This window comes from Porphyromonas uenonis DSM 23387 = JCM 13868, assembly GCF_000482365.1.
GTDB lineage: Bacteria > Bacteroidota > Bacteroidia > Bacteroidales > Porphyromonadaceae > Porphyromonas > Porphyromonas uenonis.
Genome location: NZ_AXVC01000022.1, coordinates 1 through 57,671 on the forward strand (window position 1 = coordinate 1; position 57,671 = coordinate 57,671).

Below are 57,671 nucleotides of genomic sequence, written 5' to 3' on the forward strand. Positions count from 1 at the left end.
TAGGGGATATCCCTTTCGTCCTCGGTTACTTTTTTCTGGTTTCATTGCTGTTGGGGTTGGCTCTCCCAACTGTGTACTATTTCAGGAGAGGACATTATTGGGCAAATTTCTAGGTAGGAAATGAAACAAGCTCATTTTTGTCATGCGTCAGCCCGTATTTCTCACTTCAGAATGCGATTTGGCGCGTAGCTCGCCCTGCTCCGGACTCCCCCTCCTCTCCTAGGAGGTCAGAAGGGGGAGAGTTGGTGGGGTCAAAATATTGTTGTATCTTTGTCCCACCAAATAGAGACGTGGTCACGACATAGGTGGCTTTTCTAATTGGTGTACTCAGAGTATCGAGTCTTTAGCTCAGCTGGTTTAGAGCATCACCTTGACAGGGTGGGGGTCGGCGGTTCGAATCCGCCAAGACTCACTTAAGTTGTTAATGTTGTACGATTAATGAGTTGTTGTACGATTGTTACATTGTTGGGAGACTGTCGCTGGTAGCGATGGTCTCTTTTTTTATTGCCAGTGGGCAAAGGCGATGTTAATAGGTAGTGAACTTGCGAGCAGAGGCGTGTGCCCTCATAAGAATTCTATATCTTTGCAAAGTAGGGGTGGATGTATCTAATCTGCCTCGTATAGCAAATGTCGAAACACAATAGAGATAGCAAATGCGACGAATAGTACAGATTCTATGCTTGGCGCTGATAGCGCTCTACGGAGCTCAGGCACAGCAGATAGACAAAGTGCGAGGAGCCGTCTACGAGGAGCAGACGGGGACTCCCATACCCGCGGTCGATGTGACTTGGACCGCTGAGGGGCTTACCTCGCAGGTCCGAACAGATGCCTCGGGCGCTTATACCATATCTTATAATGGCACGGGAAGACTCACGGTCATATTCAATAAATCGGGCTACCGTGCTGAGGTGCTCGAGCTGGAGTGGCCTCGTGAGGCTAACCGGCTGGAGCGTGTCTCGCTCACACCGACGCTGACGGCTGCTGACATGGCAGACCTCTCGAAGACGGACTTCGTGATGAGCGATGATGGCGTGACGGCTGGAGATATTTCTCCGCTTCTGACCGCTTCGAGAGATCCCTATACCAATAAGGCGGGTTTCCAGTTTAGCCCGATGCGCTTTAGGGTGCGCGGGTACGATTCATATTACCAGTCTCAGTACCTCAACGGTATGCAGATGAACAATATGAACAATGGCTACTCCTCTTACTCGCTATGGAATGGCCTAAACAATGTGGTTCGTGTGCAAAACAATGAGGACGGTCTGCAGCCAATCGACTACTCTTTCGGTAATATCGGCGGAACGATGAATATCCTGACGCGTGCCTCGGGCTATCGTCCTGGTACGACGCTCACCTTCTCAGGGAGCAACCGCACCTACAACTACCGCACGATGATAACGCACGCCACGGGTGTGATGCCTGAGGGATGGGCGATCACGGCGAGTGCCTCCCGTCGCTGGGGCAATCAGTCTTATGTGCAGGGACAGTTTTACGATGCGTGGGGTTACTTCCTCTCTCTAGAGAAGCAGTTCACCCCGCAGCACGCTTTGGGCTTGGTCGTCCTAGCAGCTCCCACGGAGCGTGGTGTTGCTTCAGGTACGACGCAGGAGGTGTATGACCTGGTCGGATCAAACTTCTTTAACCCGAACGTGGGCTTCCAGGGCGGCAAACTGCGCAATGCACGTGTCCGCTCTAATCATGAGCCGATCATACAGCTGCATCACTACTGGCAGATTAATGAGAAGAACAAACTGACGACGGGTGTAGGCTACCGCTTCGGCTGGAATGCTTACTCAGCTCTTAACTGGGGCAATGGTCCTGACCCACGTCCTGACTACTACCGCAACTTGCCTAGCTACTACGGCTATATGAGCCAGACGCAGGATCCAGATATGGCGGCTTACTACGAGGAGCTTTGGCACTCGGACTGCAACATGCGCTACATTAACTGGGATCGCCTATACAATATTAATAGGAATAACTATCAAGTTCTCTTCGATGAGCAGGGCCGTCAGATCGCTGAGGGTAATCGAAGCATCTACGTCGTGGAGGATAGACGCTCAGACCAGCGTCAGTTTAACTTCGCCACCACTTGGAATGCACTCATCAACAAGCATCTCCGCTTTGACCTAGGAGCTAACTACCGCCTCAACCGCACGGCAAGCTTTAACGTTATCGCCGACCTCCTCGGTGGAGACTACTGGCTAGACATCGACAAGTACTCCGAGCGAGACTTCGCTCAGGATCCATCTAAGTCTCAGGTAGATCTCGATCATCCGAACAGAGTGGTCGGGGTAGGGGACAAGTATGGCCACAACTACCTAGCGCACATACAGGAGGCCGAGCTCTGGGGCAACCTGTGGGGACAGTCTCGTCATGTGGACGGCTACTTAGCTTTTACCGCTGGCTGGACAGGTATGCACCGCGAGGGATTGCAGCGTAGAGGGCTTTTCCCCGATGACTCTTTCGGAGACTCGAAGCATCTAAACTTCCTCAACTATGGTGTCAAGGGAGGTATCACCTACAAGATTACGGGTCGTCACTACCTCGTGGCAAATGCCTCCTGGACGCAGCGTGCGCCTTACTTCGCAGATATCTTCGTGTCGCCTCGTACACGCAATCAGTATGTGACGGATCCGCGTCCTGAGCGTGTCCTTGCAGGTGATGTGAGTTACGTGCTACGTTCGCCTTTTGTCAAGGGGCGTATCACTGGCTTCTACACGCACTTCTACGACAAGACGGACAATATGAGCTTCTATGATGACGGCTACAGAGCTTTCTCTAACTACGTCTTGACAAATATCGAGTCAACGCACATGGGTGTCGAGGCTGGTATGGAGTTCAAGATCACGCCAGCTCTGACTGCCATCGCTGTGGTGAGCTACGGACAGTATCGCTATGCCAACAATCCTGACTACGTCCAGACGGTCGACAATAGTCAGAAGCTCCTAGAGCAGGATCGCGTTTACTGGAAGGGCTTCCACGTGCCAGGTACACCACAGACGGCTGCGAACCTGAGCGTCTCGTATCAGTTCCCCTTCTACATGTGGGCGGGACTTGATCTCAACTACTTCGGACGTAGCTTCATCAGCTTGAACCCGATCCGTCGCACGGACAAGGCTCGTGCTAGTCTTGACTACGACTACGTTCGTCAGGAAGTCTTCCCAGGTGGCTTCACGCTTGATGCCAACGTGGGCTACTCGTGGCGCATCAAGTCGGGCGTCTACCTACGCCTCAACCTCTCGGCCTCTAACCTGCTCAACTCGAAGAACCTCCGTAGCGGTGGTTACGAGCAGCTCCGTGTCCGCTACACCAAGGAAGGCAAGATGATGAGACCTTTCGATAGTCGCTACTTCTATATGTACGGCACGACCTTCTTCTTCAACGCTGCACTACAGTTCTAACCCCCTTAAAACGGATGAATAGTATGACACATATATATAATAGACTCATCGTAGTGGTCGGCATGCTCGCCTTGCTGACGAGCTGTCAGTACAACAAGATTGACCCGCCACAGGAGCGAACGCCACGCCCTCTCTGGGAGCGTACGATGACGATCCAAGAGCTCAAAGCGCTCTACCAGTCGAAGCCCGTACGGGTCGTACCCGATGCGGTGATCGTCGGTCAAGTCATCTCGGACGATAGCGAGGGCAATATCTACAAGTCCATCTATCTACAGGACGAGACGGGCGGTATCGAGTTCAAGGCGGGTCTGGTCAACTCCAACCTCCTCTACAAGCGTGGCTCTAAGATAGCCATCCGCTGTCACGGGCTAACGCTCGGCAAGTATGGCGGAGTCGTCACACTGGGCAAGAGCTCTACGGAACCAAAGTACGAGAATGCTTATCTCCCCGAGCAGATGACGCCTAGCTTGGTGCGCTGTGACAATAGTCGCCAGCCACTCGTCTACCGCACACTCACTATCCCGACGCTTTCTCCTGAGTATACCAATACGCTGATACGTCTTGAGGGTGTACAGTTCGTCGATAGCGAGCTAGGCCAGACTTATGCCGATGCGGACAATAAGACAAGCGTCCCCGCTGTGGAGCGTCAGATCGAAGACCAGCAGGGCAACCGTGTCGTGCTACGCTCGAGTAGCTACGCGCTCTTTGCTGGTAGGCAGATCCCTCAGGGCTCTGGCAATATTACCGCCATCCTCGGTTACTTCAATGGGAAGCCTCAGCTCCTCATTAGCCTAGAGAGTGACATTAACTTCACCAGTCCACGATTTCAAACGACCAAGTAACGGAGGCTCCACGGAGCTTCGCTCAAGAATTTAAGAAACAGAGTTAGATCCAGATATGAAGACACTCAATAAACTTGCGACGAGACGACTACTCCTCGCTATCCTCACCATCGCTCCTCTGCTCGCTGTGACCAGCTGTAAGGATGAGATGGACTATTATGAGAAGCCCTATGTGACGCTCTCACCAAACTTCACCGACAACACGATCCCCTTCAAGCAGGATGGTGGTACGCAGCAGCTAACCATCGAGACCAATAGACGCTTTTCGATCACCTTCGGCGAGGGTGCCGAGTGGGTTTCGGCGACTCCTATGGAGGCGACCGAGGGGACGCACCAGATCACCATCACGACACTCCCTAATAGAGGCGAAGATGCTCGCGAAGCTCAGATGATCATCAAGACCTCTACGACACAGCACGTCTATCTCATCATGCAGCTCGGCAGTACCGGCAAGGGAATCACCTACACCTCGCTCGCTGAGATCGCTAAGCTAGGTGAGGGGCTAGACAGAGATGGCAAGACCATCGACCAAGACCTCTGCATTCGCGCTACGGTCACGACTCATGCCGAGACGAAGCAGTTCCCCTTTGCAGGCTTCCACTACATACAGGACGCTGAGGGCAATGCGCTCGTCCTGACGGTGCCCAAGGGCGAAGACGCCTTGCAGTTTGGCGATGAGGTAACCGCTAAGCTCAAGGGCGCTAAGATCTCTAACTTCAACGGAACCATACAGCTACAGGTCTCACACGCACAGATGTCTATCGTGCCCAACAAGCCGATTGAGCCGATCGAGACAACGCTCGCTGAGATCATCGCTGGCAAGCACCCGAACCAGTATGTCCGTGTCAAGGATGTCCAGTTTGTCAAGCCAGACGTACCTTTCTTTGACCCAGCTAGCACCTACTCCTCAACACGTCATGAAGTCGTTGATAAGAGTGGTAAGAAGACCAATCTAGAGGTGTGGAAGACAGCCACCTTCCGTGATGAGAAGGTACCCTCTGGTAGCGGTAGCATCACGGCTGTTGTGACGGTTAATAAGACCTTCTTCAACCTGCGCCCCACGCTGCGTAGCGACATCAAGCTGGACCAGCCACGCTTCGACGTGGGTGGTGGCAATCAGCCTAATCCGAATCCTGATCCAAACCCGAACCCGAATCCGAATCCTAACCCGCAGGGAAACATCTATGGTGTCGATCTCTCGCAGACGGCTCGTACGATACCCTTTGCAGACGACTTCTCTAAGGGAGGTAAGGATTACGATCCCTTTACGCTACCTGGTTGGCTCAACAAAGCTTTAAAGGGTGGACGTGACTTCCAAAAGAGATCCCATGAAGGTGTGCACTATGCGCAGGCAAGTGCCTTTAAGTCTACTGATTCGGAGAATAAGTGTGTCCTCGTCACGCCACGCCTACAGATGAAGGCCGGCAGTAGCTACACGGTCGACTTGACTTATAGCACTGGCCACACCAATGGTGCTACGCTTACCATCCAGCAGCTAGACAAGGACGGCAAGCTGGTGAAGACACTCGAGGTGATCAATGACCAGAGCAGTCCTAGCGGTTTCGGCAACCAGCACTATAAGAAGAGTTACACGATCACAGGCTCTGCCGATGCTGGCTACATAGCTCTTCTCTACGAGGCTTCGCAGAAGCCTCTTCACACCACCACTTACCAAGTGGAGGCACTCACGGTCAAGTAGCCTTTCCTAGAACTATCTCAACCAAGCGGAGCCTCTGAGCTTAACCTTGAGAGCCAGTCCCCCGAGCGGGTAGGTCTCTCCGAAGGGTAGTCTCAGAGGCTTCGCCTTTTGTTATCCCCTTTACTCCAAAGAGCTATGTCCTCACTCCTATATAAACGCTCATGCCGCCAGATGCTCCTACTCGTAGGCTGGGTGGCACTCCTACTCGTTGGTTGTAAGCCGCAAGGCACGTCACAGCCCGAGCTACCCACAGAGCTAGCCCTCTACGATCGTACAGGCGCCTCCGCGCGGGTCGTTAACCCCGAGCCATTAGACTTCTTCGTCACGGTCGAGGCTCCGACTCGCTGGACACTCACCGCATCGCCCGAGACGTGGCTCTCCGTATCCCCCAGCGAGGGCCATGCGGGCAAGCAGGAGGTCATCGTGTCGATCTCTGCCAATGAGGGGGGAGAGCGCAAAGCTCAGCTGACACTCTCAGCCAATGGCAAAAGCGTCTCCTACGCCATCACCCAGCAACAAGCAGCTGGGCATACGGGTGGCAGTGGCGAGTATGGCAGCGAAACGATCCTGGGCGACGTCTCTCTCCTAGAGGCTCCCAAGCTCTCGGGTCGTAGCTCCGCTTACTATATCACTCATCGAGTAGAGCAGGGACAGCGTGTCAACTTCTCCGTGGAGTACGACGTCGTCTACCACCATCCTATCTGGGTCTGTTATAGTGCCGATGACTACACCTGTCAGCGACACACCGGGCGTAGCGATGACGCTTGGCGCTGGGACCCCTTTGTGCCGAGTCAGTACGAAGTCACGCAGAGCGCTTTCAGAGGGTATGACCGCGGACATATTGTCGCCTCGGCCGATCGTCTTTACTCCAAGGAGGCAAACGAGCAGACCTTTTACTATACCAATATGAGTCCGCAGCGACGCAATCTCAATATAGGTGTGTGGCTACAGCTCGAGCAACTGGTGCAGAAGTGGGCGGGCAATAGTCGTTTGCGTGACAAGCTTTATGTGGTCAAGGGGGGTACCCTCCGAGAGGGCGAGACCCTTGGCGTCACCGTGGGCGGCATCACCGTGCCACGCTACTACTGGATGGCTATCCTGGCGCAGCGGGGCGACCACTATCAGGCGATCGCCTTCTGGGTGGAGCACACCCGTCCAGCTAAGGTCGACCGTCCGCGCACGGTCGCTATCTCTATCGACAAGCTAGAGAAGCGCACCGGCCTAGACTTCTTCTACAACCTCCCCGACAATATCGAGACCCGTGTCGAGGCAGCGCATCCCACGGACGACCTCTCCCTCTGGCCCGGCATCTAAATGCGTAAATCTGTCACGATGCTTTTGTCAAGAGGAGTCTTCTTTCTTTTGGCACGTTATTTGCTTCTGTCTTAATGCGTGCCTCCCGCATGGAGGGGCACGGTAAGTGAGACATTAATATATAACCAAGATAAACTATGACAATCAAACCATTGGCAGACCGCGTGCTGATCAAGCCCGCTACTGCAGAGGAGAAGACACAAGGTGGTATCATCATCCCAGACTCCGCAAAGGAGAAGCCCCTCAAGGGCGAGGTACTCGCTGTGGGCAAGGGTACGAAGGATGAGGAGATGGTCCTTAAGGTCGGGGACAAGGTGCTATACGGCAAGTACGCTGGCACGGAGATAGAGATCGAGGGCGAGAAGCTCATGATCATGAAGCAGAGCGATGTGCTCGCTACGCTCTAGTCCACGCAGTCTTATCCTAATCAAGAATCAAGTAAATAGACAGATACAATTATGGCAAAGGAAATTAAGTTTGACATAGAGGCTCGTGACCTCCTCAAGCGTGGCGTAGACCAGCTATCAGACGCTGTAAAGGTGACACTAGGGCCGAAGGGTCGTAACGTGATCCTCTCTCGTAGCTATGGCGCTCCGCATATTACCAAGGATGGTGTGACGGTCGCTAAGGAGATCGAACTGGAGAACGAGTTTGAGAATATGGGTGCCCAGCTCGTACGTGAGGTGGCTTCCAAGACCAATGAGGATGCTGGTGACGGCACGACTACCGCTACGGTACTAGCTCAGAGCATCATCAATGTAGGTCTGAAGAACATTACCTCTGGCGCTAATCCTATGGAGGTAAAGCGTGGTATCGACAAGGCTGTCAAGGCTGTCGTCGAGAGTATCCGCAAGCAAGCTAAGGAGGTGGGTGATGACCTAGAGCAGATCGCTCATGTGGCTACCATCTCGGCTAATGGCGATGAGGAGATCGGCCAACTGATCGCTCAGGCTATGGAGAAGGTCAAGAAGGAGGGTGTCATCACCGTCGAGGAGGCCAAGGGTATCGATACGACGGTAGACATTGTCGAGGGTATGCAGTTTGACAACGGCTATATCTCTCCCTACTTCGTCACAGATACGGAGAAGATGGAGTGCCGTATGGAGAAGCCTTACATCCTCTTCTACGAGAAGAAGCTCTCTACCATCAAGGACCTTCTACCACTACTAGAGAAGGTGCTCCAGCAGGGTCGCTCTCTGCTGATCATTGCTGAGGATATCGAGAGCGAGGCATTGACCACACTTGTCCTCAACAGACTACGCGCTGGTCTTAAGATCTGTGGTGTCAAGGCTCCAGGCTTCGGCGATCGCCGCAAGGAGATACTACGTGATATGGCTATCCTGACGGGTGGTACTGTCATTAGCGAGGATACAGGTCTGACGCTGGAGAATGCTACAATCGACATGCTCGGTAGCGCTGAGACGGTCACGGTCGTCAAGAACAAGACCACTATCGTCAATGGTGATGGTGACAAGGAGGCTATCGCAGATCGCGCTAACCAGATCCGTCATCAGATCGAGAATACGAAGAGCGACTACGATCGTGAGAAGCTCCAGGAGCGTCTCGCTAAGCTCTCCGGCGGTGTTGCCGTCCTCTACGTAGGTGCTGGCAGCGAGGTCGAGATGAAGGAGAAGAAGGATCGTGTCGAGGATGCGCTTAGCGCTACACGTGCTGCGATCGAAGAGGGTACCGTACCTGGTGGTGGTACCGCTTACATCCGCGCTATCTCTTCTGTTGAGAAGCTCAAGGGCGACACCGACGACGAGCGCACGGGTATCGAGATCGTCAAGCGTGCTATCGAGGAGCCTCTCCGTCAGATCGTAGCTAATGCTGCTAAGGAGGGCGCCGTAGTCGTACAGCGTGTACGTGACGGCAAGGGTGCCTTCGGATACAACGCTCGTACCGACAGCTTTGAGGATCTGATGAAGCACGGTGTCATCGACCCCGCCAAGGTAACGCGTGTGGCTCTGGAGAATGCTGCTTCTATTGCTGGCATGTTCCTCACGACTGAGTGCGTCATCGCCGACATCAAGGAGGACAAACCCGATCCAGCAGCTATGGCAGGTGCCCCTGGCATGGGCGGAATGATGTAATCCCCCGCAAGCCGATTCACTAAGCTCTAGACGCTAAACGCTAGACACTAGACGCTGTGCGCTAGCACTAGTCGTCTAGGAGCAACAAATAAAGAGAAGAGTCCTATGTATCCATGTGATACGTAGGACTCTTCTCTTTTATTGTCTATACCCCGTAAGTCTTACCAGCGTCCCGCCGTCAGGGCTGGATGGTGCCGCGGGGGAGTGTCTCCTGAAGGGCAATCTCCTCTGCCGAGAAGTATTCCTTGTGGTACTTAATCTCAAAGAGGTCACTCGCTGGGCAGTAGAGCGCCTCGACGACATCGTAACGTATCGGCAAGTCGATGCGCATCCGCTGTGCATAGCGCATACCACCGAGCATCATCTGATGTGCTTTCGCCTGGTCGACCGCATCTAGCGGGCTCGTGGCGGTGTACTCCATACGGCTCTTGACCTCGACGATCAGTAGATGCCGACCGTCAGACGCTATGATGTCGATCTCGCAGAGCGGATCCCGCCAGTTGATCTCAAGGAGGCGTATGTGCCGAGAGAGGAGGTAGCGCTGAGCTGCCCTTTCGCCGGCAGCGCCGAGCTCATTAGCGAGAGCCATGAGTAGGGTAGCCTTTGCTACTTATTTGGCTTGCTGGTAGGTGTCTATGTGACGCTCCTTCTTCTCTGGGATGATGTCCGCAATAGGCGTCAGCAAGCCTGTCTCCTCGACATCGCCGAACTCATCGTTGATCGCTGTGCCGAAGATGCGGATCTTCGGTGTGAGCGACATGTAAGCGTTGAAGAGCGGGGGAATGTTGATATTGTGCTTGCGCACCTCCGCCTTGAGCGTGCGGTAGTCGCTCTTGAGGTCGTTCTTGACAAAGAGACGATCTATCTCCGCTGGGTCAATATCCACCTCGACAGGATTCATCGGAAAGACCAGCTGATCCTTGTCACCGAAGTAGATCTCCATAAACTTGAGGATCAGGTTGCGGCAGTACTTATTGTAGGTCTTGTACATGGTCACCTTGCCAAAGAAGTACTTGATCTCAGGATAGATCACCGTCAAGGCGCCCAGCCCGTCCCACAGGTTGTCGAGTGTGTAGATGGAGGACATGAGCCCTGCCCGTGTCGTCTGAAACTCCTGACTCACGAATGAGCGTCCCAGCTCGATCGTGTAGGGGAGGTAGTTGCGTACGAACTCCTCGCTGAAGCTAAACATATGCGACGTCGCTAGAGCGTCCGTCTGCTCCTGATGCCGTAGCACCGACTCACCGAGTATGTATCGATAGCCACCCATGATCTTCTCCAGCTCGGGACTCCAGACGATGAGCTGCACGTATCCATCGTCCATCAGATCATACTTATCCACATCGCACTCAAGACCCGTGCCACCACCGCCAGCACGAAAGCTCTCCTCGCGCAGACGCCCCACCTCACGCATTGTCTGTGGGGCTTGATCAGCTCGGAAGGCGTAGATCTCATTATTACTCTTATTGGTCTTACGGACGAAGAGCTCAGGTGTCAGCTCCTGTCGGATCAATTGCCGATCTATCGGCGCTATGATGGGTTGCTCTGTAGCACTCATTTGGATAGTTGGTCTTTCAGTTGGTATACTTGCTGCCGTATGAGCTCGACCTGCTGAGGTAAGTCGCTAGGCTTCACCCCCTCGAGCGTCTCGTAGGGGATAGGCTCTCCGACCACTACGGTGAAGGAGCTCCCCTGTGCAGCAAACATTTCATGTGGTAGCAATGCCGTGCCAATGTTAAAGCGTATGCCGAGCGCTTTCCTCAGTTGCTCGATACGGTAAAACTTCATCGAGTTGCGCCCATGGAAGAAGAGCGGTACGATGGGACGGCGAAACTGTCTAGCCTGCTTGATAAAGCTTGGTCGCCAGAGCGGGTCCTGTATCTGTCCCTTGATGAGTCGGGAGCAGAGCCCTGCGGGGAAGGTGATCACAGGTAGGTCGCTCTCCAGCGCCTCGTGCATTCTCTGGATAGAGGAGCGCGCCTGAGCGCCGTACTTATTGACTGGTACGAAGATATTGGCGAGAGGCTTCAGGTTGAGCAGGAGATCGTTGACGATGTAGCGAATATCAGAGTGATAGTGACCAGCTATGAGGTGAGTCAGGCAGATCCCGTCCAGCCCCCCCAGCGGGTGATTGCTGATAAAGAGGGCGCGAGGGTCTGCGGGCAGATGCTCCGCCCCGACGAGCGTCAGGTCAATGCGAAACTCCTGGATCAAGGCATCCATAAAGTCAACCCCCTCGAGATGTCCGTAGCGCCGTAGCACATCATTGATCTCACGCTGATGGATCAGACGTGCCACCCCATTGGTCACAAAGGCGGGCAAAGGCTTCTTGCGTCGTCGATTGAGGATAGCGGCTATGTCGACCTGCTGTGGATGAAAGCTCTCTTCAGGCATAGATTGCATAAGATTTGCTGCAAATGTACGACTAATGGCGCACATAACGATTACACCCTCGTTACAACCAGGGCTGAGGCATGATAAAAATGAGCTCGTTTCAATTCCTACCTAGGAATTCCATTCTTCGGGAGGAAGGTGTAATCAGTGAGGTCCCGTAGTCACTCTGCATCGATACTCGAACCGTGTATTCCTATTTATTGTCATGTGCAGCTCCTAGACGGTTGGTTATAATGGGTCAGACCTGTCTAGGTACGGGTACCTTAGAGCTAGGACGAATCGTTTGCGTATCTTTGCAGTGCAACAGATCGATAATAAAATGGATAGATTACGCTGTATGAGATATGTGCTGAGCTGTTTAGCGCTCTCCTTGCTGCTGATATCGTGTGGTAAGGGAGGCTCTGACGAGGGCACTGCGGGGGGCTCAGCGGTGGATAGCACCGCTATGATACGCTATGCCGAGGGATTACAAATCGAGCATGCGGGGGCGGTGACACTGGTCACCATCTCCGACCCAACGCATGACAGTAGCGAGGTGTATCGCTACGCTTTGGTGCCTCGTGAGCAGTCTCAAAAGCTGGCTGCTGAGGTGCCTGAGGGCTACACCATGATAGAGACGCCAGTGCGTCGGGTCATCGTGATGACGACGCTACAGCTCTCTAACTTTATCAAGCTTGATGCAGTGGATCGGATCGTGGGGATGCCCAGTACGCGCTTCCTCTTCAATGAGGAGATGCAGTCACGGCTGGCTTCGGGCGCTGCTAAGCAGATCGGCATCGAGGGCAACTTCGACAGCGAGCTGATCATGGCTCTGCAGCCAGACATTATATTAGTAAGCCCCTTCAAGCGGGGTGGCTACGATGTGATCAAGCAGCTAGACATACCGCTGATTACCTTCCTGGGCTACAAGGAGACTTCCCCGCTGGGGCAGGCTGAGTGGCTTAAGTTTACGGCGCTCCTGCTGGGCATGGAGGAGCGTGCGGATACAATCTTCAGCACGATAGAGCAGCGCTACCACGAGCTCCAAGCTTTGATTACTGATGACTTGCCCCGCCCGAAGGTGCTTAGCGGAGAACTGCACGGTGGCAACTGGTACGTGGTGGGTGGCGCAAGCTACTTGGCTCACCTCTTTGAGGATGCAGGTGCGGACTATTTTATGGCAGACGATAAGGAGTCGGGAGGCTTCTACGTTGACTTTGAGACGGTCTATGCTAAGGCCGCCGATGCGGACTACTGGCGCATTGCGAATAGCTACGATGGCGCCTTCTCCTACGATGTCCTGGGCAAGACGGATGCACGTTACCGAGACTTCAAAGCTTATCGGGATAAGCAGGTACTGTACTGCAATCTGCGGGAGAGGCCTTTCTATGAGCTTTCGCCCGTGGAGCCTGATGTGGTCTTGGCGGACTTGATACACGCCTTTCACCCGCAGCTGCTGCCCGACCATGAGCCGGTCTTTTACTCGATACTAACTCGCTAAGGGAAGCTATGCGACGTCCGATTATAGCCTTTACAGTCATAGCACTCCTCATCGTAGTCTTCTTCGTGCTCAACCTATCGCTGGGGACGATCGCTATCCCTTTTGACCAGGTAGTACGCATACTCTTTGGGGCGGATGCCGGCGGCGATGAGATCTGGCGCAACATCATCTGGAAGAGTCGCTACCCGCAGACCATTACGGCACTAGTAGCGGGTGCGGGACTCTCCATCAGTGGTCTGCAGATGCAAACGGTCTTTCGCAATCCACTGGCGGGTCCTTCGGAGTTAGGTATTAGCTCGGGAGCTAGCCTAGGTGTGGCGACCTTTATCCTCCTCTCGGGGAGCATTAGCCAGCGAGCACTGGTGCGGATGGGCTTCGTGGGGGAGATGGCTGTCTCGGTGGCGGCACTCCTCGGAGCGCTCCTCGTGATGTCGATCATTATGACGATGGCGCAGCGTGTCCGTGGCAATGTGGTGCTACTGATCATGGGTGTGATGATCGGCTACATAGCAAATGCCATCATCGGCGTGCTGAAGTTCTTTAGCAATGATGAGGATGTGCGCAGCTATGTGATCTGGGGCTTGGGCAGCTTTGCCAAGGTGAGTGGCGATCAGGTGACCACCTTTGTCCTGATCATGCTGGTGCTGATACCGCTCTCCTTCCTGCTGATCAAGGTGCTGAACCTGATGCTCCTCGGGGAGAACTACGCCCGCAGCCTCGGACTGAACTACGGACGGGCACGCCACCTAGTGATCTTCTCGGCCTGCCTGCTGACCGCTATCGTGACCGCTTACTGCGGTCCGATCGTCTTCATCGGACTGGCGGTGCCGCATCTCTGTCGCACCATCTTTGCCACCTCCAATCATCTGACACTGATGCCTGCGGTGACGCTCGTTGGGGCGCTCCTGGCGCTCTGCTGTAACTTGATCGCCCGCATGCCAGGCATGGAGGGTGCGCTACCGATCAACTCGGTGACGGCGCTCATCGGTGCTCCGATTGTGATCTGGGTACTATTTGACAAACGACGTAGAGAGCAACTGTAATCGTATGACTAGCCACGCAACGATAGAGCTTTGTGACCTATCGATAGGGTATCACCAGATGAAGCGCACGCGCGTCGTAGCGAGCCAGCTCAACGCTACCATCTGGTCGGGACAGCTCACCTGCCTTATCGGCTCAAATGGGGTGGGCAAGTCGACGCTGCTCAGGACGATCGCAGCCTTTCAGCCGAAGCTCGGCGGGGCGCTCCTGGTCGAGGGTAAGGAGATACAGCAATACAGTGCCAAAGAGCTGGCGCGTCGTATCAGCGTCGTGCTCACGGAGCGACTTATCATGAGCAATACGACTGCCTACGAGATGATCGCCCTGGGGCGTAGTCTCTATACGGGCTTCTGGGGGCAGATGAACGAGAGTAACCGTCAGGCGGTCGACGAGGCGCTGCAGTTGGTCGGCATACAGCCTCTAGCCAAGCGCATGATCGACTCGCTCAGTGATGGCGAGCGCCAGAAGGTGATGATTGCCAAGGCGCTGGCACAGGAGACTCCTATCATATTACTGGACGAGCCGACCGCCTTCCTGGACTTTCCCTCGAAGGTAGAGATGCTTCAGCTCCTTCTTCGCTTGTCTCGTGAGACGCACAAGACGATTTTCCTCTCCACGCACGACCTAGAGCTGGCTCTCCAAATAGCCGATCAGGTGTGGCTCCTCGATGATGACCACAAGCTACACATGGGTCCACCGAGGTCGCTCGCTGGTGACGGGACCTTGCCGAGCTACTTTGCGGCAAAGGGAATAGACTTCGACCCAGATACCTTACACTTCTTCATCCACACCTCAAACGTATGATCCTAATCATCGGCGGAACCACAGAAGGGCGCAAAGCGCTCGAGGTGTGTGAGGAAGCGGGCAAACCCTTTTATTACTCCACACGAGGCGCTTCTCAAGAGCTCACGATGCACCACGGGATCCGTCTGGAGGGCGGAATGAATGGCGAGGAGATGGCGCACTTCTGCACGGAGCAAGCGATAGCCCTCATCGTAGATGCGGCGCACCCCTTCGCAATGGGCGTTCACCAGAGCGTGGCCGACTGTGTATCCCGCCTGCAGCTCCCTGTCATACGGTACGAGCGCACCTTTCCCGCTTTGCCCGCCTCGGTTGTGTCGCTGGACTCCTTTGATGCGGCGCTGGCATATCTTCTCAAGCAGCAACCTCGGCGACTGCTCGCCCTGACGGGCGTCAACTCGATTGAACGACTGAGAGCCTACTGGACCCAGCACGAGACCTATCTGCGGGTGATGCCCATCGCAGAGACCGAGGAGCGACTACGGCAGAGCGACTTCCCGCCAGAGCGGCTGGTTTACTATGACAAGGAGCAGTGTGACCGAGAGCTCTTCACCACGCTACGACCAGACATGATCCTACTCAAGGAGAGTGGCGACACGAGTGGCTTTGCGGCAAAAGTGGAGGAGGCTCTAGCCCTCGGCATCACCGTGCTGGTCATCCGAAGGCCACAGATCCCTTATCCCGCTACCGTCACTGTCGAGGGTCCCGTAGGACTTCGTCGCTCCATCGAGCGGCTGCTGGGGAGCGACTTCTTCCCTCAGCGCATCGGTTTGACGACTGGCACCACCGCCACAGCTGCCGCTACGGCTGCCCTGCTCACACTGCTCAATGAGGAGTCTTACAGCGAGGTGACTGTGACCCTTCCTCAGGGCGAACGGGTCCCCTTTCCGATCCAGCATACGGAGCTCACAGCGCAAGGCGCTCGAGCGGTCGCCATCAAGGATGCGGGCAGTGACCCTGACGTAACGGATGGCGCAGAGATCGTCGCTGACTTGTCGCTCACGCAGGCTCATTGCGGGGTCTCCTTCCTCCAGGGCGAAGGGGTAGGACGAGTTACCCTCCCTGGCATCGGACTAGAGATCGGAGAGCCTGCCGTCAACCCCGTCCCGCGTCAGATGATGCGCCAAGCTCTCGGTGCTTTGGTCGACCTCTCCCAAGTAGGCATTGACCTGACCATCTCCGTTCCTGAGGGACGACGGCTCGCCCACAGCACCTTCAATCCACGGCTCGGCATCCTAGACGGCATCTCTATCCTCGGCACTACAGGCGTCGTGCGTCCCTATTCGAGCGAAGCCTTTGTTGAGTCGATACGTCGTGAGCTGGAGGTGAGCAAGTCGGTCTATGGCAAGCATCTCGTGCTTAACTCTGGCGGACGCAGCGAGCGCTACCTCAAGGGGCGCTTTCCCGACCTTCCCGCCAACGCTTTCGTTCAGTATGGCAACTTCATCGGTGAGACGCTCAGCCTAGCCAACGAACTAGGTTTCCCGCAGATCACCCTCGGCATCATGATCGGCAAGGCGGTCAAGCTGGCGGCTGGCGAACTGGACACACATAGCAAGAAGGTGGTGATGGACAAAGCTTTCATCACCGCCCTCGCCTCTGCCTCTGGAGCGAGCGAAGCGCAGAAGCAACAGATCAGCGAGATGACCCTGGCCCGCGAACTGTGGCAGATATTCCCCGACGGTACGCACCCTCTCTACCAAAGCATCGTCGATCACTGCTATCAGGTCTGCAAACCTCTTGTTCCCTCGGCTCAGCTCGAGGTTCTTCTCATTCCTGACTCACAACTTTAGTCAATCACTTATGTCAACTCTTCCCTCCCTCCTCATCGCTGCGCCCCTCTCTGAGAGTGGCAAAAGCACGCTCACCATGGGCCTCCTCCGTGCTTACACACGTCGCGGTCTAGCCACTCAAGCATTCAAGTGTGGTCCCGACTACGTAGATCCTAAGCTACACAGCGTGGCTACGGGTCGCCCAGCGGTCAATCTGGACCTTTTTATGTACGGTGCCGAGCGTGTGCAGGCGCTCTACGACCATTATAGTCAGGACGCTCAGGCGGTCATCGTGGAGGGCGTGATGGGGCTCTTCGACGGTTACGATCGGGACAAAGGTTCTGCGGCCGACATCGCTCGTCTCCTAGACCTGCCCGTCGTGCTGGTCGTGACCCCGCGCTCGATGGCTTACACGGTGGCTCCGTTGCTCTACGGGTTGCAGCACTTTGACCCCAGGATCCGGATAGCAGGAGTCATCTTTAATAAGGTCTCCTCGGAGCGTCACCTGACCTATCTTACACAAGCTGCCTCCGATGCGGGCGTGCCCGTGCTGGGCTCGCTACCTCGTGTCGACGACATCGCCATCCCCAGTCGTTATCTAGGACTGGACGTTGACGACTTGGCGCAGATAGACCGTTACGCCGATCAGGTGGCCGACCTCTTAGAGCAACATCTAGATATTGACCGCCTCCTAGCCATCTCCTCAGAGCGAAAGGAGCGACCCCACGAAGCTCCCGCTTTGCAAAAGCAAGCTTCGTCAACGCCTCGTCGTATAGCCGTGGCTCGTGACGACGCTTTCAACTTCCTCTATCAGGAGAATGTGCGTCAGCTAGAGCAGTGGGGCGAGGTGACTTACTTCAGTCCGCTCTCCGACAAGGAGCTTCCGCCGAGCGACTTCGTCTATCTCCCTGGCGGTTATCCCGAGCTACATCTGGAGCAGTTGTCCGCCAATAAGTCCATGCTTGACAGCCTCCGCGACTACGTCCGTGGGGGCGGAGCGATGCTTGCCGAGGGCGGGGGTATGCTCCTCCTCTGCGAGGCGATTGTTGACGAGAAGGGAACCAGTTATCCGCTCGTAGGGGCACTACAGCAGACCGCTACGATGCAGCAGCGTGGGCTAGCCCTCGGCTACCGACAGCTCGAGATAGAGGGTGTGGCGGTGCGTGGGCACGAGTTTCACTACTCTCGCATCATAGACCCGCTCCCCACAGTAGCGCAGCAGTACAATGCGTGGGGCGATCCCGTGGCGACCGCGCTATGGCATACGGGGCGTTGCTACGCCACCTATACGCACCTCGCCCTTACCGAGCAGCTCCTGTCACGCCTCCTCTGACCCACAGATATGTGAGCTTAGAGCTTAAAGGCTAGAGACCAGATGGGTCGTTTTTGACGGCACAGCTTTTTTTAGTAGCTTTGTCACATCGCAGTAACGATGGCATAATCTGTGTAGGGTACTTTTGCATTGCGTCTTGGTAGACGCACGAAGGACTCCGCTAGTTGTTGCTGCGGCATCACATATTTCTAGTTAATCTGATACAACTAATTCATGGCAAATAGAACTTATCGTCTACTTTTCACGCTACTAGTAGCCACTTGGAGCTTACTGCTGACAGCTGCTTGCGAGCCGATGGGTAGACAAGGAGAAGCGGAGCATCCTCAGAGCGAGACCAATCAAACTTTCCTCGCCTCACAGCAGGACTACGACCTGCGTGTCGCTGGCACCGCTTGGGAGGCTGGCGACCAGATTGGTATCTATGTACGTCGCACGGCACAGAATACCACTTGGTCGGCTGAGCAACTACAGCATAGCAACCTGCACTACAAGACTATTCGTGGCGGTGGCATTGCGACCTTCGACCCAGCTGATGAGCAGCAGAAGGTGCAGTGGGACTCGTCAATGAAGTATGATATCCTCGCTTACTACCCCTATAATGCTCAGACGCAGGGGGGCAAGATCGCTTACAGCGTTGCTGATCAGGCTACGCTCAAGCCTCTGCTTATCTCGGACAATCTTTCAGCCATTGCTCCCGATGTCGCAAAGGAACTAGTCTTTCGTCAGGCACTCGCCTCGCTTCGCTTTGAGATGCGCAGTGAGGATGGTGGCTCTCTAGAGGGTGTCACGGTGCGCATCGTTGGTATGCCGACGACAGGTACTCTAGATCTCTATAGTCGTCAGTGGCAGGTCAATGCTAGCTCTACGGGCGAGATCTCAGTGCCAGTCTCCGTCTCGGGTGCTACCGCTACGGCTACCGCGCTGATCCTACCTATCGAGACGACCACGAGCGAGATGAAGGTACTCTTCACGCTGCCTAACGGACGTACCTACACCTGGCCACTACGTGAGGGTCAGAGCCTCGTCATGGGACAGCAGCGCACCCACACCATCACGCTCAAGGATACGGGCACGGGCAAGGTCACAGAGGTTGGCCAATACTTCGAGCTACCCGCCAAGAAGAATCTTCCCAATACGCTGGAGGTACAGCACATGCTCCCGAGCAATCCCTCGGCACGCAACTACTTCCTGCTATATAATACGAAGCTACACCTAGCTCACTATGTGGCTTATCCACTGTACAAGGACTTGATAGAGAAAAAGGCTGATCGTACTAATGCTTGGGACTATGATCCGATGATCTCAAGAGTGTATCAACCAAATTTAAAGAGATCTTATGTAGAAGACTTTTCGAAAGGACACCAAATCCCTAGTGGAGATCGTGTATCTTCTCGAGATGACAACGCCAGCACGTTCTACTACTCCAATATGGTCCCTCAAAATCAAAAACACAATGGTGGTATCTGGCAACAGCTAGAGAGCGATGTTCGCAATCTTGCTGGCGGTGTCGACACGCTTTTTGTTGTAACGGGCGTAGGCTTTGACAATACGAACTATCAGTATGCTCATGATAGAGATGGCATGGCTTGTCCCATACCTGACTACTTCTACAAGGTAGTCGTATGGCGTGACAAGCAGCAGCGCTACCACTCCAAGGCGTGGTGCATACCGCACGAGGGCTTCTCAGGAAAACCTAACAACTACAAGACGACGCTCGAAAAGATGGAGGCGAAGACAGGCTTTGACTTCTTCCCTGCGCTCAACGATGTCACCGTGATTGATGAATAATCTGTAGCTCACCTACTACTATGAATAAGTTATTAACGACAATCTCTATACTACTCACGACGCTACTCCTCGCTACCTCTTGTACTAAGGAGCAGTCTCGCTGTAACACTTGTCCCGATGAAGACGGAGCGCAAGCTAAGGACTACATAGTCTTCAAGAGCAACATACGTCTCAGCGACAAGGAGGTGCGCGCCACGGACGAGCGCTTTGACGTGAGCGACCAGATCGGTGTCTATGCGCGCGGAGCTGAGGAGCGCAATAACCTGCACTACCACGCCATCCCTGGGGGGCATATAGCGATCTTTCACCCTACGACGATGTCTGACCGCATCTATCCCAGCACCGTTAGGGAGCTAGACTTCTACGCTTACGCTCCGTACCGCACGGACGTTCAGAAGGGGATCATACATCTGAACTTGATCAAAGAACCGCTCGACCTCCTCTGGGCTCATCACCGTGAGGTGGCTCCTCGTGTGGACAAGAAGGAGTACACGCTCCTCTTCTCGCACGTCCTCTCACGCATCGTCTTCACTCTGCAGGGACTCCCCGCGGGAGTGACACTACAATCGATGCAGCTACAAGGCATGGTCGTCGAGGGCGACTTTGACGTTCTCACGGGCGAGCTACGAGCTCCGTACAGTTCGAAGGAAACGCTCCCGCTCACCGTCGGTACAGATCAGCGCTCAGCCTCCTCGCTCATCCTTCCTAAGGAGATTGTGAATGCACAGCTACAGCTCACGCTCAGCAATGGGCGCACCTACACCAAGGCGATCAATCAGCTAGACATCGTTAGCAACAAGATCTACTATTATAATATCACCCTTGATGAGCAACAGGGAGGTATCTCCATAGACCTAGTCAACGGACAGATCGTGGATTGGGAGGACGATGGCACCGTTTCGAACATCGTTGCCACTCCAACCGAAACGCCCACGCCAGACCCTAAGCCTGCTGGCGAGAATATTTACGGGGTCAATCTCACACAGACGGCTCGCGCACTACCGCTCAATGATGACTTCGCCAAGGGGGGTAAGGACCATGATCCCTTTGCACTCCCTGGCTGGCTCAACAAAGCACTCGTCGGTGCGCGTGACTTTCAGAAGCGCTCTTACAGTGGCGTACACTATGCTCAGGCCAGTGCCTTTAGGTCTACCGATCCAGTAAACAAATGTGTCCTCGTTACGCCACGTCTACAGATGACAGCTGGCTCTAGCTATACGGTTGATCTAACTTACAGCACTGGACATACTAACGGAGCTACCCTCACTGTCCAGCAGCTAGACAAGGATGGCGCACTCGTCAAGACGCTAGAGGTCATCAACGATAGCACTTCCCCGAGTGGCTATGGCAATCAGCACTACAAGAAGAGCTACACTATCGCAGGCTCTGCTGAGGCTGGATACATAGCTATCCTCTATGAGGCTTCGCAGGAGCCTCTGCACACGACGACCTATCAAATTGAGGCTGTCAACGTACACTAATTGATTAAGCTGGTCGCATATAGATTGTAGCGACCTATCGTATATAAAAACAGTAAACATGAAGAAACTACTTGTCGGTGCACTCGCACTACTCGCACTCACTGCCTGTAACAAGGACAACAAAGGTGAGTGCCTACAGCAGGAGGCGATGCAGTTTGGGTCAAACATCCCAGCGCTCAACCTTCGTATGGCTAACAATGCCTTCGAGGCAAACGATGCCATCGGTATCTCTATGACTGGTGACGCTACCGCTACCAATGTAGAGTACAAGACCACGGCAGGAGGCGCTACCGCTACCTTTGCACCTGCCGCTACTGGACTAACCTTTGCCGAGGGGCAGACGGTCAACTTCGTTAGCTACTATCCTTATAGCGCTAACGCCACGACTGATCTAGCTATCGACCTGACCAACGCTCAGACCGATGTCCTCTACTCCAATAACTTGACGGGCATCAAGACCGCTAAGGACGCTACGGGTGCTAACCACGTACTACAGTTTACGCACAAGCTAGCTCTCGTGAGCTTCACCATGGCTGGTCTACCTGCTGGTACGACTATCACCTCAGCTCAGCTAGAGGGCATCGTCACCACCAGCTCGATGAAGATTGCTGACGGTACGCTTACCAACGGCACGGCAACGGCTACGCAAAAGCTCCAGCTCGCTGCTGGCACCTTCGCTCCAACGATCGTCATCCCAGCTACCAATGCTAATGCTAAGCTCGTCATCAAGCTGAGCGATGGCAAGAGCTACAGCTACACCTTCGCTAGCCTCGCTCTCCAGTCTGGCAAGAACCACAAGTTCAACGTCACCCTCGCTTCAAACGCTCTCACAGTAGATCAGATCAATGGTCAGATCTCTGACTGGAACGTAGTAGATGAGGGCAACGTCACCGTGGATCCCGACAACACGGGTGGCGTAACACCTCCTCCTACGCCACAGCCCACTACGGGTGAGCTACTCTTCCCCGGTGCTAACTTCGAGGACTTCGCTGCCTTCAAGGGTACACTAAACAAATATGGTGTAGGCACTTATTGCTCAGAGGCTACAGGTGCAGGTCGCACGGGCAATGCGCTCAAGATCAGTGGCTCAATGGCTAAGAATGGTTACTTCTTCACGGTAGAGAACAAGAGTGGCAAGGAGTTCACAGGCAAGTCCAAGATTACCTTCTACGTCAAGGGTACAGCCACTGGCAAGGGTATCTCTATCAACCTATATCCTGCAGACAAAACGGTGTCAGGACTAACGCAGCAAGGCTACTACGCTTACAACCTGGGCAACATTAACAACGCTGACGTTACCATCCAGGATGCTTCTCACGCAGCTAAGAATCAAAACGACTACGCTGGTAGTGTCAATGCTACCGACTGGGTTAAGGTAACGCTGGACATCAGTGGTAAGGCACTAGCTAAGAGTGGTTACCTCATTGCCTTCAAGGGTGGTGGTAATGGTGTCTATGACCTCCTCATCGATGACATCACGATCGAGTAGTCAGTCATACCAGCGAGCCTCCGTCGCCTAGCGCGAGAGGCAGCCCGCTAACGAATAAACGTAGGGACGTACGGCATTGCGCTGTATGTCCCTACGTTCGTTTTATCCCGTGCGTGGCAACTATCCTATGCCTCCCGACAAAGGACTAAAAGTCCGTTAGACCTCAGTGTCATCTAGGTGAAACTGGAGTTTCATAGGGAGGAAACTAAAGTTTCATACGGGAGAAACTAGAGTTTCATGCGGAAGAAACTAAAGTTTCATCGGTGAGAAACTGCTCGTTTAGCGGGAAATTAACCGTCGTTCAGCGGTTAATTCGTATCTTAGCAACGCAGAGAGGATTATCCTCAGCGCCACTTGTCACGTGACCACCGAGGCGCTATCGCTGATCGGGAGTAGGGGAGTGGTGGTGTCGTTGCTTCCAAGTAATTTACTATCTATGAGTTATCTCAAGTTTGACCGTACAACACTTTCTAACCTAGACCGCTCGCTACAGCTGGAGCATATACGCTCTAACCGTGGGGGCGCCTTCAACTGTACGACCCTCGTGGGGTGCAACACGCGCAAGTATCACGGTCTGCTCGTGGTGCCACTGCCTCACCTGAGCCGTCACAATCATATCCTCCTCTCGTCGCTAGACGCTACGGTGATACAGCATGGGGCGGAGTTTAACCTCGGCGTGCATCTCTACGGTGATGGCACGGTCTATCCCAATGGGCATAAGTACATACGAGAGTACAACATAGACAAGATGCCCCGCACGATATACCGTGTGGGCGGGGTGGTCCTACAGCGGGAGTCGATCTTCTGCCACTACAAGAATCAGGTGATTATCAAGTTTACGCTCCTCGACAGCCACAGCGAGACCACGCTGCGGTTGCGCCCTGTGGTCGCCTTTAGGGATGTGATCCTCCTATCGCATGAAAACGATACGGCCGACACGACCGTCCACCCCGTCGGCACGACGGGCGTGCGCACCTGTCTCTATGAGGGTTACCCCGATCTATATATGCAGGTGGATGCCCCCTCGCATTGGGTCGATGAGGGTTATTGGATTAAGAATCTGCACTATCCTAAGGAGCAGATACGAGGGTACGAAAGCTGCGAAGACCTCTATTCGCCTGGCTACTTCGAGATGGATCTGCGCAATGGTGAGTCGGTCTACTTCACCGCACAGCTAGAGGAGGTGGACGTGACTACGCTGCCAGCGCTCTTTGACTCAGAGGTGGCGCACCGCAAGGCTCGGGTGGATCTGCGGAGCTGTCTGCGCAACGCTTGTAGCCAGTTTTACTACAAGCCAGAATCCAATAGACACTACATCCTAGCGGGCTTCCCCTGGTATGGAGTTCGAGCCAGAGATGAGATGGTCGCTTTGCCTGGTTGCTCGATCTATAGCGATCATCCGGAGCGCTTTCACAATGTGATGAGCACCTTCATACGGAGCAGCATCAACTTCATCCAGCAGATAGCGCTCCCACTAGATATGGAGGGGGTGCGCGACCCCGACGTGGGGCTCTGGGCGATACGTGCTATACAGCTCTTTCTCGCTGAGTATCCAGACGACAGCCACCGCACCTTCTACCTAGACTTCGTGGGGCGCATCATCGACTACTACCTGAGCGACCGCCATCCGATCCTGCGCATCGAGCCTAATGGACTGCTCTATGCCGAGGGGAGCGGCACGCCTCCAGTCACCTGGATGGACTCAACGATAGCGGGGCAAGCGGTCGTACCACGACGGGGCTATCTGGTGGAGGTCAACGGCTTGTGGTACAATGCTCTCTGCTTCTACCGTGAGGCTCGTGGCGTGGGCTTTCCCGAGGAGTTGGCGGGCGTGATCGAGCGCCTAGAACCAGCCTTCGAGCAGACCTTCGTCAATCCCTATGGCTACCTATATGACTACGTGACCAAGGAGGGGTATCGTGAGCGGGCTGTCCGTCCCGATATGCTGATAGCTATCTCGCTACCGTTCTGCCCTCTGAGCCGTGCTAAGCAGCGACAAGTGCTAGGAATCGTGACCTCTGAGCTACTCACGCCAAAGGGTATTCGCTCGCTGAGCCCCCGCAGTGAGGGTTATGTGGAGCAGTGCAGCGGGCTTCAAGAGCAGCGGGAGCATGCTTACTATAATGGCTCCGCTTGGCCGTGGCTACTGGGTGCCTACACGGATGCCTATCTGAAGATCAATGGGCGTAGCGGTGTGACCCACCTGGCGCGCCTGCTCGGGGATATACAGGATGAGCTACAGCATCACGGCATCTCGACACTGAGCGAACTGTACGATGGCAACCCGCCCTACGATAGTCACGGCGGTATCTCCTTTGCGATGAGCTGTGCGGAGGTCTTGCGCGCCTTGGTGACCCTGGAGCGGTACAACAGTGAGGAGACCCCTCTGGCTAACTACCTATACTATACAACCAGCAACGAAGAGCGTCCTACAAGATGAGAGGACCAATAAATACCCTTACCTTTGAAGTGTAACTAAAGCCTACGAAACTATGAGACACCAACTACTATTACTAACCATACTACTTAGTTGCGGGCTGATCGTCTCGGCACAAAATACTTGGGATGGTCTCCTTACGACGGTAGAGCATCCGACAGATCCAGCGCAAGGGCGAGTCCTTGCCATTATGACTAATGATGCGTACATCCCGATACAGATCAAAGATGGTGTCTATGCTTCAGTAACCGACCCTCTACAACTAAGTGGTAAGCCTATCCAGCTAGACAGTATCTACCACTTCGTCTGCAATCGTGAGGGAGATAGCTATAACTACGACTTCGAGCAACTATACAAAGGCGCAAAGTATGTCACGGCTGAGGGTTGGTTCGTAACTGCCCTTATGGGTGAAGACCCCAATACAGGGGTCGTGATACCAGGAATAGAGAGTTTCTTCCTAACTAAAGATAAGGTTCGTATGGATGATGCGTTTACCGAATGGGGAGGTATAGTAATCGCTTTGGGAGGATGGACTCGCAAACATCTTTATGACGTAAATAGAGACTTGACATTCACTACTCCCCCGGACTCTATATATACCATTAGGTTTGTAGAGATAGGCAGGAGCTATATGGCAACACACGTTCTATCTTCAAAGCTGACAAGTATAGACTTGCCTACAGAGAGGAGCCTTGCTCCTATCATTAAGCTTGAAGATGAGAAGCTCTTTATCAAAAGCACTCGCCCCATTTCATTCGTTGAGATCTATAGTCCAGAGGGGTATGCAAGTCGATATGAGACAGATGCTCGGGAAGAGATTGTCATTCCCCTTCAATACGCTAGTCACTGTTCTGTAGTTCATATTGAATTCGCAGACGGCTCTACACCGTTCACTCAAAAGATACTACTTTGATAGAGATTGCCTCTTAACACGACAAGTGAGACCAATGAAGATGTTCTTGTAAGATGAGAGTATTGATGTACGGGTGGGAGTTTCCCCCACACATTTCGGGAGGGCTAGGCACGGCTAGCTACGGCTTGACCAATGGTATGGCCGAGCAGAGCGATATGGATATAACCTTTGTCGTGCCTAAGCTGTATGGCGATGAGGACACTTCGCACATTACGCTGGTTGGTGCTGACCGCACGCCGATCGTTTACCATGATCATAGTGCCGAGTACCTGCGCTCACGGCTACACAATGAGGCGGAGGTGACCTATTACCAGGCTGCGAGAGAGCACATCTACGATGACTTCCGCTATCGCTGTCCCAATGACTTGGGCTGTCTGGAGTTTAGTGGAGCTTACCCAGACAACCTGCTGGAGGAGATCAACAATTACTCGATCGTGGCGGGCGTCATAGCGCGGACGGTGCCGTGCGACATCATTCACTCGCACGACTGGCTCACCTACCCAGCGGGGATCCATACGAAGATGGTGACGGGGCGACCACTGGTGATCCATGTGCATGCGACCGACTTCGACCGCAGTCGTGGCAATGTCAATCCGCAGGTCTATGCGATCGAGCGGCAGGGGATGGACTACGCAGATGCTATCGTCTGTGTGAGCAACTTGACCCGACGAACCGTCATCGACAAGTATGGTCAGAGCCCCGATAAAGTCTTTACCGTTCACAACGCTGTCGAGCCGCTTAGTCCTGAGCTATTAGCCCTGCCCAATAAGCAGCATACGGGCGACAAGGTGATTACCTTCCTGGGGCGCATCACCATGCAAAAGGGGCCTGAGTACTTCGTCGAGGCAGCCCACAAGGTGCTACAGCATACCGATGGAATCCGCTTTGTGATGGCGGGAAATGGCGATATGATGGACAAGATGATTGATCTCGTGGCTCGCAAGCGTATAGCCGACCGCTTTCACTTTACGGGCTTCCTGCGAGGGCAGCAGGTCTATGAGATGCTACGCTCGAGTGATGTCTACGTGATGCCCTCGGTGTCGGAGCCTTTTGGCATCTCACCGCTAGAAGCTATGCAGTGTGGCGTGCCGAGCATTATCTCTAAGCAGAGTGGCTGTGCCGAGATCCTGCGCTATGCGATCAAGACTGACTACTGGGATGTGGACGCTATGGCCGACGCTATGCACGCCCTCGTCACCTATCCGACGCTCCACGAGCATCTCAAGCAAAAGGGTCTCGAGGAGGTCAACAACATCGTCTGGAGCAAAGCTGGACTGCGCCTCAGAGCTATCTATGACCGACTTGTATAACCCTTTGACAAACGACTTCTCCACCTTCCTATGATACAGATTATACTTCACTTCTACCTACACCAACCGTTTAGGCTCAAGAACTACCCATTCTTCAATATCGGTAGCGACCACTACTATTACGACGACTTTGCCAATGAGGAGATACTGCGTCAAGTGGTAGACCGATCCTATAGACCAGCCCTCGAACTGATCGAGCAATTGATCGAGGCGCATCCCGACTTTAGAGTTGCTCTCACGCTCTCAGGCTCGGTGCTCACGCAGATGGAGCTACACACGCCAGACATGATCCAGCTACTCAAGCGACTGGTCAAGAGTGGGCGCATCGAGATACTTGGCGAACCGATCTCGCACGGGCTCTGCGGGCTGTACGATGAGGAGGAGTATGCGAACCAATTGCGCATGTACCGCACCCGTATCAGTTCGCTCCTTGGGGTCTCTCCTGTGACGCTCTCCAATCCTGAGCTAATCTACAGTGACCGCATCGCACAGGTAGCCCATAGCCAAGGGTACAAAGCAATCGTCACCGAGGGTGCCAAGCACCTCCTAGCGTGGAAGAGTCCTAACTACTTGTACAACGCTACGATCGAGGGCATGGCTCTCCTGATGCGTCACGCAGAGCTCTCCGATGCGATCGCCCACGACTTCGCACGGTACGATAGTCCGCTCTATCCCTACACGACGGAGCGCTTCTTTGCGACGCTGGAGGCTGAGCAGGGCGACTATGCTTTGGTCTCTCTGCCACTGGAGACGCTCGGATCGGTATGGAGCCGTGAGACGGGCATCTTTGAGTTTTTCCGAGCTCTTCCCGAGCAGGGCTATAAGCGTGGCTTCACCTTTACCACGCCCCAAGAGATCGCTACGCACTGCACCCCGCAGGACACGATCCAGGCGACCTATCCGGTGAGCCGTATGGGCGAGGAGCGAGACACCTCGCTATGGACGGGCAATGAGCTACAGCAATGTGTCATACAGAAGCTCGAGGAGTGGGGCGAGCGCATCCGTCTCTCACGAGACCAGCGACTACTGGAGGACTGGATTAACTTACAGGGCTCCGATCACCTCTTCTACATGACCACTAAGTTGGGCGGCCCGGGGGCTTTCTCGCCATACGAGACGCCTTATGCCGCTTTTACCAACTACATGAACGTCCTGAGCGACTTCCTCCTCCGTGTCTCTGCCGAGTACCCCACCTCTATGGGCAATGAGGAGCTCAACGCACTCCTGCAGACCATCGAAAACCAAAACAAAAAGATAGCTCAGCTGGAAGATCAGCTGGCTAAGTAACCCAACCCGACTCCTTATATATGACCGCAACCACGCCTCAGGCGACAGCACTGCTAAGCAACCTCTTTACTGCTCCCGAGACTCCGTACGGGAGCTTCCCCTTTGACCAGTTCTTCGATCTCTCCTCCGCTACTGCCATAGAGCAGACGATGGAGACCTTCCGCACGGCTATGCAGGAGGCGATCACGCTACATCGTGCAGAGATCGATGCGATCACGGCACAGCGTGAGCCGGCCACCTTTGACAATACGATTCGTCGTTTCGAGGAGAGTGGGGAGGCGCTGGAGGCGGTCACGGGAGCCTTTTACAATCTGCTTTCAGCCTACTCGTGTCCCGAGATGATGCAGCTCTCGGAGACCTTCTCGGACTGGCTCAGCAAGCTGTCGACGGATACGCTGCTCAACGAAGCGCTCTTCGCCCGCATTCGCTCTGTCTATGACCAGAGGGAGGAGCTGCACCTGGACGAGATAGACCTGCGCCTCCTGACCGAGAGCTACGAGGGCTTTGCGGACAACGGTGCTCTGCTCGTTGGTGCCGAGCGGGAGCGCTTTAGAGAGATCAATGAGCAGCTCAGTCAGTTGACCACACGCTTTGCGCAAAACAAACTTTGCGACGAGGAGTCCTGGACACTCTTCGTGCCTGCTGACGAAGGCGACCGGCTACGTGGCTTGCCTCAGCAGATCCTAGACGATGCTAAGGAGAAAGCGCGCACCGCCTCCGAAGCGCATGGCGAGGGCTACCTCTTTGATCTGTCGGCTCCGCATGTGGGTGCCATCATGAAGCACTGTGCCGACAGAGATCTGCGCTACAAGATGTACCTAGGACGGGGTAGTGTGGGCAATCGTGACAATGCGCAGAACAATCGGCAGATCGTTCGTCAGATAGCTACGCTTCGTGGCGATCTGGCACGGCTACTGGGACATCCCAACTATGCGACCTACCGCCTCAAGCATCGTATGTGCAACACGCCCGAGCAGGTGGAGCAACTCCTCGACGATCTCACGAAGTATTACCGACAGACCGCCCTCGATGAGCTCGACGAGCTGGATCGTGAGGCGGGCTTCGAGCTAGAGTCGTGGGATCTCTCCTATTATATGGAGCGGCACAGCGAGCAGACCTTTGGGGTCAAGGAGGAGGAGCTACGTCCCTACTTCCCGCTCTCGCAGGTCATCTCGGGCGTCTTCGCCATTGCCACACGGCTCTATGGCATCACCTTCGCACCCGCTGAGGAGGTTGCCGTCTACCATCCCGATGTGCGCCCTTACCAAGTGCTAGACCGTAACGGAGCGCATCTCGGACTGCTCTACCTAGACTTCTTCCCCCGCAAGGGCAAGCGCAGCGGTGCCTGGATGAACAACCTACGGGAGTGGACACCCACCCAGCGACCCCATATCCTCCTCGTGATGAACTTCACCCCGCCGACGACTGGCAAGGAGGCCATGCTCACGCTATCGGAGGTGCATACGCTCCTCCACGAGTTCGGCCACTCGCTCCACGGCTTGCTCACGCAAACGCGCTACAGCTCCATGTCGGGGACCAATGTGGAGCGTGACTTTGTGGAGCTCCCGAGTCAGTTTATGGAAAACTATCTCCTCCAGCCCGAGGTGGTCACCGAACTGCTCTCTAAGCACTACCAGACGGGCGAACCGCTCCCCGCTAACCTCCTCAACAAAGCGATCCAAGCGACCCAGTACCCCGTCGGTTACAGCACCATCCGACAGGTTATCTTTGGCAAGCTGGATATGGCTTACCACACCTTAGCCGAGGGTGAAAGCCTACCCGACGACCTCTACACCTACGAGCGTGAGACCCTCCGAGGCACCACCCTGCGAGACAGAGAGCGTGACCCGCAGCACCCGGAGCATATTGTCGCTACCGCCTTCAGTCACATCTTTGCGGGCGGTTACGCTGCTGGTTACTACGGATATAAGTGGAGCGAGATGCTCGCCACAGACGCTTTCGAGCGCTTTAGCGAGGAGGGGATCTTCTCTCCGAAGGTCGCTACCGACTTCCGGCATCAGATCTTGGAGCGAGGAGACGAGCTTGACCCGATGGAGCTCTACGTACGGTTCCGAGGGCGCAAACCTACGCTCGCTGCGATGCTCAAGCGTGACGGCATTACAACAGCTAACTAAAGGAATGAAGCTATGCGCCTTCGCTGGATCTGGTTCGTACTCCTCTTAGGCTTGCTCAGCAGTTGGCCCGTCGTGGGGCAGTGGCAGGCGCATTTTGCCGATAGCGTGGCGCTCTCGCCAGCTGTGTGGCAGGGAACGCTCGACAAGTTTCGCTGTGATCCCATCAGAGGTCTACAGCTCTACGACAGCAAGGCTACTGGCACGACCAACTACGCCTATATCAAGGCGTATGTGCCTGTCAGCAAGCAGATTACTTGGCATGGCAAGGTGCGACTGGACTACACCCCGACGAAGAGCAATAATGTGAAGCTCCCGCTCTACTGCTACGAACCTCTAGGTGACGGGACCTTCAACTATGTGGTGCTCAAGATGGAGAACAACCAATGCTTGCGTCTTGCTGAGTGTCGCCTTGCGCTACAGAAGAGTGGTCAGGTGAAGACGCTTTCGTCCCACGAACTCTTGTCCTACAATTACTTTAACGAGATGCGCCAAGAGGGTGGGGTAGTCGACTTTGTCCTGCAGTATGACCCGACAGCCGAGACGTGCTGGTCCCTGTGGGTCAGGCATCGAGACGGTGATCTCTATAAGCCTGTGGGAAGTGCTGGCAGCACGAAGCCTTTATCTAGTGAGTACAGTAGCTACTCTCTCTTCTTCGCTTGCCAGTATAGCAAGTCTCGGACGCAGCACAGTTCGCTGGAGTTCCTAGACATTTACCCTTCACTGGTCTCGCCTGATGAGCTACTCGGCGAGCGCAACGTGGTCCCAGCGAAAGACTTCTACAAGTCTTTCGACCAGAGAGACTCGCATACCGTCGAGGCGCTTTGCGCTGAGCCGGCCGATCTCTCTACGGCGACCATTGCCGTGGCGCCTTCATGGGGCCAGCTCACCACCTCTGCTGAGGGCAAGAGCATCTATATAAGGAGTGAGGCAGCGATCCCTGAGGGTGAGTATGCGCTCTCCCTCCGAGGCGTACGTACTGCCAGCGGCCTTAAGGTGGAGAATGCAATCTATAGGATAGCCGTCGAGTATGATCAGCCACAGCCTCATAAAGACAGCTTGGCACTCACTTTTAGCGAGTTTATGGCAAACCCGCTCTCGGGTGCCTCTGAGTATATTGAACTGTACAACCCTACTGGTCAAACGCTGGATGCCAGTGGCTACTCGGTCGGTGTACTGCGACGGGGCAAAGTGTCCACTTGGTATCCGCTGAGTAGTCGCTCCTGTCCGATTCCAGCGGGCGGGTACCACGCCTTCACTACTTCGGTGGAGGGGATCACCGCTTTCTATGAGGCGCCGCGCGATAGCCTGACTCAGAGTGCGAGCTTGCCACAGCTTGCCAATAATGGCTTCACCATCGAGCTGCTCCGCCATGCCGACTCAACGGTCGTGGAGACCTTTCGCTATGATCCAGCCCTCCTGGGTAAACTGCGTAGTCAGCGTGGCGTAGCCCTCGAGCGATACATCTCGCCCACGGGCGACAAGAGCCAGGAGTTTTGGGGCGCTGCCGCCCAGTCGGCACACTTCGCTACGCCTGGCCAGCGCAATAGCATTCGCCCCTCGGGTGGTTCGCCTAGTGATACGACCCACGCCAGCTCCTTGCTACCGCTCTACATTACCGAGATTATGGCTCGTCCTACGGTCGACGGCTCCGAGTATATCGAGCTTTACAACCCCAACGACACCACCGTCAATACAGCGCATCTCGGACTGGTCATCACACGCTCCGGTCACCCCTCCAAGGTCTATCCGCTCCCGCCACACCCCGCGGGTGGCATCCCCCCACGGGGCTATCTGGCGCTCACCCCGAGCACACACCCGCTGGAGCGGCTTTACTATGCACAGCCCGACAGCCTGCTCCTCTTTCCCGAGATGCCTCAGCTCCCTGATAGCGAGTGCGCTATACGGCTCGTTCAGTTGGCAAACGATAGCATCGTCGAGGAGGTTTACTACGATATCAAGACCTTCCCCAAATCTCTACAAAAGGTCAAAGGCGTAGCTCAGGAACGCATCATCCCTGACAAGCAACCGCAAGACTTGAGCAACTGGACGGCTGCCGAGGCGTGGGCTAACTACGGGACGCCTGGTCGGCAAAACAGTGTCTACGGGCGCTCCTCCGCTTCTGGCGAAAGCATCGACCTCCCGAAGCAACGCACGCTCCTATCGCTACCCCAGCTCGCCCGATTGGTGCTACAGGAGATCTCAGTCGGTGAGACCACCTGCACAGCAACGCTATACGCCGTGGCGGGTTATCCGCTTGCGCAGTATGACCACGCCAGCACGGAGACCCTCTGCCGAGCCATCGTAGAGCGACAGAGCCTGGCGGAGCTCTTGCCCGTGACCTACGCTACGCGCGCCATCCTCCTCGTGGAGCTACGCCATCCCGACCGCAAGCGCGCCTATCCCCTCGTCAGCATCATCGTCCATTGACTCAACACGTGTAGCCCGGTGTAGGGACGCACGGCTCGTGCGTCCGTTGTGTCAAAGGTTACAGCATCGTAGTTTTAACGGGGACGGACGCCCTCCCACTAGACACTCCCGTGCGTCCCTGCACCGGGTTACTCGTATCGTGCTGGCTTAGTAGTACATACGAGTTCCAAAAATAGTTCCCCTCTTGGAACTTTTTAGTTCCAAGGGAGGAACTTTTCAGTTCCAGCGGAGGAACTCTTTAGTTCCAGCGGAGGAACTTTTCGATCCCCATGGGGGGACGAAGAAATCCCTAGGGAGGGAATCTGAAATTCTTCGGACTTGAGATTTCATTTTTCCGAAGTTTCATTTCATTCCTCCGAAGTTTGATTTCGTTCTTCCGAAGAATTTCTCGTTTTCCAGTGAGCTATTGGGCAATTGCTCCGTGGGGGATGCGCTTGGTCGGCAAGGCTTCCCAGAAAAAAGCACCCCCACCTGCTGAGCGGTGAGGGTGCTGATGCGATATGTTGCAGGGGTGGCTTTCGCTAGATGCGGAGCCAGCTCCAGAGGTCGCGTAGGGAAGGTTTCTTGCCCGTGAAGAGGATGCCGACACGGTAGATACGTGCGGCTAGCCAGGCGATGCCAAAGGCGGTGAGGTAGAGGAGCACGATGCTGAGGATGAGCTCCCACAGGGCGACTCCATAGGGTAGTCGAACCATCATCACGAAGGGTGAGGAGAAGGGGATGATACTGCCCCAGAAGGCCATCGCGCCGTCGGGATTGTCCATGCTACCCATAGCGATGTAGAAGCCGAGCATCATGATGAGGACGAAGGGCATCATAAACTGACTGGCATCTTCGTCGCTCGAGACGCTCGACCCGATTGCTGCAAAGAGCGAAGCGTAGAGGAGGTAGCCCCCGATGAAGTAGACGAGGAGCATGATGATGAGCTGTACGAAGTTAATACTCTGTAGCACCTCTAGGCTGGACTGCATCTCGGTGACGGAGTCCATACTCATACCGCCAGCGAGCCCGCCCATCTGTGCGGGGTCTAGCTGCGAGAGAGCCGAGAGGTCGTAGACGCCACCGACGGCTACCAGTGAGCCGACGACAAAGATAATCCCTCCGAAGATCAACCAAATAGCGACCTGTGTCAGTCCGACGAGGAAGACACCGACCATCTTTGAGATCATCATCTCTATGGGACGAACGGTGCTGACGATGACCTCCATGATGCGGTTCTTCTTTTCCTCCAGCACACCGCTCATCACCTGTCCCGAATAGTTGGACATAAAGGCGAGGATGATACCCGAGAGGATCATACCGATGACTCCGGCCAGTGTGCCACTAGACTTAGCCTCTTCGCCCTTGGCATCCCACTGATAGGTGGGGACGGAGATGGTTGTCTCCACATCGTCAATGATTTCGGGGAGACCCTCGATATCATACTGAGCGATGCGCTGCTCTTTGAGCCGCTCGGTAAAAGCATCATTGATGTAGCGGACAATTCCGTCGGGGAGCTTCTTGTAGGAGTAAAGGCTCCAGCCGCTAGGATTGTTCATCAGCGTGTCCTGTATGTAGAGGACTGCTGAGAGCCCCTCCTCCTCGAGCTTCGCCTTGTCGGTATAAGCCTCAAGCGGTTCGGAGCTTGGGATGAAAGTGTAGTACTCGTTGTCGGCCAGCACGTCGCTATAGAGTCCCGTCTCGTCAATGACGGCGACACGCTCGTCACTGAGCGAACTCATACTGACATAGATAACGATAAAGAAGATAGCCGCAATGAGGATGGGGATGAGGAGGGTGGTGACGATGAAGGACTTCTTCTTGACACGCACCATATATTCTCGCTCAATGAGTATGGAGAGCTTGGAGGGTGATTTCTTGTTCATAAGAGTGGGTCTGGTTAAAGGGTGGTCGTAGCGGGCTGAGCTTGAGCCGTGGTGGTGCGGATAAATATCTCCTGCATGGAGGGTATTTCCTGTGCAACCTCTAGGAGGTGCAGGTCGGTGGGGACCAGCTCAGCGAGAGCGCGTACGTCACGCTGCTGTGGGTCTTTGAGGCGGACGCGCATATCGTGTCCCTCACGCTTGATCTCGAGTAGCTCGATCTGCTGCTCGGTCAGAGACTCGACCCAGTTGGGACGATACCCCTCGCCTGCGATGAGTAGCGAGGCGACGCCGTCGAAGTGGCTTCGCTTGACCTCGGTCACATCTCCACGGAGCACCACCTTGCTCTGGTTGATGAGTGCGATGTCGTCGCAGATCTCCTCGACGGACTGCATATTGTGCGTGGAGAAGATGACGGCACAGCCGTTGTCTCGCAGCTCTAGGATCTCACGCTTGAGGAGCTCCGCATTGACCGGGTCGAAACCGCTAAAGGGCTCGTCGAAGATGAGTAGCTTGGGACGGTGAATGACGGTGCAGATGAACTGAACTTTCTGCTGCATTCCCTTAGAGAGCTCCTCGACCTTACGATGCCACCAGGGCATGATGTCAAACTTCTCAAACCAGTGCTTTAGCTCCTGCTGCGCCTCCTGTCGGGAGAGTCCGTGCAGACGAGCTAGGTAGATGGCTTGGTCACCGACCTTCATCTTCTTATAGAGCCCGCGCTCCTCGGGAAGGTAGCCGATATGGCGTATATCTTCGTAGGTCATCTCCTGGCCGTTGAGCAGTACGGTGCCGCTGTCGGCGAGGAGGATTTTGTTGATAATCTTGATGAGGGTACTCTTGCCGGCACCGTTGGGACCGAGGAGTCCGAAGACGCTGTTGGGCTGTACCTGTATGGAGACATCGTCGAGGGCGAGGTGGTTCTTGTATCGCTTGACGATATGCTCTGCTTCTAGTAAGTATGGCATGGGAGGTTAGAGATTAGACTTTAGAGATTAGAGATTAGACCTTTGAGGTTTGGAGTATGTCGAGGGCTCGCTGGTAGGAGGGGATCTCGGCGAGCGGTTTTGCCGTGGCGGTGGTGTAGTCTATCTGCAGGACGAGGTGGGAGAGCCCGTTGGTCATCATCAGGAGGGGTGCGTGGTAGTGCGCGTTGTAGCGAGAGATCTGGTTGACCGTCTCCTGAGAGAGTGGCACCTCGGGCGCCTTGCACTCGACAAGCGCGAGGACTCGTCCGCCAGGACCGTAGATCATCGCGTCAAAGCGGTCTTGACGTATGGAGCTGGCGACGAGGCTCTCCACCTGTATGGAGAGGCGCGGGTAGCCTAGATGATCCGAGAGATAGTGCAGGAAGTGCTGACGCACCCACTCCTCAGGGGTCAGAGCGACCATACTCTGACGATAAACGTCGTATATGACCGAACGCCCTGACTGCTCCTCAATGAGAGCAGGGTAAGAGGGTAAGTGGAGGGGTTTCATTAACTTTGCTTCGCACTACAGCTATTAGACGGTGCAAAGTTACCATTTCCACCAATGAAAACAAAGAAAGAGATTGCTACCAATTGGTTAACGAGGTACACCACACGGAGCCTCTCGGAGTTTGCGCCACACATACTCCTGACCAACTTCACGAGCTACCTGCAAGCTTTTGCCAAGAAGATCGGCGAACCGATCCTAGGCGAGAGCGCCTCGATGCCAAACTGTGGCAATGCGGAGATGACGATGATACACATTGGCATGGGCAGTCCCAATGCGGCGACGATCATGGATCTGCTCTCGGCCATTGAGCCACGGGCGGTGGTCTTCCTCGGGAAGTGTGGCGGGCTCAAGTCGCAGCTGACGCTGGGGGACTACGTCCTCCCGATTGCGGCGATACGTGGCGAGGGAACGAGCGATGACTATATGCCTCGTGAGGTGCCGTCGCTCCCTTCCTTTAATGTGCTCAAAGCTTGTAGCAATGCGCTCCTCGAGGCGGGCATATCGTATGCGCCAGGGACGGTCTACACGACGAATAGACGGCTCTGGGAGCATGACGAGCGCTTCAAGGAGTACCTTCGCACGACCCATGCGGACGCCATTGATATGGAGACGGCTACGCTTTTTACCGTGGGCTATGCGAACCGCATCCCGACGGGTGCTCTCCTGATGGTGAGCGATATGCCGATGACACCCGAAGGGGTCAAGAGCGACGAGAGCGATAGCTACGTGACGGCACACTTCGCCGAGCAACATCTCCAGCTCGGCATCCGCACTGTCGAGAGCCTTCGCCAATCTCCCGAGGAGATGAAGAGCATCGTCTTTGACTGGTAGTAAATTATTATAGTAGAGAGAAAATGAAGAGCGTCAAGATCAATGTCGAGTACCTGAAAGTCGTCAACTATGCCCTGTGTCACAATAGGATCCCAATCTGCCAGTCGGTCGACATCGTCAATACCTCTGAAGCGCCACTGGAGGATGTGCAGGTGCGATGTGAGGGAGAGTATGTGGCTCCGTATGAGAGTACGGAGATCTTGCAGGTTAATCCTAACGAGACGGTACGGGTAGTGCCTTTTGAGGTTGAACCTGATGGCGCTAAGCTGGCCGCTCTGACAGAGCGCATAGTTACGAGCTTTACGATTACGGTGACAAGCCAAGGCGAGTGTGTGGGGCAGGAGACCTTTTCGCTAGAGATGATGCCGTATGACCACTGGCTGGGGTCGGTGATTTTGCCTCAGATGCTGGTCTCCTTCATCACGCCAAATCATCCCGCTATTACGGCGCTAACGCTCAAGGTGGCTGCAATGCTCAAGCAGATGACAGGCTCCTCCGCGCTTACTGAGTACCAGTCGGGCAATCCCAATGAGGTGCGCCTACAAGTGGCTGCGCTCTTTGCAACCCTACATCAGGAGGGAATCGTCTATCGCGCTATGCCTGCAAGCTATGAGGTCATAGGACAACGCATCACCATGCCTGATCAGGTCTTAGCGACCAAGATAGGTAACTGTATCGAGCTGACGCTGCTGATGGCTAGCGTGCTCGAGAGTATCGGTCTGAATAGTGTCGTGATCTTACAGAAAGGTCATGCTTATCTAGGCGTATGGCTCGTGGATGACTGCGCCCTCGTAGGGGTCTCTGACGATGCCTCCTTTATAGAGAAGAAGTGCTCGCAAGGTATCAGCGAGATGCTGGTGCTAGAGTGTACGAAGTTGACCAGCGAGCAGACCTCCTTCGAGCAGGCGATCAAGATTGCAGAGCTCAACCTAGCGGATCACGCACTCTTTGACATCTTTATCGATGTCAAGCGGTGTAGACTAGAGGGCATACGCCCTCTGCCCTCGAAGGCTTTGTCTGAGGGCAACTACTCCGTTGCCTCCGCAGGCGTAGCACATGAGGAGTGTGTCATCAATGTGGTAGAGCATGACCGCTACGATCTGACTCATATAGCGGATAGCAAGAAGGAGCTGACGAAGTTTGATATCTGGGAGCGCAAGTTGCTCGACTTCTCTCTACGCAACTCGCTCCTCAATACCAATTTACGTCGCAGGGGTATACAGTTTGTATCCTTTGATGTAGCAAGCATCGAGGACTACCTACAGGACGGGAAGGAGTACACCATTGCTTGTAAGCCAAACGTAGAGCTCTCCTTTGACACTTCAGAGCAGATCGTCCGCTCTAAGCTCTATCCGCAGCTGGATGCACTGATCCGCAATGATATAACCCATTGCACCCTGCACACCTACAAGACAGAAACTGAGACTAATGACATCCTCAAGAACATCTACAAGGTGGCGCGTAGCTCTATCGAAGAGACGGGTGCCAACTCTCTCTACCTCGCTATCGGCACGCTCCGGTGGTTTGAGACTGAGCGGAGCGAGACGGCGCGTTATGCCCCGATACTGCTCCTGCCTGTGGAGATGGTCTACAAGAGAGGTAAGTACTGCGTCAGGACTAGAGACGAGGAGATACTACTCAACGTCACTCTGATAGAGTTCCTAAGGCAAAACTATGACATCTCCATCGGAGGGCTAGACCCGCTACCTAGAGATGAGAGTGGTGTCGATGTGTCGCTCATATTTGCCACAATACGTGATGCGCTCAAGGAGCAGAAGAGATGGGACGTAGAGGAGGAGTGTCTCTTGGGTATATTCTCCTTTAGCAAGTACCTCATGTGGAATGATATCCATGCTAATCATGAGACGCTCCGAGAGCATGATATCCTAAACAGTCTCGTAGAGGGCAAGCTCACGTGGCATCCCGAGGAGATCACCGCAGACCTGAGACAACTAGACAAGGAGACCTCGCCAGCAGGACTAGCCCTACCACTGACAGCTGACTCGTCTCAGATAGCTGCCATCATAGAGGGGGGCAAGGGGCACTCCTTCGTCCTCTATGGGCCTCCAGGCACAGGCAAGTCGCAGACGATCACCAACCTAATAGCCAATGCCCTCTACCAGGGCAAGAGGGTGCTCTTCGTAGCCCAGAAGATGGCTGCTCTAGACGTCGTTCAGAGTAGACTAGAGAAGATAGGACTAGGCCCGTTTTGCCTAGAGTTGCACTCCAACAAAGCAACCAAAAGACATGTCCTCACCCAGCTCGAAGAGGCTCTAAGAGTTGCGCACATTCTACCTCCAGAGGAGTTTCAGGCGCAGGCAGACAAGATCTTTGAGATGCGCAAGCAGCTCATAGCCTATATGAATGCGCTGCACGACAAAGATCCTCAGGACAAGCTCTCTCTGTACGAGTATATCCTATACTATGAGAGCTTAGAGGCAGAGCCTTTGGCTAGCTTTGCCTTTGAGGAGCCACTGGATCAGCTCTTGAGAACAGAAGGCGTCAGAGGGGTCGAGGAGCTACTAGGCGCACGGCTAGAGACCGTCGTGAAGTTGGTCGGACAGCCAGCGACTCATCCTCTGAATGGACTAAGACTAGATCGAGCAATGCTGACAGATAGCACAGGTGTAGTGGAGGAGATGCGTCGTAGTCAAGAGACTCTGAGGCAAGCACTCTCGCATCGTGAGGATCTCCAGCAGACGCAGGAGCAGCAAGCGCAAATAGTGAGAGACAACGCACCGGAGATCCTAGCGGAGGACGTAGAGCAGCTCCGTACGGAGTGGCGTGCGGCAAAGGCTAAGTGGTTTATCCCGCGCTTTTTTGCCAAGCGTAGCTTCATCAAGCGGCTCAAGCAGTTCAACGCATTCATCACCGAGCCTGAGGTAGACAAGCTGATCGAAGACCTGACCCTTTACCACAAGAGGCACGAGGAGATCGAGCAGCTAAGAGCTGTCTTAACTCGCCACTTCGGGCTAGAGACTCCAGAAGACACGATGCCTGAGACCGCTACGATAGAAAAGTCTATCGACCAGCTAGACCGTTGGAGTACCCACTCAGACAAGATGCGAGACTGGCTACACTGGTCTGAGTACGCCGATGAACTGGAGTCTCACGGTCTCGGCTGCGTTGTAAGGACGATGTGCCAAGAGGAGCATCAGCCAGCTCTGATTAAAGATGCCTTTATGAAGGCTCTCTTCAAGTACAAGGCGGAGGAGCGTATCAGACGCTCTGAAGTGCTTGCGACCTTTGAGGGGATGATCTTCGATCAGGTGGTACAGTCTTACCGGACGATGATTCATGAGTTCCAACTGCTGACCCAAAAGGAACTGTATGCACGACTAGCTGCAAACATTCCACGGATGACCGACGATGTGGTGGCTGGGAGTGAGATCGGACTACTTAATCGCAATATCAGTAATGGCGGACGAGGCGTCTCTCTGCGCGAACTCTTTGCACAGATGCCCACACTACTCCCTAGGCTTTGCCCCTGTATGCTTATGAGTCCTATGAGTGTGGCGCAGTATACATATATGACTCAGGATCAGTTTGACCTAGTCATCTTCGATGAGGCGTCTCAGATGCCTACCAGTGAGGCCGTGGGGGCTATAGCTAGAGGCAAAGCGCTGATCGTAGTGGGAGACCCTAAGCAGATGCCACCGACAAGCTTTTTTGCTACTTCTAATGTAGATGTGGAGGAAGCTTATATAGACGACATGGAGAGCATCCTCGAGGATTGCCGCACACTAGAGATTCCGGCCCTCCAGCTGTCTTGGCACTACCGCTCTAGGCACGAGAGCTTGATAGCCTTCTCTAATAGTGAGTACTACGATGGGTCTCTCATCACTTTCCCCTCAGTAGATGATCAGAATACAAAAGTCTATCACGTACCCGTAGAGGGATACTACGACAAGGGAGGCAAACGCACCAATGCGGCAGAGGCAGAAGCCATCATACGAGAGGTGATATGGAGACTGAGAAATCCTGAATTGCGGACGAAGAGTATAGGTGTAATATCCTTTAGTGTAGTTCAGCAAGGACTGATAGAGGATATGCTACAGGCAGAGCTAGACCGTGAGCCGGCGCTACAAGAGATCGTTGACCAGATGCCTGAGCCGATCTTTGTCAAGAATCTAGAGAACGTCCAGGGTGATGAGCGAGACATCATTCTCTTTTCCATAGGTTATGGCCCCGACAAGGAGGGCAAGGTATCGATGAACTTTGGTCCGCTAAACAACGCTGGCGGTGAGCGCAGGCTCAATGTTGCTGTGAGCCGCGCAAGACAAGAGATGCACATCTACTCTACGCTTCGTTCTGCAGACATTGACCTCCGCAGATCCAAGGCGCTAGGCGTAAAAGGTCTCAAGGACTTCCTCCTATATGCCGAGACCCAGTCCCTGCCCACCTACTCTCAGACACAAGTGGAGAGCCGTGACACACTGCTCGCTGAGCAGATTGCTGCCGAGCTAACCACAAGAGGACACCTGGTCAAGACGAATGTGGGTCGATCTAGCTTTAGAGTAAAAGTTGCTATCTGTGACCCTCAAGACCCCGAGGTCTATCGTCTCGGTATACTCCTTGATGGGGAGAGCTATAGCAAAACGACCACCACCAGAGACCGAGAGGTGGGGCAACCCTCCGTGCTATCTGCACTCCAGTGGCAGGTCATGAGGGTGTGGAGCGTCGATTGGTTCAATAATAAGGAGCGAGTCCTGAACCGAATAGAGGAGTGTCTCGCCACGGCTCTTTCTGCACCCGTAGAGGTTAAAGCAACTCCCAAGGCGCACTTTGACATTTCACAGGAGCAGCTTGTTGAGGCGACATCTCAAGGGCAGCAGTATCGGAGCTACTCCATAACACAACCTACGGCAAAGGGCACTATGCGTGATATGGCTCAGCTAGTCCAAGGCATTATCGCCACCGAGCAGCCGATCACCTTCACACTCCTCTGCAAGAGAGTCGCTACCCTCACAGCTGTAGGACGCATCACCCCAACCTTACAGGCCACTGTCAAGGAGCTACTCTTCCCCTTCTATCAAGATGAAAGCGAAGCTATATGGCTCTCTAAGGAGGATAGTCGTGACTACAACTCCTATCGTACAGACTCCGGGAGAGAGGTGGCGAACATACCTCGTGTAGAGCTAATAAACGCACTCAGCGAGACTCTCAGAGAGCAAGTAGCTCTGAGTCAGGACTCCCTGACACTCCTTGCAGCTCGTAAGCTAGGCTTCAATCGTAGGGGTAGCAACGTTGACGCAGCCTTCTCAGAGGCTTTAGCCGCTATGATAGAGGCTGGTACCGTTGAGACTGTGGGCTCTAACCTTCGCCTCAAGTGAAAGCTGGACGAGCGAGTGGTATGTGCCATGTATATTCAATTAAGGAGAGCAAATCCCTTGGCTCAGGCCATTTCACTACCTTTGCTGTGCAATGCAAAGCGGAGACAGTACGACGTTGGTATCGTCTCTGATCGATAGGAAGATGCAGCTATGACTGAACTCGTACAGATTAGTGACCAGATCCGGTCGGGTCAACCGCTCCCGCCTCTCGTGCTTGGCTACGGAGAGGAGAGCTACTATATCAATCGACTAGAGGAGCTGGTCGTCGAGAACTATATCCCTAAGGAGGAGCGCACGACCCAGCTCGTCGTCTACTTCGGCTCTGAGACGACCGCTCCTGAGGTCCTTCAGCAGGCGCAGACCTTCTCCATGTTTGCGCCGAAGCGTCTGATCGTCTTGCGTGATGCGCAGGATCTTAAGAAGAGCTCCGTCCTCAAGAAGCCGTACGGCATTGCCGAGTTGATACGCGATGCGACCACCTTTGCCGAGGGCACCACACTCCTTATCCTATACCACGACGCGCTCCCCGCAGCTGCCAAGAAGAATGCGCAGGCGCTCAAGTCGCAGGTGGCGCTTATCGAGTCGGCACCCGTCAGGCGTGACAACGAACTAAGAGAGGCGATGATCCAGATGGCTAAGGGGCTAGACTTGGAGCTGGCTCCGCAAGCGATCACGACGCTGATCGAGCGGGTCGGATACGATCTGGAGACGCTCTACTCGGAGCTGCAAAAGCTCTCCATACCCGCCAAGGGCGCTGGCGGACTCGTTTCTCGTGCCATGGTGCAGCAGGTGGTCAGCAAGTCGCGTAAGTACGGTCCCTACGACCTGCTCAATGCGGTGCAGCGGCGTCGGGATGACGAGGCGCTGCAGATAGCACTCGCTATGGCGGAGGACGAAAAGCGGTACCCCGTCCCCCAGATCATCGCTTCGCTCTACGGCTTCTTTGCCAATCTGATGGTAGCGCACTACCTCCCGACCAATAGTCAGAAAAACATACAGGAGGCGCTCAACCTGAAGTATGAGTCGATGGCCCGAATGTACCAGTCGGCCATGCGTCTCTACTCCAAGCAGCAGACGCTCAACATCATCTCCGCCATACGACGTGCCGATGGTGACGCCAAAGGTGCCCACGGGGTCAACGCCTCGGCACGCACCATCTACCTAGACCTCCTGACGCAGATCTTTGCGCTGAAGTACTAAACGAAAGCCCCCGCCCGTCGGAATAATCAAAGCGAGACGAGTAGCCCGGTGTAGGGACGCTCGGAACGAGTAACCCTTTGTAGGGACGCTCGGTCGAGCGTCCGTTGTAGAACAATCTTGACGATGTCGCTTTTAACGGGGATGGACGCTCGACCGAGCGTCCCTACAGGTCGCTACTCGTCTCATCTTTGCATCGTCTACTTATTAAGGGAGGACAGATGTTTGGTCCCGAGGGTGGTTAGAACCACTTGTCGATCTCCTCGGAGGTGAGCGAGACCATGATGGAGCGCCCGAGCGGGTCGAATTGCGAATTGGGCGTCAGGAAGAGGTCTGAGATGATCTGACTGGGCTGTGCAGCTCGTGCATGGAGTGTGTGACGCACCAGTTCACTGGCTTGGCGGAGCGCTTCGCCAGAGAGGAAGAGCTGCGCTAGGATTTCCGCAGGGGGGAGTGTGGTGTCGGTATCGTCTTTGTCGACCTGATCGAGGTATTCACCGAGTGTCTTGGTGATCAAGTCTGCGACGCCGATGGGACGTAGTGGCTTGGGTACGGAGGTGATGAGGTAGACGTTTTCGTCTGGGTCTGCGGAGGCCTCTGCTTGCGGGGTGATCTCAAACCCGATCTGCTGCAAGCTCTCGACCAACTCGTGATGGGTCGGGTAGAGGTCGCAGGGTAGCGACAGTTCCTCGGCAAAGAGTAGTGGCTGCGCTTGGTCAGGCTCGAGTGTGAGCGTGGCTATCTGCTGCTCGTAGTAGATGCGTAGCAATGCGCGCTCAATCTGTATGACGGCGAGGCGGTCGCTCATGGTGGTGAAGAGGTAGCGCTCCTGAAAGGTGTAGACCAAGTTAGAGCTATTGGCCACATGCTGAGAGGGGCTAGCGGAGACCGTAAAGAGTGGATCCATCGCTGTGGGGACAGCCTCTGTGGGTTGGCTTTCGGGAAGTGTTGATTCGCCTCGTCTCTGCTGGAAGTCGTCGATAAAGCTTTCCCAATGAGCGGGTGAGCCACTACTCATCGAGGAGAGCGGATCGAGGGGCTTCTGGTCGTCCGTAGAGATAGCTTTAAAGGGATTGTACTCTGGATCTATCTGTACGGGCGGTGTTTGAAGTGCCGTGCTGCTCTGTCGTGTGGCATCGTAGGCCGGTATCTCGATGAGCTGGTCGGTGCTAAAGGTGATGGCGGGCATAGCGCTGGTGGTGCTGAGGTGCTCTCGTAGCACTACCATAAGGAGCTTGAAGATAGCCTGCTCGTCGAGGAACTTGATCTCCGTCTTGGTCGGATGTATATTGACATCGATACGACTGGGGTCCACCTGGAAGTAGATAAAGTAGTTGGGCTGGCTACCTGGCGCGACGAGGTCCTCAAAGACGTTCATGACAGCACGGTGGAAGTAGGGGTGCTTCATATAGCGTCCATTGACAAAGAAGAATTGCTGGGCTCCTCTACGCTTAGCGTCTCGTGGCAAGGTGATGAAGCCCGAGACATTTGCCAAGGGACCCTGGTACTCGATGGGGATGAGCTGCTTGGCGTAGCTCTTGCCTAAGAGGTCTACGATGCGATGCTGGAGGTCGCTCTTGGGGAGGTTGCGTATGAGCTTGCCCTCGGAGTAGAGTGTGAAGGCGATCTCGGGGTAGACCAGAGCGATCCGCTCGAACTGGCGGTAGATGTGTCGCAACTCCGTCTCGGAGCCTTTGAGGAAGCGTCGCCGTGCGGGGACGTTGTAAAAGAGATTCTTCACCGTGATAGAGGTGCCCACCTCGGCAACGGTGGGTGCGGAGCTGATGACCTCGGAGCCGTTGATCAAGAGCTTGTAGCCTATGTCACTGTCGGCTTGTCGTGTGATCAGCTCGATCTGAGCCACCGCCACGATGGAGGCTAGCGCCTCGCCACGGAAACCCATGGATCGGAGCGTGAAGAGGTCGTCGACGGAGGATATCTTGCTGGTGGCATGTCTCTCGAAGGCCATACGAGCGTCTAGCGGACTCATCCCGACGCCGTCATCGATGACGCGCATGAGCTCTTTGCCAGCATCTTGTAACTCGATGGTTATCTGCGTGGCGTGGGCATCAATGGCGTTTTCGACCAGCTCTTTGAGCATGGAGGCTGGTCGCTGGATCACTTCACCAGCGGCTATCTGATTGGCTATGCTGTCGGGGAGGAGATGTATGATTTCGCTCATAGGATGGAGAAGAGGGGACCCTGTCTATAGTATAGTACCCAGACGATGAAGCCTAAGAGGATGAGCATAAGGATGCAGCGCAGGATGATGCCTGAGCGGGCGTAGTTGTCTATCCCTCGGTCTCGCTGCTTCTTGAGATGGCGCGTGCCACCGTAGAGGCTCTCGGAGAGGGTGTCACGAAACTCTTCGCCAGAGCCATAGGCGGACTCTACTTGCTTGCCGTCGTCTTTGCTGGTGTTGTCGCTACTTCCTGCTGTGTCGGAGCCTTCGGCAGCTTCGAGCTCTCGTCTGATCTGCTCGATGCGTCGCTGGAGTTGCTCCTTCTTAGGATCCCAATAGATGGGTTGGTGGTGGAAGGTGCGCGGTTTTCGCGGTCTGAATATGAGTCCCATGAGTATAATGGTAAGAGGTGCATGTAGCTCTGCAGCGAGTCTGCGAGAGACGGTACGGAGCTGGTGTCGCTCTCTAGTGGGCGACGGATGTAGACGGAGAGTGGCTCCACGGCCATAGCGGTCGTGTCAGGTGATGCCGTCTTCTTAGCTTCAGCTGGCTTAGGCTTCTCCATGGCTTGCTGGTACTCCTTGTAGAAAGCTTGCCATGCGGCTAGGCCGTCGAAGCCTTTGCTCATCTTGCTGTTTTGCCCCTGCAGTGTGGCGAGCGAGTCAGTAGAGGCTGGAGGCGCTGTGCGGTCGGGGATGACATCTTCAGGTGAGAGCGGGCGCTTGTCGCCATGCCACTCGGCACCGCTCATCTGACGCAGCTCATCGGTGAGGTCTTGGATCGGGTGGATCGTCCCCTCGGCCTTGCCATGCCAGAGGATGTGGTCAAGCTTGTCATCGGTAACGTAGACATCCATCTGCGGGTTCTTAACCTGAGCCAGTGCGTAGTAATGCTTCGCTTTCTCCTGTATGAGGTAGTAGCGAGACTCGACGTTGGAGCGGTAGAAAGCGTGGTCGAGGGTACCTTCGCGAAAGTATGCTTGGATCGTATCGGCCTTGACACGATCTTGCTTGATGGAGTCAAGCCAGCGAACGCTTGACGCATTAAGCCAGGCGAAGGCGTGGTCGATCGTATCGTTGGCGAGGTGAGCATAGATGGTGTCGCCCTTGAGCTGGGTCGAGTCGTTCCACAAGATCGGAGAGCCAAAGAGCTTGATGAGCGAGTCCACGGAGAAGTAGTGCACAGAGTCCCCGATGGCCTGTATATCCTTGCGGTAAAGGCGTACGTTGTGGTAGCCTTTGGTGTACTTGACCTCTAGCGAGTCGGTAGCGCCTGGAGGCGGGGGCAGATTGCGCTTGATCCCCTCCATGATCTCGGCAGACATATATAAGGTGTCCTCCTCGGAGTAGTCCATGACGTAGGCTCGTCCTGTGGCGTAGGTATAGCCGTTGGCCTGATCAAGATAGCCGTAGTCACCGAAGTAGGTTGCTTTGTCCTCTTGATTGTCTATCACTACGTCGTAGTAGGCCTGGCAGATCTGTCTCTTCTTGTCGTAGAGTATCGAGTCGCCCGTCATGGTGCCATCGGGGTGGGTGACCAGAGAGCGGTCGAGGAGGATGCTCTGCTCGGTGTCCGTATTGTAAAAGCCACGGTCAGTCTCTATCGTGACCGAGTCGGTTGTCTCAATGATGGTGGGGCTAACGATACGACAGATCGAGGTCTTCGTATTGTAGTGTAGTATGTCGGTGTCGAGGGTGAAGCGGTCGTTCTCTAGGTGTACCTGATTCTGAAAGAGCGCTTCGTCAGAGCCGGTGTTGTACTCCCCGTAGATAGATGTGAGCGTATTGACCGAGTCGGCTAGGGTACCGAAGTTGTCGTAGTAAGCGACCTTTTGGCTGCGATTGTAGAAGAGTCTTTCGGTAAAGAGAGTCGTGACATTTTTGGTCAATATCACATTGTCGTGCAGCTCCGCTAGGGTGGTCATACCGTCGTAGGTCATCTCTCCAGCGGTGATCGAGATCGAGTCTCCCTCTAGAATCTGCACATGACCGAAGGCGTCAAAGGAGTTGGTCACCTCGTTGAGATTGGCACTGTCGCAAGTCATGATCCAGCTACCGTGCCTGAGGCGCACATTGCCTGACAAGATGACGACGTCCGGGAGTATAGCCTGATCGTGGCTGAGGATGTCGGCATGCTCTAGGATGATGAGACGCTTGCCGCCCACCATCGTAGGGGGAGGTGCGGGAGTCTCTGCCGTATGAGGCGAAGTGTGAAGCCATGCCGTACCGCCCCATAGCGGTAGCCCCACGAAGAGGAGCAGAGCGACTGCTAGCAACCCGCTGAGGGTGAGTAGTAGTCGCTGTGTGGCGCTCGCTGAGTGGAACTGTTGAGACATGGACTCAATGATTTAGTAGACAGACCTGGGTAGTCGGTCGTCATCCTCTAGTCAAGGGGACGAGCTACTTCTTGATCCAACCTGGATACTTGAAGTCGCACTGCTGATAGTCAGGGCTAATGCGTATATACGTACTCTTCTGGTGCTGTACGATCCACTTGTCTAGCTCCTTCTGCTTCTTATCCTGCAGAGCTAGTTGCTTGACAAGCTGAAAGTCGGTAGCCATATCAGCACGGTGTCCCGAGATACGCTGCTTGAGCTTGAGAAGTACTACCTGCGTATTGCCATTTGCATCCTGAGAGACGAATGCTGGGGAGACATCGCCCACCTGCATTTTGTCTACTTGGGCAGCGTAGTCTTGCTGTAGCTCAGACATTGTAAAGAGAGCCGTGCCGTAGCGGTCGCTCTCGTAGTTTTCGTTGAGGAGGAGACCATAGTTGTTTTTCGTTTCGGTCACGTTGCTACACAGGACGACGGCATCGTCAAAGGTCGTCTTACCGTTGCGCACCACTACAGCGACAGAGTCCGCCTTGCTGACGGCTTGCTGTAGTTTGTCAGGGGCAATGCTGGGCTTGAGGAGTATGTGGCGGAAGTTGATCGTGTTGTCACGCTTCTCAATCAGCTGTACGATATGATAACCCGTAGCGGTACGTATGATGGGTGATACCTGCTTGGTGTCAGACAGGGCAAAGACAACCTGCGCGAACTCAGGCTCTAGCGAACTACGAGCCACGAAGCCATACTCGCCACCACGTACAGAGGTGCGGGAGTCCTGCGAGTAGAGTCGTGCGATCGTAGAGAAGTCACGGCGCCCAGCGAGGATGTCCTCGGAGTAGCCTCTGAGCTGCTCTTTGATCTTGTCAATGGCTGCTAGCTCTATCTCTGGCGTGATCCTAAGCACCTGCACCTCGACAGCATCTGGTATGTAGGGCAAGCTGTCTTGTGGTATCTGAGCGTAGTACGAGCGAATCTCTGAGGGCGTGACCGTGACTCCCTGGATGATCTTCTGCTGCATCTGCCGAACGATCTCATTATTGACCGCCATAGTGCGCTGTTGCTCACGAATGCTTGAGTAGGGACGATTGAAGTACTCCTCAAGACGCTCACGAGAGCCGACCTGCTGTACGAGACTCTCCATAAAGTTGTCCACAAATCGGTCTATCTTAGTATTATCTACCGAGATACTATCGATCTTAGCTTGGTTGAGGAAGAGCATCTGAACCGCTAGTTGCTCCGTGAGGTAGCAGTCTGGGTTTCCCTCGAGAGGCATTCCCTGGGAGCGCATGTAGAGCTTTTGATTCTCTATCTCAGACTTAAGGATGGGCTCATCGCCTACGGTCCATATAGCTTCATCAACGACAGATCCTGCGGAGGCTTTGTGCTGTGGCGTCTGTGCCGTCATGGAGAGGCTCGTCAGCAGTGACAAGAGTATGAACGGTATCACCCAGCGTACATGAGGTGTAGATAATCTATAGATAGACATAAGAGTTGTATTGCTAATGTGGTCTTTATTGATTGCAGGAGTAGATGATCATAGCGAGTCGTAGCTCTGCCTCGTTGTAGAAGTCTTCGTACTCGCTAATGAGATCGTCCAGAGTACACCCTGGGTGATCCTCTAGATACTCCTTTAGCTCGTCATAGCTATCCTCACCAAGCTCGGAGGCTATGAGGTAGTTAAGCTTTACCTTGGTGCCAGACTTGACGATGCGCTCTAGCTCGGTAAGCAGATCGTCCGTGCTGATAGAGTGCGAGATCGCTATATCCTCGAGGAGCACCTGACGGTCTAGCTGCTGCACGATAGAGATGTGCTGCTTGGTGTTGTTGGGCAGAGTGCGGATCTTGTAGTCCTCGGGACGCTCGATCTCATACTCCTCGACATAGTTGCGTATGACTCGGACAAACTCCTCTCCATACTTGTCAGCCTGCTCAACATTGATACCCGAAATGTTTTTCAGCTCTTGTAAGGTTATGGGGTATAGAGTAGACATCTCTTCAAGTGCTGAGTCGGGGAATATGCCCGCCGTACCGAGTCCTAGCTTAGTGCTCAGCTTTTTGCGTATATCCCTGAGGATGCTGTAGAGAGCGGGGTCTGTGGAGGCCGTACGTCCACGTCCACTAGATGCAGCGCTATCTACCTCCTCATCATCGTCTAGATCATCATCGTCATCGTCTAGATCCTCCGCATCGGGAGCGACAATCTTGAATGAGGTAGGCTTCTTGATAAACTTCTTACCACTCGGTGTGACGCTCAGGATGCCGTAGGTTTCTGTACTCTCGGTGAGGTACTGTAGCACCAGTGCACGCTCTACGACTAGCTCCCAGATCTCTCGTGAGTAGTCTTCGCCTATGCCGTAGGACTTCAGCTTGTCATGATGAAAGTCCTCAATAGGGGCAGTGTCGCAACCTAGGATCACGTCGATGACGTGGTCCTTCTTAAACTGTTCTTTGAGCTCCAAGACCGTTTGGAGCAGTTGTTTCAAAAGCTCTTTAGCCTCCATCGTTTGTCTGTTTTTTGCACAATTGTCGCACGCTCCACAGTTCTCCTTGTCATATCTCTCTCCGAAATAATAGAGCAGATATGCCCGTCGACACATGGGCGTGAGTGCAAAGGTAGAAGTTTTTGCGAGTAATTGCTTACCTATCTCCTGCTCGGCGATAGGTTTTCCCTGCATGAAGTTCTCCAGTTTCTGTATATCTTTCTCATTATAAAAGGCTAAGCAGTATCCCTCGCCGCCATCACGACCTGCACGTCCTGTCTCCTGATAGTAGCCCTCGAGGCTCTTAGGCATGTCGTAGTGTATGACGTAGCGCACGTCAGGCTTGTCGATACCCATGCCAAAGGCTATCGTAGCGACGATCACACGGCACTCCTCACTCAGGAAGGCGTCCTGGTTTGCCGAGCGCTCCTTAGCGTCCAGTCCCGCATGGTAGGGGAGAGCCTTGATGCCATTCATCTGGAGCAACTTGGAGAGGTTCATCACCTTCTCACGGCTCATGCAGTAGATGATGCCACTCTTGTTAGGTCTCTTGCGGATAAAGCGGATGATGCGCGCATTGACATCCTCCCCCTTCGGCTCTACGCTGTAGTAAAGGTTAGGACGGTTGAAGCTAGACTTAAATATATTCCCATCGAGGATGCCTAGATTCTTGCGTATGTCGTGCTCCACCTTAGGCGTCGCTGTCGCTGTCAGGGCGATGATCGGTCTGCGTCCTATCTCATCAACTACAGGGCGTATCTTGCGATACTCAGGGCGAAAGTCATGCCCCCACTCCGAGATACAGTGCGCCTCATCGATCGCAAAGAAGGATATCTTGATCTGACGAAAGAACTCTATGTTCTCAGCCTTGCCGAGCGACTCGGGAGCCACATAGAGTAGCTTCGTATCACCCGCAGAGACATCTTGGTAGACCTGATCCAGCTGAGCTTTATTGAGCGACGAGTTGAGTACGTGCGCTATGTCGTTAGATCCAGTCGTCTCTCGCAGGGCATCGACCTGATTCTTCATCAGAGCAATCAGCGGGGAGACGATGATCGCCGTCCCCTCCATGATGAGCGCAGGGAGCTGATAGCATAGGGACTTACCGCTACCCGTAGGCATCAAGACAAAAGTGTCGTGACCCTCTAGCAGGCTTTGGATAATCTCTTTCTGATTTCCCTTGAACTCTTCAAAGCCGAAGATCTTACTCAGTAGTTCTGTCAGATTGTGTGTCATGGTTGGTGAGATTGACCGTCAGGGGAGCCGTTGAATAGACTCCCCAAAAGGTAGATAACGATTACATAGAGTGGTGCACAGGTTTGTGGCAGAGGTAGATTTAGTTTGCTAGAGAGGTAGTCATGCTCGGCGTCACCTTAGAGCGAGCATACTGCTCTGTGATACGTAGTGTCTTGCGCTTGAGAGAGGGTATCTCGTACATCGCATCGATCATGATCTTCTCCACGATCGAGCGTAGTCCGCGAGCCCCCAGCTTCGTCTCGACAGCGATGCTGACGATATACTTGAGTGCGTCATCGTCGAAGGTAAGCCGCACGCCATCCATCTCAAAGAGCTTCTGATACTGCTTCGTGATGGCGTTTTTAGGCTCCACGAGGATGCGCAGGAGCGAGTCACTATCTAGAGCGTCCAGATAGGTAAGGATAGGCAGACGGCCGATGATCTCGGGGATCAGGCCGTAGCGTCGTAGGTCTTGATGAGTAATGTGTGCCAACAGATTGTTTTGGATCGTCTGGTAGTCCATCTGCTGCTCCTTATAACCCACCACACGGGTGTTGAGGCGAGAGCCGATGATGCGCTCGATACCGTCGAAGGCGCCTGCACAGATGAAGAGAATCTGCTGCGTATTGACCTGGATAAACTTCTGCTCGGGATGCTTGCGACCACCATAAGGGGGGACGTTGATGACGCTTCCCTCGAGGAGCTTGAGGAGACCCTGCTGGACCCCTTCACCACTCACATCACGAGTGATGGAGGGGTTGTCGCCTTTGCGAGCTATCTTGTCGATCTCATCGATGAAGACGATGCCACGCTCTGCAGCTGCGACGTCGTAGTCACAGTTTTGCAGTAGACGAGAGATGATACTCTCTATATCCTCTCCCACATAGCCCGCCTGCGTCAGGACAGTCGCATCGACCATCGCAAAGGGCACCTGTAGCATACGAGCTATAGACTGAGCTAGGAGCGTCTTACCACATCCCGTCGGTCCTACCATGAGGATGTTGCTCTTGGCAATCTCTACATCGTCCAGCTTAGAGCTCTCGTCACCTTTCTCGCCCTCCTCTTGGCTAGCCAAGATACGTTTGTAGTGGTTGTAGACAGCCACTGAGAGATACTTCTTAGCATCGGTCTGCCCGATCACATAACGGTCTAGGTAGGCGTCTATCTCCTGAGGCTTGGGTAGCGACTCATAGGTGAGTGGAGCAAATGAAGCGTTCGTGCCTTTTTGCTTCTCTTGCTTGGTAGCATCTAGCACAGGTGCAGAGACAAGGCCGTTCTGATAGAGCAATGCGTAGATCTGCTCAGCACAATCACTACAGATCTGTGCAGAGCCCTCGGCACCTATTAGTATAGGCACCTCGCTCTCAGGACGGTTGCAAAAGGAGCAGCGACGCTCTATCGAATTACTTTTCTTTGCCATCTGCCTTCTTCTCCTTAGCTGTCTGCTTAGTCGATGTGAGTACTTTGTCGATCATACCATACTCCAACGCTTCCGAGGCAGTCATCCACTTGTCACGGTCGCTGTCTCGCTCGATATCCTCGACAGAGCGACCCGAGTGATCAGCGATGATCTTGTAGAGCTCAGCCTTCACCTTGAGGATCTCCTTGGCAGCGATCTCTATGTCGCTCGCCTGACCCTGCATACCGCCCATTGGCTGGTGGATCATCACCCGTGAGTGGGGCAGTGCGTAGCGCTTGCCCTCAGCACCCGCTACGAGGAGGACAGCAGCCATCGAAGCTGCCATACCCGTACACATCGTCGAGACATCACAGCCCACGTACTGCATCGTATCGTAGATGCCAAAGCCCGCATAGACCGACCCGCCAGGGCTGTTGATATAGATCGAGATATCCTTGCCTGGGTCCGCATTATCTAGATATAGGAGCTGTGCCTGGATTACATTGGCCGTGTAGTCGTTGACCTCCGTGCCGAGGAAGATGATACGATCCATCATCAGTCGGCTGAAGACATCCATCTGAGCCACGTTGAGCTGACGCTCCTCGATGATGGTAGGGTTGATGTAGCCTGTGGAGGCAGTTATGTAGTCGTTGAGTGCATTGGTATTCATCCGAAGATGAGCGTGTGCATAGTGGACGAAGTCCTTATTATGGTCTGTCATATTGATGAAGCAGAGTTGTGTGAGTTACTATTTATAGGTTAAAGGAGCGAAGCCAAGCTTCACTTGCTAAAGGTTATAGCTAGGCAAGTCAACCCGACCTAGCTTGATTCTAGAAACAAAGATAACGCTATTTCTGAACATACGCTACACCCCTCTCATCGTAGATCCCGCAAATATCACGAGTAGCTGGTGTAGGGACGCACGATCTGTGCGTCCGTTGTGTCAAAGCGAGACGTGTAACGGGTGTAGGGACGCACGGAAGTGTCAAGTCGGAGGGCGTCCGTTGTGTCAAAGGTTACAGCGTCCGTTGTCAAACCAGCCGACGAGTAACGGTTGTAGGGACGCACGGTCGTGCGTCCGTTGTGTCAAGGCGAGACATATAATCTAGTCATCATACAAACTGGGAATCGTAACTTTTAACGGAGACGGACGCCCTCCGACTTGACACTTCCGTGCGTCCCTACAACCGTTACACGTCTGTACGTCCTTACACTTCGTTACTCGTCCCGTGCGTCCCTACAACAGGGCTAGTCGTTTCGTCTAACTTCTAGTCTCTAATTTCTAACGTCTACCTAGCTATCAAATTCCTAGGTAGGAAATGAGACGAGCTCATTTTTATGATGCGTCAGGCCTGGACGAATTAGTGCGCCTCGAGCCAATCTTTTCCAGAGCCGATCTCGACGACGAGCGGCACGGAGCACTCGGGCCAGGCGCCTTCCATCGCTTCGCGAACGAGGGCTGTGACACGATCCAGTTCGTCGAGATAGACGTTGAGGACCAGTTCGTCGTGCACCTGCAGGACGAGGTAGCTGCGTAGCTGTTGCTTCGTCAGCTCCTCCTCGACGCGTATCATAGCGATCTTGATGATGTCGGCAGCGGTGCCTTGGATCGGTGCGTTGATCGCGTTGCGCTCAGCATTGCCACGCTGGGCTCCACGTGCCGTGCGGAGGTTGCGCAACTGCCGACGACGACCGAAGGCGGTCTCCGTATAGCCTCGCTCGGTGGCCAGCGCTATAGCCTCATTCATAAAGGCTTGTATATGGGTGAAGGTGGCGAAGTACTCCTTGATCAGCTCGGCTGCCTCGCCAACGGGGATGTTGAGTCGCTGGCTCAGACCGTAGGGCGTGATGCCGTAGTTGATGCCAAAGTTGGCCGTCTTCGCCTTGCTGCGCATCAGCGGGGTCACCTCCTCGGGAGCCACCTTAAAGACTTTAGCAGCTGTCGCCGTGTGGATATCGTCGCCCGAGAGGAAGGAGTGTATCATCGCTGGATCTTGGCTCAGATGCGCCATGACGCGCAGCTCCACCTGCGAGTAGTCCGCACTCAGCAGGACAGCGCCGATCGGCTCCTCATGGGTATGATCCACAGGAGCGCAAGCCGAAAGGCGCGGGGTGTAGTACGGATCAGCGACAAAGGCACGACGCAGGGGACGGCCGAGGTCGCTACGGATGGGGATGTTTTGCAGATTCGGATTGCTCGAGGAGAGCCTGCCCGTGGCGGTGACTGCCTGATTGTACGAAGTGTGGAGCTTGCCATCGGGGTAGCACATCTTGGGCAGTGGATCTATATAGGTGTTGAGCAGCTTGCGCGCCTCGCGGTAGTCTAGGATGAGCGCGACGACGGGGTGGAGCGAGCGAAGCGGGAGGAGCGTCTCCTCGTTGGTCACGTAGCTACCAGTCTTGGTTTTGCGTGGCTTCTCCACAATCTGGAGTTCGTCAAAGAGCAATTCGCCGATCTGCTTCGGGCTATTGACCTTGAGGTTAAGCCCTCGTGAGGAGTAGCTCTGTATCTCTTTCTCTAGGCGAAGGACGCTCTCGAGCAGCTCCTGACGGGAGCGCTGCAAAGCCTTGATGTCGAGGACGATGCCACGCTGCTCCATGTGCATCAGCACGTAGAGGAGCGGTATCTCCACCTCGGTGAGGAGACGCTGCTCGGTAGGGGAGAGCTGCTTGTGCAGGGCATGGTAAAGGCGTAGCGTCACGTAGGCATCTTCGCTGGCGTAGTCGCAGAGGAGCTTGGGGTCTACGTCGGTGCGTAGCGCAAAGCTTTCCAGAGGCGAGAGATCTTTATACCGTATCGTGTCGTAGCGGAGCAAGCCTCCAGCCAGTTCGTCGAGACTGTGCCCCTGGTCGGCATCGATCAGGTAGTGCGCTAGCATCGTGTCGTAGAGCGGGCGCGCCTCGGGGAGTCCGTAGCGTGTCAGCACCTCTAGGTCAAACTTCGCATTGTGCGCCACCTTGAGCACACGCTCGTCCTGCATCAGTTCCTTAAGTGGAGAGAGTATATGCGCAGCCTCCTCAGCCGACTCGGGGAGCGGGATAAAGTAAGCTTGCCGTTCGTCGGCACAGAGCGACATCCCGACGATGCCCGCACAGAGCGCATCAAGGCTGTCGGTCTCGGTGTCAAAGGCAACAACGGAGCTGCCCGCCAACTGCTTAGCGAGCTGGCTCACTGCTTCGTAACCTTGGACTTCGGTAAAGGTCACGCCAACCGTCTTGTAGTTTTCCATAGGAGCTGCCGCGCTAACGGGGCCCGACACCTCGATCGTAGCTGGCGAACTTGGCGCTGCCGAGGTACCGCCAAGGTCAAAGAGCCCTACCTGAGCAGCGGTCGCTACGGGCTTGCCGATGCGCTTCAGTAGCGAGGTGAAGGCAAACTCCTTGAAGATGCGCTCCACAGCGGCGTGGTCGGGTCCCCGCCACTTCATCTGATCTGGGTCAAAGGTGACTCCAGGCACGTCGGTCACGATGGTGACGAGATGTCTCGAGAGCATCGTCTGCTCCTTGGCTGCGAGGAGCTTTTTCGCATAGGTTGGCTTCACCTGGTCAATGCGTGCGTAGATATCTTCGATCGAGTCAAACTCCTCGAGGAGTCTCTGCGCTGCGACTTTGCCAATGCCTGGACAACCGGGCACATTGTCCGAGCTATCGCCCACAAGTCCCAAGTAATCAATCATCTGTAGCGGATAGCGGATGCCGTACTTAGCGGTTATCTCCTCAGCGCCTAGTAGCTCGAAGCCTGACCCCGTGCGCTGTGGCGCAAACATCTGTGCATGCGGTCCGACGAGTTGCCCGTAATCCTTATCTGGCGTGACCATGCGCACCTCGTAGCCAGCCTCGACAGCTTGACGGCTTAGGGTACCGATCAGGTCGTCCGCTTCGTACCCTTCGACCCCTAGC

36 protein-coding genes and 1 tRNA gene (1 of these 37 running past the window's edge) are annotated in these 57,671 nt (G+C 54.6%); 24 read left to right on the forward strand and 13 right to left on the reverse strand.

Features of this window, described 5'->3' with window-relative positions; genetic code table 11:
* The first annotated feature begins 337 nt into the window (after nt 1-337).
* From L215_RS0101050 to groL, 7 genes are all read left to right on the forward strand, one after another.
* Nucleotides 338-412: transfer RNA gene (locus L215_RS0101050), tRNA-Val, on the forward strand.
* Between the two features lie 241 nt (nt 413-653).
* Nucleotides 654-3,404, forward strand: coding sequence for a TonB-dependent receptor (locus L215_RS0101055; protein ID WP_025882868.1), 2,751 nt, complete (start codon nt 654-656; stop codon nt 3,402-3,404).
* A 23-nt stretch (nt 3,405-3,427) separates the two neighbouring features.
* Nucleotides 3,428-4,246, forward strand: coding sequence for a DUF5689 domain-containing protein (locus L215_RS0101060; RefSeq protein WP_238296244.1), 819 nt, complete (start codon nt 3,428-3,430; stop codon nt 4,244-4,246).
* A 55-nt stretch (nt 4,247-4,301) separates the two neighbouring features.
* On the forward strand, nt 4,302-5,945 hold the full coding sequence (locus L215_RS0101065; protein ID WP_025882866.1) for a DUF5689 domain-containing protein: 1,644 nt from the start codon (nt 4,302-4,304) through the stop codon (nt 5,943-5,945).
* Nucleotides 5,946-6,080: 135 nt separating this feature from the next.
* Nucleotides 6,081-7,259, forward strand: a complete 1,179-nt coding sequence (locus L215_RS0101070; protein ID WP_025882865.1) for a DNA/RNA non-specific endonuclease — start codon at nt 6,081-6,083, stop codon at nt 7,257-7,259.
* A gap of 137 nt (nt 7,260-7,396) precedes the next feature.
* Nucleotides 7,397-7,666: a co-chaperone GroES gene (locus L215_RS0101075; RefSeq protein WP_025882864.1), complete on the forward strand. Its 270-nt coding sequence runs from the start codon at nt 7,397-7,399 to the stop codon at nt 7,664-7,666.
* Between the two features lie 51 nt (nt 7,667-7,717).
* The gene (gene groL, locus L215_RS0101080; protein WP_025882863.1) at nt 7,718-9,352 is read left to right on the forward strand and encodes a chaperonin GroEL; all 1,635 of its coding nucleotides are present in this window, start codon (nt 7,718-7,720) and stop codon (nt 9,350-9,352) included.
* A 178-nt stretch (nt 9,353-9,530) separates the two neighbouring features.
* On the opposite strand, the gene L215_RS0101085 is transcribed toward groL, so the two are convergent.
* The 3 genes from L215_RS0101085 to L215_RS0101095 are packed head-to-tail and all read right to left on the reverse strand — an operon-like array spanning nt 9,531 to nt 11,746.
* Nucleotides 9,531-9,941 (reverse strand): YraN family protein, encoded by a 411-nt coding sequence (locus L215_RS0101085; RefSeq protein WP_025882862.1) that lies wholly within the window; start codon nt 9,939-9,941, stop codon nt 9,531-9,533.
* A gap of 21 nt (nt 9,942-9,962) precedes the next feature.
* Nucleotides 9,963-10,910 (reverse strand): glycine N(alpha)-acyltransferase GlsB, encoded by a 948-nt coding sequence (locus L215_RS0101090; RefSeq protein WP_027451205.1) that lies wholly within the window; start codon nt 10,908-10,910, stop codon nt 9,963-9,965.
* Entirely contained in the window at nt 10,907-11,746 is an 840-nt protein-coding gene (locus L215_RS0101095; RefSeq protein WP_025882861.1) for a 1-acyl-sn-glycerol-3-phosphate acyltransferase, read from the reverse strand. The genes L215_RS0101090 and L215_RS0101095 overlap by 4 nt, the downstream gene beginning before the upstream one ends.
* 319 nt (nt 11,747-12,065) lie before the next feature.
* Between L215_RS0101095 and L215_RS0101100 the strand changes: the two genes are divergently transcribed.
* The 14 genes from L215_RS0101100 to L215_RS0101165 all read left to right on the forward strand — a co-directional run bounded on the left by L215_RS0101100 (nt 12,066) and on the right by L215_RS0101165 (nt 33,440).
* Entirely contained in the window at nt 12,066-13,226 is a 1,161-nt protein-coding gene (locus L215_RS0101100) for an ABC transporter substrate-binding protein (RefSeq protein ID WP_244869660.1), read from the forward strand.
* Between the two features lie 8 nt (nt 13,227-13,234).
* On the forward strand, nt 13,235-14,269 hold the full coding sequence (locus tag L215_RS0101105) for an iron ABC transporter permease (RefSeq protein ID WP_007364431.1): 1,035 nt from the start codon (nt 13,235-13,237) through the stop codon (nt 14,267-14,269).
* Between the two features lie 4 nt (nt 14,270-14,273).
* The gene (locus L215_RS0101110; protein ID WP_025882859.1) at nt 14,274-15,071 is read left to right on the forward strand and encodes an ABC transporter ATP-binding protein; all 798 of its coding nucleotides are present in this window, start codon (nt 14,274-14,276) and stop codon (nt 15,069-15,071) included.
* Nucleotides 15,068-16,861, forward strand: a complete 1,794-nt coding sequence (cbiD, locus tag L215_RS0101115) for a cobalt-precorrin-5B (C(1))-methyltransferase CbiD (RefSeq protein ID WP_025882858.1) — start codon at nt 15,068-15,070, stop codon at nt 16,859-16,861. The genes L215_RS0101110 and cbiD overlap by 4 nt, the downstream gene beginning before the upstream one ends.
* Nucleotides 16,862-16,871: 10 nt before the next feature.
* On the forward strand, nt 16,872-18,173 hold the full coding sequence (locus tag L215_RS0101120; RefSeq protein WP_025882857.1) for a cobyrinic acid a,c-diamide synthase CobB: 1,302 nt from the start codon (nt 16,872-16,874) through the stop codon (nt 18,171-18,173).
* Nucleotides 18,174-18,386: 213 nt separating this feature from the next.
* The gene (locus tag L215_RS0101125; RefSeq protein WP_025882855.1) at nt 18,387-19,961 is read left to right on the forward strand and encodes a DNA/RNA non-specific endonuclease; all 1,575 of its coding nucleotides are present in this window, start codon (nt 18,387-18,389) and stop codon (nt 19,959-19,961) included.
* A 20-nt stretch (nt 19,962-19,981) separates the two neighbouring features.
* Nucleotides 19,982-21,442, forward strand: a complete 1,461-nt coding sequence (locus L215_RS09720) for a fimbrillin family protein (protein ID WP_027451206.1) — start codon at nt 19,982-19,984, stop codon at nt 21,440-21,442.
* Between the two features lie 58 nt (nt 21,443-21,500).
* Entirely contained in the window at nt 21,501-22,931 is a 1,431-nt protein-coding gene (locus L215_RS0101135; protein WP_025882851.1) for a fimbrillin family protein, read from the forward strand.
* Between the two features lie 436 nt (nt 22,932-23,367).
* Nucleotides 23,368-25,371, forward strand: a complete 2,004-nt coding sequence (locus L215_RS0101140; RefSeq protein WP_025882850.1) for a glycogen debranching enzyme N-terminal domain-containing protein — start codon at nt 23,368-23,370, stop codon at nt 25,369-25,371.
* Nucleotides 25,372-25,423: 52 nt separating this feature from the next.
* A complete protein-coding gene (locus tag L215_RS0101145) occupies nt 25,424-26,281 on the forward strand; it encodes a hypothetical protein (RefSeq protein ID WP_025882848.1) in 858 nt (285 codons plus the stop codon).
* A gap of 53 nt (nt 26,282-26,334) precedes the next feature.
* The gene (locus tag L215_RS0101150; protein WP_025882846.1) at nt 26,335-27,591 is read left to right on the forward strand and encodes a glycosyltransferase family 4 protein; all 1,257 of its coding nucleotides are present in this window, start codon (nt 26,335-26,337) and stop codon (nt 27,589-27,591) included.
* Nucleotides 27,592-27,621: 30 nt separating this feature from the next.
* Nucleotides 27,622-28,878, forward strand: a complete 1,257-nt coding sequence (locus L215_RS0101155; protein ID WP_025882845.1) for a glycoside hydrolase family 57 protein — start codon at nt 27,622-27,624, stop codon at nt 28,876-28,878.
* Nucleotides 28,879-28,898: 20 nt separating this feature from the next.
* Nucleotides 28,899-31,013 carry a M3 family metallopeptidase gene (locus L215_RS0101160; RefSeq protein WP_027451207.1) on the forward strand — a complete coding sequence of 705 codons (2,115 nt, stop codon included), beginning with the start codon at nt 28,899-28,901 and terminating at the stop codon, nt 31,011-31,013.
* Nucleotides 31,014-31,025: 12 nt separating this feature from the next.
* Nucleotides 31,026-33,440: a lamin tail domain-containing protein gene (locus tag L215_RS0101165; RefSeq protein ID WP_027451208.1), complete on the forward strand. Its 2,415-nt coding sequence runs from the start codon at nt 31,026-31,028 to the stop codon at nt 33,438-33,440.
* 521 nt (nt 33,441-33,961) lie between these two features.
* Here L215_RS0101165 and L215_RS0101170 read toward each other — a convergent pair.
* The 3 genes from L215_RS0101170 to L215_RS0101180 are packed head-to-tail and all read right to left on the reverse strand — an operon-like array spanning nt 33,962 to nt 36,781.
* Nucleotides 33,962-35,305, reverse strand: coding sequence for an ABC transporter permease (locus tag L215_RS0101170; protein WP_027451209.1), 1,344 nt, complete (start codon nt 35,303-35,305; stop codon nt 33,962-33,964).
* Between the two features lie 14 nt (nt 35,306-35,319).
* A complete protein-coding gene (locus L215_RS0101175) occupies nt 35,320-36,270 on the reverse strand; it encodes an ABC transporter ATP-binding protein (RefSeq protein WP_025882843.1) in 951 nt (316 codons plus the stop codon).
* A gap of 34 nt (nt 36,271-36,304) precedes the next feature.
* Entirely contained in the window at nt 36,305-36,781 is a 477-nt protein-coding gene (locus tag L215_RS0101180) for a type I restriction enzyme HsdR N-terminal domain-containing protein (RefSeq protein WP_025882842.1), read from the reverse strand.
* Between the two features lie 54 nt (nt 36,782-36,835).
* Here L215_RS0101180 and L215_RS0101185 point away from each other — a divergent pair, with 54 nt between their 5' ends.
* The 3 genes from L215_RS0101185 (at nt 36,836) to holA (ending at nt 44,145) form a co-directional block, all read left to right on the forward strand.
* The gene (locus tag L215_RS0101185) at nt 36,836-37,612 is read left to right on the forward strand and encodes an AMP nucleosidase (RefSeq protein ID WP_027451210.1); all 777 of its coding nucleotides are present in this window, start codon (nt 36,836-36,838) and stop codon (nt 37,610-37,612) included.
* A gap of 23 nt (nt 37,613-37,635) precedes the next feature.
* Nucleotides 37,636-42,945 (forward strand): DUF4011 domain-containing protein, encoded by a 5,310-nt coding sequence (locus L215_RS0101190; protein ID WP_025882841.1) that lies wholly within the window; start codon nt 37,636-37,638, stop codon nt 42,943-42,945.
* A 150-nt stretch (nt 42,946-43,095) separates the two neighbouring features.
* Nucleotides 43,096-44,145 (forward strand): DNA polymerase III subunit delta, encoded by a 1,050-nt coding sequence (holA, locus tag L215_RS0101195; protein WP_025882840.1) that lies wholly within the window; start codon nt 43,096-43,098, stop codon nt 44,143-44,145.
* Between the two features lie 238 nt (nt 44,146-44,383).
* Here holA and mutL read toward each other — a convergent pair whose 3' ends face one another.
* From mutL to polA, 7 genes are all read right to left on the reverse strand, one after another.
* Nucleotides 44,384-46,324, reverse strand: a complete 1,941-nt coding sequence (gene mutL / locus L215_RS0101200; protein WP_025882838.1) for a DNA mismatch repair endonuclease MutL — start codon at nt 46,322-46,324, stop codon at nt 44,384-44,386.
* A 208-nt stretch (nt 46,325-46,532) separates the two neighbouring features.
* Entirely contained in the window at nt 46,533-48,659 is a 2,127-nt protein-coding gene (locus L215_RS0101205; protein WP_025882837.1) for an OstA-like protein, read from the reverse strand.
* Nucleotides 48,660-48,723: 64 nt separating this feature from the next.
* Complete coding sequence (locus tag L215_RS0101210; RefSeq protein ID WP_027451211.1) at nt 48,724-50,142, reverse strand: peptidylprolyl isomerase; 1,419 nt, start codon at nt 50,140-50,142, stop codon at nt 48,724-48,726.
* Nucleotides 50,143-50,167: 25 nt separating this feature from the next.
* A complete protein-coding gene (gene recQ, locus L215_RS0101215; protein ID WP_025882834.1) occupies nt 50,168-52,372 on the reverse strand; it encodes a DNA helicase RecQ in 2,205 nt (734 codons plus the stop codon).
* A 100-nt stretch (nt 52,373-52,472) separates the two neighbouring features.
* Complete coding sequence (gene clpX / locus L215_RS0101220) at nt 52,473-53,792, reverse strand: ATP-dependent Clp protease ATP-binding subunit ClpX (protein WP_025882833.1); 1,320 nt, start codon at nt 53,790-53,792, stop codon at nt 52,473-52,475.
* The gene (clpP, locus tag L215_RS0101225; protein WP_027451212.1) at nt 53,776-54,492 is read right to left on the reverse strand and encodes an ATP-dependent Clp endopeptidase proteolytic subunit ClpP; all 717 of its coding nucleotides are present in this window, start codon (nt 54,490-54,492) and stop codon (nt 53,776-53,778) included. The genes clpX and clpP overlap by 17 nt, the downstream gene beginning before the upstream one ends.
* A gap of 640 nt (nt 54,493-55,132) precedes the next feature.
* Nucleotides 55,133-57,671, reverse strand: partial view of a DNA polymerase I gene (gene polA / locus L215_RS0101230; RefSeq protein WP_027451213.1) — the 3' portion only. 308 nt of this gene lie beyond the right edge of the window; the window shows 2,539 of its 2,847 coding nt (coding positions 309-2,847); its start codon lies off the right edge, out of view — the gene reads right to left on this strand; the stop codon is at nt 55,133-55,135.

Coding starts and splice junctions, on each gene's coding strand:
- L215_RS0101100 (WP_244869660.1), top strand. CDS start 12,066: ATGGATAGATTACGCTGTATGAGATATGTGCTGAGCTGTTTAGCGCTC.
- L215_RS0101185 (WP_027451210.1), top strand. CDS start 36,836: ATGAAAACAAAGAAAGAGATTGCTACCAATTGGTTAACGAGGTACACC.
- L215_RS0101155 (WP_025882845.1), top strand. CDS start 27,622: ATGATACAGATTATACTTCACTTCTACCTACACCAACCGTTTAGGCTC.
- L215_RS0101075 (WP_025882864.1), top strand. CDS start 7,397: ATGACAATCAAACCATTGGCAGACCGCGTGCTGATCAAGCCCGCTACT.
- L215_RS0101110 (WP_025882859.1), top strand. CDS start 14,274: ATGACTAGCCACGCAACGATAGAGCTTTGTGACCTATCGATAGGGTAT.
- L215_RS0101135 (WP_025882851.1), top strand. CDS start 21,501: ATGAAGAAACTACTTGTCGGTGCACTCGCACTACTCGCACTCACTGCC.
- L215_RS0101170 (WP_027451209.1), bottom strand. CDS start 35,305: ATGAACAAGAAATCACCCTCCAAGCTCTCCATACTCATTGAGCGAGAA.
- L215_RS0101210 (WP_027451211.1), bottom strand. CDS start 50,142: ATGTCTATCTATAGATTATCTACACCTCATGTACGCTGGGTGATACCG.
- L215_RS0101090 (WP_027451205.1), bottom strand. CDS start 10,910: ATGAGTGCTACAGAGCAACCCATCATAGCGCCGATAGATCGGCAATTG.
- L215_RS0101095 (WP_025882861.1), bottom strand. CDS start 11,746: ATGCCTGAAGAGAGCTTTCATCCACAGCAGGTCGACATAGCCGCTATC.
- L215_RS0101060 (WP_238296244.1), top strand. CDS start 3,428: ATGACACATATATATAATAGACTCATCGTAGTGGTCGGCATGCTCGCC.
- cbiD (WP_025882858.1), top strand. CDS start 15,068: ATGATCCTAATCATCGGCGGAACCACAGAAGGGCGCAAAGCGCTCGAG.
- groL (WP_025882863.1), top strand. CDS start 7,718: ATGGCAAAGGAAATTAAGTTTGACATAGAGGCTCGTGACCTCCTCAAG.
- L215_RS0101140 (WP_025882850.1), top strand. CDS start 23,368: ATGAGTTATCTCAAGTTTGACCGTACAACACTTTCTAACCTAGACCGC.
- L215_RS0101125 (WP_025882855.1), top strand. CDS start 18,387: ATGGCAAATAGAACTTATCGTCTACTTTTCACGCTACTAGTAGCCACT.
- clpP (WP_027451212.1), bottom strand. CDS start 54,492: ATGACAGACCATAATAAGGACTTCGTCCACTATGCACACGCTCATCTT.
- L215_RS0101165 (WP_027451208.1), top strand. CDS start 31,026: ATGCGCCTTCGCTGGATCTGGTTCGTACTCCTCTTAGGCTTGCTCAGC.
- L215_RS0101160 (WP_027451207.1), top strand. CDS start 28,899: ATGACCGCAACCACGCCTCAGGCGACAGCACTGCTAAGCAACCTCTTT.
- L215_RS0101205 (WP_025882837.1), bottom strand. CDS start 48,659: ATGTCTCAACAGTTCCACTCAGCGAGCGCCACACAGCGACTACTACTC.
- L215_RS0101120 (WP_025882857.1), top strand. CDS start 16,872: ATGTCAACTCTTCCCTCCCTCCTCATCGCTGCGCCCCTCTCTGAGAGT.
- L215_RS0101150 (WP_025882846.1), top strand. CDS start 26,335: ATGAGAGTATTGATGTACGGGTGGGAGTTTCCCCCACACATTTCGGGA.
- L215_RS0101190 (WP_025882841.1), top strand. CDS start 37,636: ATGAAGAGCGTCAAGATCAATGTCGAGTACCTGAAAGTCGTCAACTAT.
- L215_RS0101175 (WP_025882843.1), bottom strand. CDS start 36,270: ATGCCATACTTACTAGAAGCAGAGCATATCGTCAAGCGATACAAGAAC.
- L215_RS0101055 (WP_025882868.1), top strand. CDS start 654: ATGCGACGAATAGTACAGATTCTATGCTTGGCGCTGATAGCGCTCTAC.
- clpX (WP_025882833.1), bottom strand. CDS start 53,792: ATGGCAAAGAAAAGTAATTCGATAGAGCGTCGCTGCTCCTTTTGCAAC.
- recQ (WP_025882834.1), bottom strand. CDS start 52,372: ATGACACACAATCTGACAGAACTACTGAGTAAGATCTTCGGCTTTGAA.
- mutL (WP_025882838.1), bottom strand. CDS start 46,324: ATGAGCGAAATCATACATCTCCTCCCCGACAGCATAGCCAATCAGATA.
- holA (WP_025882840.1), top strand. CDS start 43,096: ATGACTGAACTCGTACAGATTAGTGACCAGATCCGGTCGGGTCAACCG.
- L215_RS0101145 (WP_025882848.1), top strand. CDS start 25,424: ATGAGACACCAACTACTATTACTAACCATACTACTTAGTTGCGGGCTG.
- L215_RS0101085 (WP_025882862.1), bottom strand. CDS start 9,941: ATGGCTCTCGCTAATGAGCTCGGCGCTGCCGGCGAAAGGGCAGCTCAG.
- L215_RS0101070 (WP_025882865.1), top strand. CDS start 6,081: ATGTCCTCACTCCTATATAAACGCTCATGCCGCCAGATGCTCCTACTC.
- L215_RS0101065 (WP_025882866.1), top strand. CDS start 4,302: ATGAAGACACTCAATAAACTTGCGACGAGACGACTACTCCTCGCTATC.
- L215_RS09720 (WP_027451206.1), top strand. CDS start 19,982: ATGAATAAGTTATTAACGACAATCTCTATACTACTCACGACGCTACTC.
- L215_RS0101180 (WP_025882842.1), bottom strand. CDS start 36,781: ATGAAACCCCTCCACTTACCCTCTTACCCTGCTCTCATTGAGGAGCAG.
- L215_RS0101105 (WP_007364431.1), top strand. CDS start 13,235: ATGCGACGTCCGATTATAGCCTTTACAGTCATAGCACTCCTCATCGTA.